Annotated in this window: 57 protein-coding genes and 1 pseudogene (2 of these 58 running past the window's edge); 31 read left to right on the forward strand and 27 right to left on the reverse strand. The window is 74.8% G+C overall.

The window, feature by feature from the left end:
- Both MY526_RS05145 and MY526_RS05150 read right to left on the reverse strand, forming a co-directional pair.
- Positions 1–155 carry the 5' portion of a YihY/virulence factor BrkB family protein gene (locus tag MY526_RS05145; RefSeq protein WP_436703396.1) on the reverse strand. Its footprint begins 889 nt before the window's first position, so the window shows 155 of its 1,044 coding nt (coding positions 1–155); it begins with the start codon at positions 153–155; the stop codon falls past the left edge of the window.
- Between the two features lie 106 nt (positions 156–261).
- Positions 262–1,749: an MFS transporter gene (locus MY526_RS05150; RefSeq protein WP_436703397.1), complete on the reverse strand. Its 1,488-nt coding sequence runs from the start codon at positions 1,747–1,749 to the stop codon at positions 262–264.
- Between the two features lie 203 nt (positions 1,750–1,952).
- On the opposite strand from MY526_RS05150, the gene MY526_RS05155 reads away from it, so the two are divergent.
- Positions 1,953–2,126, forward strand: a complete 174-nt coding sequence (locus MY526_RS05155) for a hypothetical protein (protein WP_436703398.1) — start codon at positions 1,953–1,955, stop codon at positions 2,124–2,126.
- Between the two features lie 119 nt (positions 2,127–2,245).
- On the opposite strand, the gene MY526_RS05160 is transcribed toward MY526_RS05155, so the two are convergent.
- A complete protein-coding gene (locus MY526_RS05160; protein ID WP_436703399.1) occupies positions 2,246–3,331 on the reverse strand; it encodes an acyl-CoA dehydrogenase in 1,086 nt (361 codons plus the stop codon).
- 77 nt (positions 3,332–3,408) lie between these two features.
- On the opposite strand from MY526_RS05160, the gene MY526_RS05165 reads away from it, so the two are divergent.
- Positions 3,409–3,588, forward strand: a complete 180-nt coding sequence (locus tag MY526_RS05165; protein WP_436703400.1) for a hypothetical protein — start codon at positions 3,409–3,411, stop codon at positions 3,586–3,588.
- 35 nt (positions 3,589–3,623) lie between these two features.
- Here the strand turns inward: MY526_RS05165 and MY526_RS05170 are convergent.
- From MY526_RS05170 to MY526_RS05180, 3 genes and pseudogenes are all read right to left on the reverse strand, one after another.
- Positions 3,624–4,067, reverse strand: a pseudogene (locus tag MY526_RS05170) (acyl-CoA dehydrogenase family protein); the annotation flags it as partial.
- A gap of 62 nt (positions 4,068–4,129) precedes the next feature.
- Positions 4,130–5,899, reverse strand: a complete 1,770-nt coding sequence (locus tag MY526_RS05175; RefSeq protein ID WP_436690218.1) for an MDR family MFS transporter — start codon at positions 5,897–5,899, stop codon at positions 4,130–4,132.
- A complete protein-coding gene (locus MY526_RS05180) occupies positions 5,896–6,405 on the reverse strand; it encodes a MarR family winged helix-turn-helix transcriptional regulator (RefSeq protein WP_436703401.1) in 510 nt (169 codons plus the stop codon). Before MY526_RS05180 ends, MY526_RS05175 begins: the two co-directional genes overlap by 4 nt.
- A 211-nt stretch (positions 6,406–6,616) precedes the next feature.
- Here MY526_RS05180 and hrpA point away from each other — a divergent pair, with 211 nt between their 5' ends.
- Positions 6,617–10,633: an ATP-dependent RNA helicase HrpA gene (gene hrpA, locus MY526_RS05185; protein ID WP_436703402.1), complete on the forward strand. Its 4,017-nt coding sequence runs from the start codon at positions 6,617–6,619 to the stop codon at positions 10,631–10,633.
- Positions 10,634–10,702: 69 nt separating this feature from the next.
- Here the strand turns inward: hrpA and MY526_RS05190 are convergent, their stop codons facing one another.
- Positions 10,703–11,089 (reverse strand): hypothetical protein, encoded by a 387-nt coding sequence (locus MY526_RS05190; protein ID WP_436690212.1) that lies wholly within the window; start codon positions 11,087–11,089, stop codon positions 10,703–10,705.
- Between the two features lie 184 nt (positions 11,090–11,273).
- On the opposite strand from MY526_RS05190, the gene MY526_RS05195 reads away from it, so the two are divergent.
- The 5 genes from MY526_RS05195 to MY526_RS05215 all read left to right on the forward strand — a co-directional run bounded on the left by MY526_RS05195 (position 11,274) and on the right by MY526_RS05215 (position 16,529).
- Complete coding sequence (locus tag MY526_RS05195; RefSeq protein WP_436690210.1) at positions 11,274–11,438, forward strand: hypothetical protein; 165 nt, start codon at positions 11,274–11,276, stop codon at positions 11,436–11,438.
- Positions 11,439–11,452: 14 nt separating this feature from the next.
- Entirely contained in the window at positions 11,453–12,805 is a 1,353-nt protein-coding gene (locus MY526_RS05200; RefSeq protein ID WP_436703403.1) for a cytochrome P450, read from the forward strand.
- Positions 12,806–12,916: 111 nt separating this feature from the next.
- Entirely contained in the window at positions 12,917–15,202 is a 2,286-nt protein-coding gene (locus MY526_RS05205) for a xanthine dehydrogenase family protein molybdopterin-binding subunit (protein WP_436703404.1), read from the forward strand.
- Positions 15,199–15,702 (forward strand): (2Fe-2S)-binding protein, encoded by a 504-nt coding sequence (locus MY526_RS05210; RefSeq protein ID WP_436690204.1) that lies wholly within the window; start codon positions 15,199–15,201, stop codon positions 15,700–15,702. The genes MY526_RS05205 and MY526_RS05210 overlap by 4 nt, the downstream gene beginning before the upstream one ends.
- The gene (locus tag MY526_RS05215) at positions 15,699–16,529 is read left to right on the forward strand and encodes an FAD binding domain-containing protein (RefSeq protein WP_436690202.1); all 831 of its coding nucleotides are present in this window, start codon (positions 15,699–15,701) and stop codon (positions 16,527–16,529) included. Before MY526_RS05210 ends, MY526_RS05215 begins: the two co-directional genes overlap by 4 nt.
- Before the next feature lie 64 nt (positions 16,530–16,593).
- On the opposite strand, the gene MY526_RS05220 is transcribed toward MY526_RS05215, so the two are convergent.
- The 7 genes from MY526_RS05220 to MY526_RS05250 all read right to left on the reverse strand — a co-directional run bounded on the left by MY526_RS05220 (position 16,594) and on the right by MY526_RS05250 (position 24,068).
- Entirely contained in the window at positions 16,594–17,937 is a 1,344-nt protein-coding gene (locus tag MY526_RS05220; protein ID WP_436690200.1) for a sulfate adenylyltransferase subunit 1, read from the reverse strand.
- Positions 17,937–18,845 carry a sulfate adenylyltransferase subunit CysD gene (gene cysD / locus MY526_RS05225; protein ID WP_436690198.1) on the reverse strand — a complete coding sequence of 303 codons (909 nt, stop codon included), beginning with the start codon at positions 18,843–18,845 and terminating at the stop codon, positions 17,937–17,939. Before cysD ends, MY526_RS05220 begins: the two co-directional genes overlap by 1 nt.
- Positions 18,846–19,195: 350 nt before the next feature.
- Positions 19,196–19,930: an inositol monophosphatase family protein gene (locus MY526_RS05230; protein WP_436690196.1), complete on the reverse strand. Its 735-nt coding sequence runs from the start codon at positions 19,928–19,930 to the stop codon at positions 19,196–19,198.
- On the reverse strand, positions 19,927–20,640 hold the full coding sequence (locus MY526_RS05235; protein WP_436690194.1) for a PaaI family thioesterase: 714 nt from the start codon (positions 20,638–20,640) through the stop codon (positions 19,927–19,929). Before MY526_RS05235 ends, MY526_RS05230 begins: the two co-directional genes overlap by 4 nt.
- 30 nt (positions 20,641–20,670) lie before the next feature.
- Positions 20,671–22,215: a sensor histidine kinase gene (locus MY526_RS05240; protein ID WP_436690192.1), complete on the reverse strand. Its 1,545-nt coding sequence runs from the start codon at positions 22,213–22,215 to the stop codon at positions 20,671–20,673.
- 245 nt (positions 22,216–22,460) lie between these two features.
- Positions 22,461–23,186, reverse strand: a complete 726-nt coding sequence (locus MY526_RS05245; protein WP_436690190.1) for a response regulator transcription factor — start codon at positions 23,184–23,186, stop codon at positions 22,461–22,463.
- A 105-nt stretch (positions 23,187–23,291) separates the two neighbouring features.
- Positions 23,292–24,068, reverse strand: coding sequence for a siderophore-interacting protein (locus tag MY526_RS05250; RefSeq protein ID WP_436690188.1), 777 nt, complete (start codon positions 24,066–24,068; stop codon positions 23,292–23,294).
- Positions 24,069–24,347: 279 nt separating this feature from the next.
- Between MY526_RS05250 and MY526_RS05255 the strand changes: the two genes are divergently transcribed.
- Together MY526_RS05255 and MY526_RS05260 are read left to right on the forward strand one after the other, a co-directional pair.
- On the forward strand, positions 24,348–24,557 hold the full coding sequence (locus MY526_RS05255) for a DUF2945 domain-containing protein (protein WP_436690186.1): 210 nt from the start codon (positions 24,348–24,350) through the stop codon (positions 24,555–24,557).
- A gap of 25 nt (positions 24,558–24,582) precedes the next feature.
- Positions 24,583–25,014, forward strand: a complete 432-nt coding sequence (locus MY526_RS05260; RefSeq protein WP_436690184.1) for a DUF2795 domain-containing protein — start codon at positions 24,583–24,585, stop codon at positions 25,012–25,014.
- Positions 25,015–25,024: 10 nt separating this feature from the next.
- Here the strand turns inward: MY526_RS05260 and MY526_RS05265 are convergent, their stop codons facing one another.
- A complete protein-coding gene (locus MY526_RS05265) occupies positions 25,025–26,077 on the reverse strand; it encodes a hypothetical protein (RefSeq protein WP_436703405.1) in 1,053 nt (350 codons plus the stop codon).
- A gap of 188 nt (positions 26,078–26,265) precedes the next feature.
- Between MY526_RS05265 and MY526_RS05270 the strand changes: the two genes are divergently transcribed.
- Positions 26,266–28,356, forward strand: a complete 2,091-nt coding sequence (locus tag MY526_RS05270) for an LCP family protein (RefSeq protein ID WP_436690181.1) — start codon at positions 26,266–26,268, stop codon at positions 28,354–28,356.
- Between the two features lie 40 nt (positions 28,357–28,396).
- On the opposite strand, the gene pstB is transcribed toward MY526_RS05270, so the two are convergent.
- The 6 genes from pstB to MY526_RS05300 form a co-directional block, all read right to left on the reverse strand.
- On the reverse strand, positions 28,397–29,176 hold the full coding sequence (gene pstB / locus MY526_RS05275; RefSeq protein WP_436690179.1) for a phosphate ABC transporter ATP-binding protein PstB: 780 nt from the start codon (positions 29,174–29,176) through the stop codon (positions 28,397–28,399).
- A 34-nt stretch (positions 29,177–29,210) separates the two neighbouring features.
- A complete protein-coding gene (gene pstA, locus MY526_RS05280; protein ID WP_436690177.1) occupies positions 29,211–30,293 on the reverse strand; it encodes a phosphate ABC transporter permease PstA in 1,083 nt (360 codons plus the stop codon).
- Positions 30,293–31,243 (reverse strand): phosphate ABC transporter permease subunit PstC, encoded by a 951-nt coding sequence (pstC, locus tag MY526_RS05285; protein ID WP_436690175.1) that lies wholly within the window; start codon positions 31,241–31,243, stop codon positions 30,293–30,295. The genes pstA and pstC overlap by 1 nt, the downstream gene beginning before the upstream one ends.
- Before the next feature lie 126 nt (positions 31,244–31,369).
- Positions 31,370–32,482, reverse strand: a complete 1,113-nt coding sequence (pstS, locus tag MY526_RS05290; protein ID WP_436703406.1) for a phosphate ABC transporter substrate-binding protein PstS — start codon at positions 32,480–32,482, stop codon at positions 31,370–31,372.
- A gap of 207 nt (positions 32,483–32,689) precedes the next feature.
- Entirely contained in the window at positions 32,690–33,628 is a 939-nt protein-coding gene (gene mshD / locus MY526_RS05295) for a mycothiol synthase (protein WP_436703432.1), read from the reverse strand.
- A gap of 7 nt (positions 33,629–33,635) precedes the next feature.
- Positions 33,636–34,367, reverse strand: coding sequence for a winged helix-turn-helix transcriptional regulator (locus MY526_RS05300; RefSeq protein ID WP_436690171.1), 732 nt, complete (start codon positions 34,365–34,367; stop codon positions 33,636–33,638).
- Positions 34,368–34,614: 247 nt separating this feature from the next.
- Between MY526_RS05300 and MY526_RS05305 the strand changes: the two genes are divergently transcribed.
- From MY526_RS05305 to MY526_RS05330, 6 genes are all read left to right on the forward strand, one after another.
- On the forward strand, positions 34,615–35,436 hold the full coding sequence (locus MY526_RS05305; RefSeq protein ID WP_436690169.1) for a hypothetical protein: 822 nt from the start codon (positions 34,615–34,617) through the stop codon (positions 35,434–35,436).
- Between the two features lie 10 nt (positions 35,437–35,446).
- The gene (locus MY526_RS05310; RefSeq protein ID WP_436690167.1) at positions 35,447–36,136 is read left to right on the forward strand and encodes an LmeA family phospholipid-binding protein; all 690 of its coding nucleotides are present in this window, start codon (positions 35,447–35,449) and stop codon (positions 36,134–36,136) included.
- Between the two features lie 41 nt (positions 36,137–36,177).
- Positions 36,178–36,645, forward strand: coding sequence for a thioredoxin family protein (locus MY526_RS05315; protein WP_436690165.1), 468 nt, complete (start codon positions 36,178–36,180; stop codon positions 36,643–36,645).
- A gap of 149 nt (positions 36,646–36,794) precedes the next feature.
- Complete coding sequence (locus tag MY526_RS05320; protein WP_436690163.1) at positions 36,795–37,241, forward strand: DUF4395 domain-containing protein; 447 nt, start codon at positions 36,795–36,797, stop codon at positions 37,239–37,241.
- Positions 37,242–37,279: 38 nt separating this feature from the next.
- The gene (locus MY526_RS05325) at positions 37,280–38,107 is read left to right on the forward strand and encodes a sulfurtransferase (RefSeq protein WP_436690161.1); all 828 of its coding nucleotides are present in this window, start codon (positions 37,280–37,282) and stop codon (positions 38,105–38,107) included.
- Between the two features lie 8 nt (positions 38,108–38,115).
- Positions 38,116–38,409: a DUF1416 domain-containing protein gene (locus MY526_RS05330; protein ID WP_436703407.1), complete on the forward strand. Its 294-nt coding sequence runs from the start codon at positions 38,116–38,118 to the stop codon at positions 38,407–38,409.
- A gap of 69 nt (positions 38,410–38,478) precedes the next feature.
- Here the strand turns inward: MY526_RS05330 and MY526_RS05335 are convergent, their stop codons facing one another.
- Positions 38,479–39,582, reverse strand: a complete 1,104-nt coding sequence (locus tag MY526_RS05335; protein ID WP_436690157.1) for a right-handed parallel beta-helix repeat-containing protein — start codon at positions 39,580–39,582, stop codon at positions 38,479–38,481.
- Positions 39,583–39,780: 198 nt separating this feature from the next.
- On the reverse strand, positions 39,781–40,464 hold the full coding sequence (locus MY526_RS05340; RefSeq protein ID WP_436690155.1) for a TetR/AcrR family transcriptional regulator: 684 nt from the start codon (positions 40,462–40,464) through the stop codon (positions 39,781–39,783).
- A gap of 128 nt (positions 40,465–40,592) precedes the next feature.
- Here MY526_RS05340 and MY526_RS05345 point away from each other — a divergent pair, with 128 nt between their 5' ends.
- The 3 genes from MY526_RS05345 to MY526_RS05355 all read left to right on the forward strand — a co-directional run bounded on the left by MY526_RS05345 (position 40,593) and on the right by MY526_RS05355 (position 43,939).
- Positions 40,593–41,522 (forward strand): NAD-dependent epimerase/dehydratase family protein, encoded by a 930-nt coding sequence (locus MY526_RS05345; RefSeq protein WP_436690153.1) that lies wholly within the window; start codon positions 40,593–40,595, stop codon positions 41,520–41,522.
- 189 nt (positions 41,523–41,711) lie between these two features.
- Entirely contained in the window at positions 41,712–42,245 is a 534-nt protein-coding gene (locus tag MY526_RS05350; RefSeq protein ID WP_436690151.1) for an FABP family protein, read from the forward strand.
- Positions 42,242–43,939 carry a DUF885 domain-containing protein gene (locus tag MY526_RS05355; protein WP_436690149.1) on the forward strand — a complete coding sequence of 566 codons (1,698 nt, stop codon included), beginning with the start codon at positions 42,242–42,244 and terminating at the stop codon, positions 43,937–43,939. The genes MY526_RS05350 and MY526_RS05355 overlap by 4 nt, the downstream gene beginning before the upstream one ends.
- A 31-nt stretch (positions 43,940–43,970) precedes the next feature.
- On the opposite strand, the gene MY526_RS05360 is transcribed toward MY526_RS05355, so the two are convergent.
- Both MY526_RS05360 and nhaA read right to left on the reverse strand, forming a co-directional pair.
- Entirely contained in the window at positions 43,971–44,714 is a 744-nt protein-coding gene (locus tag MY526_RS05360) for a hypothetical protein (RefSeq protein WP_436703408.1), read from the reverse strand.
- Between the two features lie 315 nt (positions 44,715–45,029).
- Positions 45,030–46,364 carry a Na+/H+ antiporter NhaA gene (gene nhaA / locus MY526_RS05365; RefSeq protein ID WP_436690145.1) on the reverse strand — a complete coding sequence of 445 codons (1,335 nt, stop codon included), beginning with the start codon at positions 46,362–46,364 and terminating at the stop codon, positions 45,030–45,032.
- Positions 46,365–46,534: 170 nt separating this feature from the next.
- On the opposite strand from nhaA, the gene murD reads away from it, so the two are divergent.
- The 11 genes from murD (at position 46,535) to MY526_RS05420 (ending at position 55,988) form a co-directional block, all read left to right on the forward strand.
- Complete coding sequence (gene murD, locus MY526_RS05370; protein ID WP_436690143.1) at positions 46,535–47,869, forward strand: UDP-N-acetylmuramoyl-L-alanine--D-glutamate ligase; 1,335 nt, start codon at positions 46,535–46,537, stop codon at positions 47,867–47,869.
- A complete protein-coding gene (locus tag MY526_RS05375) occupies positions 47,862–49,181 on the forward strand; it encodes a hypothetical protein (RefSeq protein WP_436703409.1) in 1,320 nt (439 codons plus the stop codon). Before murD ends, MY526_RS05375 begins: the two co-directional genes overlap by 8 nt.
- Positions 49,178–50,065, forward strand: a complete 888-nt coding sequence (locus MY526_RS05380; protein ID WP_436690139.1) for a glutamate cyclase domain-containing protein — start codon at positions 49,178–49,180, stop codon at positions 50,063–50,065. Before MY526_RS05375 ends, MY526_RS05380 begins: the two co-directional genes overlap by 4 nt.
- A 10-nt stretch (positions 50,066–50,075) precedes the next feature.
- On the forward strand, positions 50,076–50,543 hold the full coding sequence (locus tag MY526_RS05385) for a Fur family transcriptional regulator (protein ID WP_436703410.1): 468 nt from the start codon (positions 50,076–50,078) through the stop codon (positions 50,541–50,543).
- Positions 50,540–51,649, forward strand: coding sequence for a CAF17-like 4Fe-4S cluster assembly/insertion protein YgfZ (gene ygfZ / locus MY526_RS05390; protein ID WP_436703411.1), 1,110 nt, complete (start codon positions 50,540–50,542; stop codon positions 51,647–51,649). The genes MY526_RS05385 and ygfZ overlap by 4 nt, the downstream gene beginning before the upstream one ends.
- 78 nt (positions 51,650–51,727) lie before the next feature.
- Positions 51,728–52,588, forward strand: coding sequence for a 3-keto-5-aminohexanoate cleavage protein (locus MY526_RS05395; protein WP_436690133.1), 861 nt, complete (start codon positions 51,728–51,730; stop codon positions 52,586–52,588).
- Entirely contained in the window at positions 52,585–53,145 is a 561-nt protein-coding gene (locus MY526_RS05400) for an RsiG family protein (RefSeq protein WP_436690131.1), read from the forward strand. The genes MY526_RS05395 and MY526_RS05400 overlap by 4 nt, the downstream gene beginning before the upstream one ends.
- 92 nt (positions 53,146–53,237) lie before the next feature.
- A complete protein-coding gene (locus MY526_RS05405; RefSeq protein ID WP_436690129.1) occupies positions 53,238–54,206 on the forward strand; it encodes an asparaginase in 969 nt (322 codons plus the stop codon).
- 64 nt (positions 54,207–54,270) lie between these two features.
- A complete protein-coding gene (locus tag MY526_RS05410) occupies positions 54,271–54,783 on the forward strand; it encodes a helix-turn-helix domain-containing protein (protein WP_436690127.1) in 513 nt (170 codons plus the stop codon).
- Positions 54,780–55,553, forward strand: coding sequence for a hypothetical protein (locus tag MY526_RS05415; protein WP_436703412.1), 774 nt, complete (start codon positions 54,780–54,782; stop codon positions 55,551–55,553). Before MY526_RS05410 ends, MY526_RS05415 begins: the two co-directional genes overlap by 4 nt.
- A gap of 147 nt (positions 55,554–55,700) precedes the next feature.
- The gene (locus MY526_RS05420) at positions 55,701–55,988 is read left to right on the forward strand and encodes a DUF2516 family protein (RefSeq protein WP_436690123.1); all 288 of its coding nucleotides are present in this window, start codon (positions 55,701–55,703) and stop codon (positions 55,986–55,988) included.
- Positions 55,989–56,010: 22 nt separating this feature from the next.
- On the opposite strand, the gene MY526_RS05425 is transcribed toward MY526_RS05420, so the two are convergent.
- Complete coding sequence (locus MY526_RS05425) at positions 56,011–56,214, reverse strand: PspC domain-containing protein (protein ID WP_436703413.1); 204 nt, start codon at positions 56,212–56,214, stop codon at positions 56,011–56,013.
- A 52-nt stretch (positions 56,215–56,266) separates the two neighbouring features.
- On the reverse strand, positions 56,267–56,658 hold the 3' portion of the coding sequence (locus MY526_RS05430) for a spermidine synthase (RefSeq protein WP_436690119.1). 472 nt of this gene lie beyond the right edge of the window; the window shows 392 of its 864 coding nt (coding positions 473–864); the start codon falls outside the window, past its right edge — the gene reads right to left on this strand; the stop codon is at positions 56,267–56,269.

Genomic DNA, 56,658 nt, shown 5'->3' on the forward strand with positions numbered 1-56,658 from the left:
GTGGTGGGCTTCGTGTCGGTGCCGCGGGGCGCCTTGTCGAAGCGGACGTCGTTGACCTTGGGGTCGTCGGGTGCGGGGTCGCCGGCCTTGTTGCCGGAGAACCGGGTGTCCTTCGCGGCTGTGTCAGCGCCGCGCGATCCGGTGGAGCGGGCCATCGGGTGTCCTCCGGGCGGAGTGGGAGTTCGTCGGAGATCAAGTGCCCCGGACGGTCCTGTTCCATGCCCCCGACGGTGTGTCGTGGCCGGGCCGTGACGTCGCGGGTCAGCGCAGGCCGCTCACCGGGGACCACTCGCCGGCCGCCGCCGTCGCCCGCTCGACGTCGGTCAGCCGGTCCGGCCCGCGGCTGCGCCGTCCGGTCATCCCGGCAGCGGTGAGCAGCACCACCGCGGCGGCTGCGCCCGCACCCACGAGCGCCACCGCGGTGAACGACGCGGCCGACGGCGCGCCGGTGGCGGGGTCCAGCCCGGCGGCCAGGACGGCGACGGTCACCGTGCTGCCCACGGCCTGACCGACCGAGCGGGCGATCGAGTTGACCGCATTGGCCACCCCGGTCTCCTCGGGGCGGACCGCCGACACCACCAGGGCCGGCAGCGCGGCGTAGGCCACGGTCGCCCAGAGCTGGGTCAGCAGGCCGGCCAGCACCACCTGCCACGCGGCGTCCCGGAGCAGCGCCAGCAGCAGGAAGCCGGCCAGCCCGGACGCCGCGCCGGTCAGCAGCGTGGGCAGCGCGCCGACCCGGGCGACGACCTGGCCGGCGACCGGCGCCAGCAGCACGCCGGCGATCCCGCCGGGGAGCAGGTAGACGACCGCTGCCTCCACCACCGACGCGCCGAACCCGTAGCCGGCGACCTCGGGCGGGGTCTGCACGAACTGGAGGATGGCGAGGAAGGAGGCGAACAGGCCGATGCCGGTCATCACCCCGGCGAGGTTGGGCACCAGCGTGCGCGGGTCGGCCAGCATGGCCGGGCGGACGAGCGGGTCCGCCCGGCGCCTCTCCAGCAGCACCCACCCGGTGAGGACGACCGCGGCGCCGAGCGCGCAGCCCAGCGTCGCGGGGGAGTCCCATCCCCACGCGTTCCCCTGCGACACCGGCAGCAGCAGCAGGACCAGGCCGCCGGCCAGCACGACCGCGCCCCACCAGTCGACCCGGCCCGACCCCGTCGGCGGCCGCCGGGGCAGGACGAGGACGACGAGCACCAGGGCGGCGGCCGAGGCGGCCAGGCCGATCCAGAACGGCCGGTGGTAGTCCCCGCCGTCGTGCGTGAGCAGCGCGGCGGCGACCAGGCCCACGACCCCACCGACGGCGAGGGTGCTGCTGACCACGGACATGCCGACGTTCAGCCGGGCCGCCGGCAGCTCGCGGCGCAGCACGCTGATCGACAGCGGGAACAGCCCGTAGGAGGCGCCCTGCAGCACCCGCGCCGCGAGCAGCAGCGGCAGGGACGACGTCACGAGGGCCAGCAGGGTGCCGGCCGTCATCGCGACCAGGATGCCGATCATCACCGGCCGCTCGCCCCAGGTGTCGCCGAGCCGGCCGAGGACCGGCGTCGAGACGGCGGCCGCCAGCAGGTTGGCGGTCAGCACCCAGCCGGCCGCGGCCGGCGAGACGCCGAGCTGGTCGCCGATGGCGTCGAGGACGGGGACGACGAGGCTCTGCAGCAGCGCAAGCGCGGTCGTGCCGACGGCGAGCACGGCGACCAGCAGCGCGGCGCGGGGCCGCCGCCGGTCGGCATCCGCGGCGGTGGGCACGCGGCGATGAGACCACGCCGGGGGATCCGTCCGCGCCGCGGGCCCGACGTCCTCCTTTCGGGTGGTCGCAGCCCCGGAGCCTCAGGTCACGGCTTGGCAACGACGATTGGGACAGCGGTCGACGGGGCACACGAGCTCCCGACGACGTGCCGCGGGGGGCTCGCCTCCTGCGGCCTGGGCGAGACACACAGGGGGATGAACCGATGGTGCTGTGGCCGGCCGTGACCCTGATCGGGTTCCTGGTCCTGACCGCACTGGTGATCGCGATGGGCACCTCGTCGACGGCGCGGTACGAGCGCGAGCAGCGGGCCTCCGCAGCTCGGCCGGCCGGTCGCCCGTCGGCCGCCGAGGCCGTGGGGGCGGTCCGCGCCGCCTGATCCGCGATCCCCACCCACGCGCCCCGCACTCCGCTCCGGAGTGGCGGGGCGCGGGTGTGACGGCCCCCTTGCAGGGGCCCGCCCCGGGGCTGCGAGGGGCGGGGGGCACGGGGGCCCTCTCACAGCCAGGTCTCCGGGGTGTCGAGGACGGTGCGGTCCAGCGACTCCAGCAGGTCCAGCTGGGTGTGCACCTTCGGCAGCTCGTAGCGGTGGAAGTACCGGGCAGCGGCGCGCTTGCCCTGGTGGAAGTCGCTGGTCTGTGCGCCGGTCGCCAGGGCCTGCTCCAGCCACAGCCAGGCGACGACGACGTGCCCGGCCGCCTCGAGGTAGGCGGTGGCGTTGGCCAGGGTCACGGCGGGGTCACCGGCGCTCCACAGCGTGGCGGTGACCGCGCCCAGCCGCGCCACCGTGGCGTCGAGGTCGGCGGCGAGGCCGACCCACTCGGTGCCGGCCGCCCGGGCCGTCGTCGCGGTGATCGTCTCCGCGAGCAGCGCCAGCCCCGCCCCACCCTCCATGACCACCTTGCGGCCGAGCAGGTCCAGCCCCTGGATGCCGGCCGTCCCCTCGTGGATCGGGTTCAGCCGGTTGTCCCGGTAGAACTGCTCGACGGGGTGGTCCCGCGTGTAGCCGGCGCCGCCGAGCACCTGGATGGCCAGGTCGTCGGCGACCGGCCCCCACTGCGAGGGCCAGGACTTCGCGATCGGCGTCAGCACCTCCAGCAGCAGGTGCGCCCGCGCGCGGTCGGTCGACGACCCGGCCGTCAGCTCCTCGTCGACCAGCCGGGCGCAGTACAGCGCCAGGGCCAGGCCGCCCTCGGCGTAGGACTTCGCCGCCAGCAGCATCCGCCGGACGTCGGTGTGCTCGACGATCCGCACCGGCGGGGTGCCCGGGTCGCGGTCGGTGGGCGGCCGGCCCTGGGTGCGGGTGCGGGCGTACTCCAGCGCGTGCAGGTAACCGGTGTAGCCGAGCGCCGCCGCGCCCGCGCCGACGCCGATCCGCGCCTCGTTCATCATGTGGAACATGTAGGTGAGGCCCCGGTGCTCCTCGCCCACGAGGAACCCCACTGCCCCGGCCCGCCCGCCGGGCGTGTGCGCGCCCTCGCCGAAGGTGAGCAGGGTGTTCGTCGTCCCCCGGTAGCCCATCTTGTGGTTGAGCCCGGTCAGGACGACGTCGTTGCGCTCCCCGAGCGAGCCGTCGTCCCGCACCAGGACCTTGGGGAAACAGCGAGATGCCCTTCACCCCGGGCGGGCCGCCGGGGACCTTGGCGAGCACCAGGTGGACGATGTTCTCGCTCAGCTCGTGGTCGCCGGCGGAGATCCACATCTTGGTGCCGGTCAGCCGGTGGGTGCCGTCGTCCTGCGGCTCGGCGCGGGTGGTGATGTCGGCCAGCGAGGAGCCGGCCTGCGGCTCCGAGAGCGCCATCGTCCCGAACCAGCGCCCCTCGAGCATCGGCCGGACGTAGGTGTCGACCTGCTCGCGGCTGCCGTGCGCGACCAGCAGCCGGGCGTTGGCCATGGTGAGGAACGGGTAGGCCGAGGTGCCCACGTTGGCCGCCTGGAACCAGGCCATCGCCGCCTGCGCGACGGCGTGCGGCAGCTGCATGCCGCCCAGCTCCTCGTCGAAGGTGCCGGCGATCAGCCCCGCGTCCGCGAACACCCGCAGCGCCCGGCCGACCTCGGGCACCAGTTCGACGCGGCCGTCGACCATCCGCGGCTCGTGCTCGTCGGCGGCGCGGTTGTGCGGGGCGAAGTGCTCGGTGGCGATCTCCTCGGCCAGCTCGAGCACCGCGTCGAAGGTGTCCCGCGAGTGCTCGGCGTAGCGCGGCCGCTCGACCAGCTCCTCGACACCGAGCCACTCGTGCAGCAGGAAGTCCAGGTCGCGGCGGGACAGGACGAGGGACGAGCGCACGACGGGCCTCCGGGACGTCTCGGCCGCGATCATGGCGCCGTGACCTCGGGCGGCCGGGCCGGGTGGTCACGACGCCATGATCGCTGGCGGGTGGGTCAGCCGCGGGTACCGGCGTCCCCGGGCCGGCCGACCGGGGGCGGGGTGGACGTCGGCGCCGCGGCGCCCACCGCCTGGGTGGCCTCCTCCGCCGGATCGTCCGCCGACGGCTGCCCGGCGGTCTGGGCGGCCGCCTCCTGCCGGGCCTGGATGCCGGACTTGTTCGACAGCGGCAGCTCGGGCAGGAACAGGAACACGAAGAACCCGACCGCCACCACGCACGCGGCGATGAGGAACACCAGGTCGATCGTCGTCGAGAAGCCCACCTTGAACGGCAGGGCCAGCGCGTCGGGCAGCTCCTGGATGAACGAGGTGTCCGACAGGTCGCTCCCCGCGCCGCCCAGCTGCTGGAACTGCGGCCCCAGCTCGGGGTTCGCCGCGACGGCGTCCCCCACTGCCGTCTCGATGTCCGACGGCAGCCGGGTGAACAGCACCGACAGGAAGGCGGCGGTGCCGATCGTGCCGCCCATCTGCCGGAAGAAGGTCACCGAGGAGGTGGCCACGCCCATCTCCCGCGGCGAGACGGCGTTCTGGACGGCGAGGATGACCGGCTGGAAGTTGAAGCCCAGCCCGAGGCCCATGAGGGCCATGAAGGGGACGAGCACCCAGATCGACGTCTCCGCCTCGACCAGGGCGGACATCGCGAGCAGGGCACCGGTCATGAGCACGATGCCGACCAGCGGGAACAGCTTGTACCGGCCGGTCTTCGAGATGGCGGCGCCCGAGCCCATCGCCCCGACCATGATGCCGGCCACGAGGGGCAGCATCTGCAGACCGGCCACGGTGGCGCTCGAGCCGTGCACGATCTGCAGGTACTGGGGGAGCAGCAGGAGGCCGCCGAACATGCCGGCGCCCATCACGATGCTGCCGATGCCGCTGACGGTGAAGCTGCGGTTGCGGAACAGTCGCAGCGGGAGCAGTGCCTCGTCCCCGTACGCCCGCTCGGCGAGCACGAAGAGGACGAACCCTATGACGCCGATGGCGTAGCAGGTGAGGGCGCCGCCCGACGTCCAGCCCCAGATCCGGCCCTGCTCGGCGACGATCAGCAGCGGCACCAGGAAGGTGATCAGCGCGAGGGCGCCGGGCCAGTCGATCCGGTGGTCCCGGCGCTCGTGCGGCAGGTGCAGCACCCGGAAGACGGTGAGGAAGGCCAGGATGCCGAGCGGCACGTTGATGTAGAAGATCCAGCGCCAGCCGGTGATCCCCAGCAGCGAGGACTGCCCGGCGAGGAAGCCGCCGATGACCGGGCCGAGCACGCTGGAGGTGCCCCAGACGGCCATGAAGTAGCCCTGGTACCGCGAGCGCTCACGCGGCGGCACGATGTCGCCGATGATCGCCAGCGCCAGCGCCATGAGGCCGCCGGCGCCGACGCCCTGGATCGCCCGGAAGGCGGCGAGCTGGTACATCGAGTCGGCGAGGCCGCAGAGCACCGAGCCGACGACGAAGACGCCGATCGCGAACAGGTAGAACGGCCGCCGGCCGTAGATGTCGGACAGCTTCCCGTACAGCGGCGTGGCGATCGTCGAGGTGATGAGGAAGGAGGTGGTCGCCCACGCCTGCAGGTCGTATCCCTGCAGGTCGTCGGCGATGGTGCGGATCGCGGTCGACACGACCGTCTGGTCGAGGGCGGCGAGGAACATCGCGACCATCAGCCCGGCCAGGATCGTGACGATCTGCCGGTGGGTGAAGGTGCCGTCCTCGCCGGGCGCGGAGGCCGCGGCGCGGGCGTCCCTGCGCTCGGCCGAGCTGGCTCGGGTGCTCTGGCTCATGGGGTCTCTCTCGGTGAGGGTGCGGCCTGGTCGGCGGGCAGGACGGTGGCGAGGTCGTCGACGAGGCGACCGAACAGGCTGGTGAGGGTGGCGAGGTCGGCGGTGTCCCAGCTGGACGTGACCCGCGCGAGGAGGGCCTCCCGCTCGGCCCGCATCTGGTCCAGCGCCGCCCGGCCGGCGTCGGTGACGACCAGCCGGCTGGCCCGGCCGTCGGTCTCGTCGGCGACCCGCTGGACGAGGCCCTGCTCGATGAGGACGCCGACGTGCCGGCTGACGGTGGAGGGATCGGCGTGCACGCGCTCGGCGAGCGCGCCCTGGCGCAGCGGGCCGAGCTGGACCAGCGGGTAGAGCAGGACGAGCGCGGCCCGGTCGCGGCCCTCGCCCGCCTGGCTGTTCTTCAGGGCGTGCACGAGACGCATGAAGCGGGGGACCTGCTCACCCAGCGTGCGCAGTTCGGCCACCCGGTCGGGCTCGACCGCGGCTCGTGGGCGGGGGGTGGGGGGCACGGGGACTCCGGAGGCGGGACGAAGGAACAGGTGCACGGTACAAGCTGTTGTCCGCTACACGCATCCAGTTGCACTGTGCAAGCAGGTGAGGTCCGCCACGCGCCCGGGCCCCCGGGCGGTGGGATCCTGGACACCGGTACCCGCCGCCGCGGCGCCCACCCCCCACACACCGCCGACGTCCCCGGCGGCCCCCCGACTTAGGAGCCCGACCGTGAGCACCCCGCCCGACGACCTGCGGACGAGGCTGGCCGGGCTCACCCTCGAGGACGAGCACCGCCTGCGCCGCCGCCTGGACGGCACCCGCCGGACGCAGGACGCCGAGGCGCGGGCGCGGCAGCGGGCCCGGATCGCCGCCGACGTGACGGCCGCCGAGGAGCGGATCGCCCGCCGGCGTGCCGCCGTCCCGCCGGTCACCTACCCTGCCGAGCTGCCGGTCAGTGCGCGGCGGGAGGACATCGCCGCGGCCCTGCGCGAGTCCCAGGTGGTCGTCGTCGCCGGCGAGACCGGGTCGGGCAAGACCACCCAGCTGCCCAAGATCGCCCTCGAGCTCGGCCGTGGCGTGCGCGGGCGGATCGGGCACACCCAGCCGCGGCGGATCGCCGCGCGCACCGTCGCCGAGCGGATCGCCGAGGAGCTGGACCGCCCGCTGGGCGACGTCGTCGGCTGGAAGGTGCGCTTCACCGACCAGGTCAGCGACACCACGCTGGTCAAGGTCATGACCGACGGCGTCCTGCTGGCCGAGATCGGCCGCGACCGGCTGCTGCGCCAGTACGACACGCTGATCATCGACGAGGCGCACGAGCGCAGCCTCAACATCGACTTCCTGCTCGGCTACCTGGCCCAGCTCCTGCCCCGTCGGCCGGACCTCAAGCTGATCATCACCTCGGCGACGATCGACGTCGAGCGGATCGCGAAACACTTCGCAGGACTCGGCGAACAGGGGAAGAGCACCGGCCTGGAGGGCCGAAGTGGCCACGATGGCCCCTCCGGAGCCTCGGGCGGCGCCGAGGTGCCGGTCGTCGAGGTCAGCGGGCGCACCTATCCGGTCGAGGTCCGCTACCGGCCGGTCGTCGACCCCGACGCCCCCGACGGCGACCCGGCCGCCGACCCCGACCGCGACCAGGTCAGCGCGATCGCCGACGCCGTCGACGAGCTGGTCGCCGAGGGCCCCGGCGACGTGCTGGTGTTCCTCGCCGGCGAGCGGGAGATCCGCGACACCGCCGACGTCCTCACCGAGCGCTTCCCGTCGGTCGAGGTCGTGCCGCTCTACTCGCGGCTGTCCGCCGCCGACCAGCACCGGGTGTTCGCGCCGCACACCGGACGCCGGGTCGTGCTGGCCACCAACGTCGCCGAGACCTCCCTGACCGTTCCCGGCATCCGCTACGTCGTCGATCCCGGCACGGCGCGGATCTCCCGGTACAGCGCACGGCTGAAGGTGCAGCGGCTGCCCATCGAGCCGATCAGCCAGGCCTCGGCGCGCCAGCGCTCGGGCCGGTGCGGGCGCACCTCCGACGGCATCGCCATCCGCCTCTACACCGAGGAGGACTTCGAGGGCCGGCCGGAGTACACCGACCCGGAGATCCTGCGCACCAGCCTGGCCTCGGTGCTGCTGCAGATGGCCGCGATGGACCTCGGCGACGTCGCCGACTTCCCGTTCATCGACCCGCCGGACCGCCGCGCCGTCGCCGACGGCGTGGCCCTGCTCGAGGAGCTCGGCGCCCTCGAGGGGGACGGCCGGCTGACCCCGACCGGCCGCTCGCTGGCCGCGCTGCCGCTGGACCCGCGGATGGCCCGCATGGTGGTCGAGGCCGACCGGCGGGGCGTCCTCGAGGAGGTCCTGGTCATCGCCGCCGGGCTGACCATCCAGGACCCCCGCGAGCGGCCCACCGAGCACCAGCAGGCCGCCGACCAGTCGCACGCCCGCTTCGCCGACGAGAACTCCGACTTCCTGGCGCTGCTCAACCTCTGGCGGTACCTCGGCGAGCAGCAGGAGGCGCTGTCGGGCAGCCAGTTCCGTCGCACGATCAAGCGGGAGTTCCTCCACTACCTCCGCATCCGCGAGTGGCAGGACCTCTACGGCCAGCTGCGCAGCACCGCCCGGCGCCTGGGCATGCAGGTCGGCGAGCTCGCCGCCGAACCGGACGAGCGCGGCATCCACACCGCGCTGCTGGCCGGGCTGCTGTCGCACGTCGGGCTCCAGGTGGAGGACACCAAGAACACCCGCGGCCGCGGCCGGGAGTACCTCGGCGCCCGCAACGCCCGCTTCGTGATCGCGCCGGGGACGCCGCTGGCCAGGAAGCCGCCGCGCTGGGTGGTGGCCGCCGAGCTGGTCGAGACCAGCCGGCTGTTCGCGCGCACCGTGGCCCGCATCGACCCCGAGGTCGTCGAGCGGCTGGCCGCCCACCTGGTGAAGAAGCAGCACTCCGAACCGCGCTGGGACGCCAAGCGCGGCTCGGTCGTGGCCACCGAGCGGGTCACTCTGTACGGCATCCCGCTGGTCGTCGGCCGGCGCGTGCAGTACGGCTCGATCGACCCGGTCGTCTCCCGCGAGCTGTTCATCCGGCACGCGCTCGTGCAGGGGGAGTGGACGACGCACCACCGGTTCTGGACCGACAACCAGAAGGCGATCAAGAGGGTCGCCGACCTCGAGGAGCGGGCCCGCCGCCGCGACATCCAGGTGGACGACGAGACGCTGTTCGAGCTCTACGACGAGCGCATCCCGGCCGACGTCGTCTCCACCCGGCACTTCGACAAGTGGTGGAAGGCCGCGCGCCGGGCGACGCCCGACCTGCTCACCTTCACCCCCGAGATGCTCACGAACGCCGCGGCGGCCGGGCAGGTGCGGGCGGAGGACTTCCCGGACGAGGTGCCGCTCGCCCACGGGCTCACCCTGCCGCTGTCCTACGCGTTCGCGCCGGGCACCCCCCAGGACGGCGTCACCGTCGACGTCCCCCTGGCCGTGCTCGACGCCGTCGCCGAGCGGACGTCGGGGGAGTCGCTCGCCTTCACCGTCCCCGGACTGCAGGAGGAGCTGGTCACGGCGCTGCTGCGCACCCTGCCCAAGCAGCTGCGCCGGGCGCTCGTGCCGATCCCGGACCGGGTCCGGGAGGTGCTGCCGCGGATCGCGCCGACCGAACCCCTGCTGCCCGCGCTCGAACGCGAGCTGCGCCGGTCGGCCGCGGTGACGATCCCGCACGACGCGTGGGCGCCGGACCAGGTGCCCGACCACCTGCGGGCCACGTTCCGGGTCGTCGACGACCGGCACCGGCTGCTGGCGACCGGCAAGGACCTCCAGGCGCTGCGCCGCGAGGTCGCCCCGCAGAGCCGGGCCAGCCTGGCCGCGGCGGCGTCGGACGTCGAGCGCACCGGGCTGACCGCGTGGACGTTCGGCACCCTGCCGCGCACCGTCGAGGTCCGCCGCGGCGGGCACGTCGTTCCCGCCTTCCCGGCACTGGTCGACGAGGGCGCCACGGTGGGGATCCGGGTGGTGGCCACCGAGGTGGAGGCCACCCGGCTGACCTGGCGCGGCGCGCGCCGGCTGCTGGTGCTGGTCGCCGGCTCCTCGGGCCGGCAGGTGGTGAAGTCGCTGTCGCCCCGCAGCCGGCTGGCCCTCCAGTTCAACCCGGACGGCGAGATCCCGGCCCTGGTCGACGACTGCGTCGACGCGGCCGCCGACGAGCTGCTCGCCGCCGCCGGTGGCCCGCCCCGGGACGAGGCGGCCTTCGCCGCGCTGGTCGAGACCGCCCGGAGCCAGCTGCTGCCGCTCACCGCGGACACCGCGCGCCGGGTGGAGGCCGTGCTCACCCAGGCGCGCGAGGTGGCCGTGGCGATCGGTGCGGCTCCCGGTCGGCGGGTGCCGGAGGCAGCGATCGCCGACCTGCGCCGCCAGATGGGCGGCCTCCTGCACCGCGGCTTCGTGGCCGCCGCGGGACGCCGTCGGCTGCCGGACCTCGTGCGCTATCTGAAGGCGATGGCGTACCGGCTGGAGAAGCTGCCGGCCAACGCGGTGCGCGACGAGCTGTGGATGGCCCAGGTCGCCGCGGTCACCGCCGAGTACGAGCAGCTGCGCGGCCAGGTGCCGTCGACCGGCGCGCCCGACGACCCGGTGGCGCGGGTGCGTTGGATGGTCGAGGAGCTCCGGGTCGGGCTGTTCGCCCAGGCCATCGGCACGCCGCGGGCCATCTCCGAGCAGCGCGTGTACAAGGCGATCGACGCGCTCACTGCCTGAAGCGAGGCAAAGGAAGCTTCACCTACGTCCTGGGCGCCAGAACGTGGGTATTGGTTCCTATGCCTCAGCTCAGGCGCGGGACTGGGCGCGCTCGCGCAGCAGCGCCGAGATGCGCTGCCGGGTGACGCCGAACAGCGCGGCGATCCGGTTGATGCTCACCTGCTCGGACTGGAGGGCGTGCGCCTGCTCGCGGCGCCATGCACCCCCCGCGGTGGCCAGCGCCGCCATCACGGCGCTGATCTGCTCCACGACCAGCGGCCGGGACTCGGCGGTGACGATCTGCAGCCACGGCTGCCCCGTGCGGCGCGCGGTCAGCAGCTTCCGGGCCCGGGTGCGGGCCGCCTCGAGCTCGGCGAGGCAGGTGTCGAGCACGGTCAGCAGGTCGGCGAGGGCCTGCTCGGCCGGGTCCGGGCCGTCGGTGGGGACGGCGTCCTGCACGGCGAGCTCGGTCGTCAACAGGGGCCTCCGCCCGTTCCGCACCCACCTCGATGGTGGGCAACTCTGTTGACCACTATCCACTGTCAGGCGGGTTGCACGCAAGGGGTGTTGCCGTGCCGCCGGTGACGAGACGGCGTTTGCCGGGGCGGGCTCGCGGGGAGGTGGCGGAGGGCCCTGACGACGTCGACCGAGGGAGCAGGACATGAGCGAGCCGACCGGCCACACGGAGAGCGCGGGCGAGGGTCTGTCCGACGAGGAGATGATCGCCACCGTCGCCGAGCAGACCGACAGCGCCTCGGAGAACGCGGACGCCGCGGGCAAGGACTGGGACGGCGACCCGAGCGCGGCGCCCGACCCGAACGCCTGACCCCAGGGGTGCGGGTGTTCTCCCCGGCCGCGGTCCGGGTGCGGCGGACCGCTCCGTCCGCGGCGCTCGGGCCGGCCCGCACCGTCGCGCGCTGGGCGGTCCGGCACGGGGTGCCCGCCGTCCTGCTGCACCGCGCCGCCGGTCGCGGCGACCCGCTCGCCCGGCTGCTGCGCGACCCCGCGCTGCGCGAGGAGCCGTACGCGGTGCACGAGCAGCTGCGCGCCCGGGGCCCGCTGGTGTCCAGCGCCCTGGGTCCGGTCACCACGTCGCACCCGGTGGCCCAGGAGGTGCTGCGATCGGACCGCTTCGGCGTCGGCTTCGACTGGTCGTCGGCGCCCCGGGCGCTGCGCTGGGCGCTCGACTTCGGGAACGACCCGGCCGCCACCGGCGTCGCCGAACCGCCGTCCATGCTCGTGGTGGACCCGCCCGACCACACCCGGTACCGACGACTGGTCAGCCGCGCGTTCACCCCGCGGGCGACGGCGGCCGCGGAACCGGTGGTCCGGCGGACCGCCGAGGCCCTCCTCGACGACCTGGCGGCCCGCGCCGGCCGCGGCGAGGCGGTCGACCTCGTCGCGGCCTACGCCGAGCCGCTGCCGGTGCGGGTCATCGCCGGCCTGCTCGGCGTCCCGGCCGACCGCGAGGAGGACTTCCTGCGCTGGGGCGGTGCGGCGGCGGCCACGCTGGACCTCGGGCTGCCGTTCCGCCGCTCCCTGGCCGCCGACCGGGCGCTGCGCGCGCTGCACGGCTACCTCCGCGAGCACTTCGCCCGGTTGCGCCGCGACCCGGGCGAGGACCTGGTCAGCCGGCTGGTGACCGCCACGGGGGACGACGCCCTCAGCGACCGCGAGCTGCACGCCACGGTGATGCTGCTGCTGGGCGCGGGCTTCGAGACGACGGTGAACCTGCTCGGCAACGCCGTCGTCCTGCTCGACCGCCACCCCGACCAGTGGCGGGCCCTGGCCGCCGACCCGGCCGGCTGGCCCGGCGCCGTCGAGGAGGTGCTCCGGTACGACAGCCCGGTCCAGGTCACCGGGCGGACGGTGCGGGTCGACACCGAGCTCGCCGGGCGGGCGCTCCCGGCCGGATCCAGGGTGACCCTCCTGCTCGGAGCGGCCAACCGGGACCCCGACGTCTTCCCCGACCCTGCCCGGTTCGACGTCACCCGCGCCAACGCCCGCGACCACCTCGCCTTCTCCGCCGGCATCCACTACTGCCTCGGCGCCGGCCTGGCCCGGCTGGAGGGCGTGGTCGGCCTGCAGGCCCTCACCGAGCGCTTCCCGCACCTGCGCGTGGCCGGCCGCCCGGTGCGCCGGGACCTGCAGACGCTGCGCGGCTTCGACCACCTACCGGTGACCCTGCGGTGACGCTGACGTGCGCCCGGCCTGGGCGATTTCCGCAGGACGGTAGGGGCTTGGCGGACACCTGTCCGGCCGTGGATAGTGACCGCGGTCTCTCGCCCGACGGAAAGTGAGCGCATGAGCATCCTCGGTACCCGCGTGGTCCGCACGGAGGACCCGCTGTTCCTGACGCGTGGTGCGACCTACACCGACGACCTGGTCGATGACCGGCTCACCGGTGCGCTGCACGCCACCTTCGTCCGCTCGCAGGTCGCCCACGGCCGGCTGCTGTCGGTCGACGCCTCCGCCGCCCACGAGGCGCCCGGGGTCGTCGCCGTCTACACGGCCCAGGACTGCACGGACCTGACCCCGATCCCCGCCGGCCTGCCGATGGTCCCGCCCGCCATGCAGCGGCCCTGGCTGGCCACGGACAAGGTGCGGTTCGTCGGCGACATCATCGCCGTCGTCCTCACCGAGGACCGCTACCAGGGCGAGGACGCCGCCGAGCTGGTCTCGGTCGACATCGACCCCCTGCCGGCCGTGGTCACCACGGCCGACTCGGCCAGGGACGAGGTGCTCCTCTTCGAGGAGGCCGGCACCAACGTGATGGCCACCTTCGGCGAGCCGGCCCCGGCGAACTTCTTCGACGGCTGCGAGGTCGTCGTCACGCAGGCGGTGGTCAACCAGCGCGTGGCCCCGGTGCCGCTGGAGACCCGGGCCGCCGCCGCGGCCTGGGGCGAGGACGGCCGGGTCACGATCTGGTGCACCAACCAGGGCGCGCAGCAGGCCAAGGGCGAGATCGCCGGCTGGCTGGGCGTCGACCCCGCGCTGGTGCACCTGGTGACGCCGGACGTCGGCGGCGGGTTCGGCGCGAAGATCGGTGCCGACCCGGAGTACGCGTTCGTCGCCTGGCTGGCGCAGAAGTCCGGGCGCCCGGTGCGCTGGACGGAGAACCGCTCGGAGAACCTGCTCGGCATGCTGCACGGCCGCGGCCAGGACCAGGTGGTCACCGTCGGCGGCCGCCGTGACGGCACCATCGAGGCCTACGGCCTGGTCGTCGACCAGGACTGCGGCGCCTACCCGCGGGTCGGGATCGTCCTGCCGACCCTGACGATGATGATGGCCTCGGCCGTCTACGCCTTCCCGAAGGTGCACGCGCAGGCCCGGGCGCTGGCCACCAACACCACCTCGATCGGGGCCTACCGAGGAGCCGGCCGCCCCGAGGCGACGGCCGCGGTGGAGCGGGGGATCGACCTGTTCGCCGCCGAGATCGGGATGGACCCGGCCGAGGTTCGCCGGAAGAACCTGATCCCGTCCTTCCACGAGCCGCACACGACCGCGTCGGGCGCCACCTACGACTCCGGCGAGTACGTCGCGGCGCTGGACAAGGCGCTGGAGGCGGCCGGGTACCAGGAGCTGCGGGCCGAGCAGGCTCGGCGCCGGGAGAGCGGCGACGTCAAGCAGCTGGGCATCGGGCTGTCGGTGTACGTGGAGATCACCGGGGCCGACACCGGCCTGGGCGCCGCGGAGTCCGCGGAGCTCGAGGTGCACGCCGACGGGACGGCGACCGTGCTCACCGGCACCTCGCCGCACGGCCAGGGCCACGCGACGGCGTGGGCGATGCTCGCCAGTGACCAGCTCGGCATCCCGGTCGAGAAGATCACCGTGCTGCACGGCGACACCGACCGCATCCCGCGCGGCGGCGGCACGATGGGATCGCGCAGCCTCCAGCAGGGCGGTGCCGCGGTGCACCAGGCGGCGACCGAGCTCGTCGAGCTGGCCCGCCAGCGCGCCGCCGAGCAGCTGGAGGCCGACGCGGCCGACCTCGAGGTCGACCTCACCTCCGCCGGCCTGGCGGTGCGGGGCACCCCGGGCTCCGGCATCACCTTCGCCCAGCTCGCCGAGCGGGAGCCCCTGGTCGTCCAGACCCGCTTCGAGGCGGCCGCCCCGACCTTCCCCTTCGGCGCGCACGTGGCCGTGGTGGAGGTCGACACCGAGTCCGGCAAGGCCGAGCTGCAGCGGCTGGTGGCCGTCGACGACGCGGGCATCATCGTCAACCCGCTGCTGGCCGAGGGGCAGCGGCACGGCGGCTTCGCCCAGGGCGTGGCGCAGGCGCTGCTGGAGGAGGTCCTCTACGACTCCGACGGCAACCCGCAGACCTCGACGCTGGCCGACTACCCGTTCGTCTCGGCGACCGAGCTGCCCAGCTTCGAGCTGGTCGACATGGCCACGCCCACGCCGATCAACCCCCTCGGTGCCAAGGGGATCGGCGAGGCGGGGACGATCGGTTCCACCCCGGCCGTCCACAACGCCGTCATCGACGCCGTCTCGCACCTCGGCGTCCGGCACATCGACATGCCCACCACGCCCATGAAGGTGTGGCGGGCCATCCAGCAGGCCCAGCAGGGAGGCAGCAACGCATGAAGGTCTCGATGACCGTCAACGGCCAGCAGCGCACGGACGAGGTGGAACCCCGGCTGCTGCTGGCGCACTACCTCCGCGACGTCTGCGGGCTGAAGGCCACCAACATCGGCTGCGACACCACCTCGTGCGGGGCGTGCACCGTCGTCGTCGACGGCCTGACCGTCAAGTCGTGCACGGTGCTGGCGGTGCAGTCCGAGGGCGCCTCGGTGACGACCATGGAGGGCCTGGCCGGGCCGGACGGCGAGCTGCACCCCATGCAGAAGGCGTTCCGCGAGGAGCACGGCCTGCAGTGCGGGTTCTGCACGCCGGGCATGGTCATGGCCGCGATCGGCGTGCTGGCCGACAACCCCGACCCCAGCGACCGCGAGGTCCGTGAGGGGCTGGAGGGCAACCTCTGCCGGTGCACCGGCTACCACAACATCGTCCGCGCCGTCCGGTCCGCTGCCCAGGCCGGCCCCGCCGCCGGTCAGGTGCCGCAGTCGCAGGAGGTCGCGCGATGATCCCGGGGCCGTTCGAGTACGTGCGGGCGACGTCGGTCGAGGAGGCGATCGCGGCCCTCGTCGAGCACGGGGACGAGGCCAAGGTCATGGCCGGCGGGCACTCGCTGCTGCCGATCATGAAGCTGCGGCTGGCCATGCCCGCAGTGGTCATCGACATCAGCCGGATCCCGGGGCTGTCCTACGTCCGGGTCGACGGCGACGAGGTGGCCATCGGCGCGGGCACCCGGCACCACGAGCTGGAGAAGGACGAGGTCGCGAAGGCCGAGGTGCCGATCCTGCCGTACACCGCCAGCCAGGTCGGCGACCCGCAGGTGCGCCACCGCGGCACGATCGGCGGCACGGTCGCGCACAGCGACCCGGCGTCCGACCTGCCCACGGCGCTGCTCGCGCTGGGCGGCACCGTGGTCGCGCAGGGCCCGAACGGGCGCCGGAGCATCCCGCTGACCGAGTTCTGGCAGGGCTTCTTCGAGACGGCGCTGGCCGAGGACGAGCTGATCGTCGAGGTCCGCGTGCCGCGCACCGGGTCGGCCGGCTGGGCCTACGAGAAGTTCACCCGCCGGGCCAACGACTGGCCGATCGTCGCCGCCGCCGCGGTGGACGGCCGGGTGGCGCTGGCCAACATGGCCGGGACGGTCGTGCGGGCCACCGCGACGGAGGAGGCCCTCGCGCGGGGCGCCTCCGTCGAGGAGGCCGCGGCGCTGGCCGACGAGGGCACCTCGCCGGGCGCGGACATGCACGCCGACCAGGAGTACCGCCGGCACCTCGCCCGGCTGCTCACCCGGCGGGCGCTGGAGAAGGCGGCCGGCGGAGCCGCAGCCGCCGCCTGAACCGCTGAACGACCGACGCCGGGAGCCCCACGGGATCCCGGCGTCGGTCGTCGTGGGGTGGGACCTAGCCGGCGGGGGTGAGCATCCCGGCGCCGACGGTGGCGTTGGTGGCCTCGTCGACCAGGATGAACCGCCCGGTGACCCGGTTGCGCACGTAGTCGTCCACGAACAGCGGCTGGGTGGTGCGCAGCCGCACCCGGCCGATGTCGTTGAGCCCGAGCTCGGTCGCCTCGCGGTCGCGGTGCAGGGAGTTCACGTCGAGCCGGTAGGCCAGCTCCTTGACCATCGCCCGGACGCTGCGGGTCGTGTGCTTGACCGCGATCCGCTGACGCGGGCGCAGCGGCTCCTCGGCCATCCAACAGACCAGCGCGTCGAGGTCCTGGGTGACGTGCGGGGAGTTCTCCGGGCGGCAGATCAGGTCGCCTCGCGAGATGTCGAGGTCGTCGGTCAGCCGCACGGTCACCGCCATGGGCGCGAACGCCTCGTCGAGCGGACCGCGGGGGCCGTCGATCGCGGCGATCGTCGTCGTCAGGCCGCTGGGCAGCACCTGGACCTCGTCGCCCGGCTTCAGAACGCCGCTGGCGACGGTGCCCGCGTAGCCGCGGTAGTCGTGGTACGCGTCGGACTGCGGCCGGATCACGTACTGCACCGGGAAGCGGACGTCGGTGAGGTTGCGGTCGCTGGCCACGTGCACGTGCTCGAGGTGGTGCAGCAGCGTCGGGCCCTCGTACCAGGGCGTGTTCGGGGAGTGCTTGACGACGTTGTCGCCGTGCAGGGCGGAGATCGGGACGACGGTCAGGTCGGGGACGCTCAGCTTCGCGGCGAAGGCGCTGAACTCGTCGGCGATGGCGTCGAAGACCGACTCCGACCAGTCGACGAGGTCCATCTTGTTGACCGCGACCACCAGGTGCGGCACCCGAAGCAGCGAGGCGAGGAAGGCGTGCCGGCGGCTCTGCTCGAGCATCCCCTTGCGGGCGTCGACGAGCACGATGGCCAGATCCGCGGTCGAGGCGCCGGTGACCATGTTCCGCGTGTACTGCACGTGGCCGGGGGTGTCGGCCAGGATGAACGTGCGCCGCGGCGTGGAGAAGTACCGGTAGGCGACGTCGATGGTGATGCCCTGCTCGCGCTCGGCGCGCAGGCCGTCGGTGAGCAGCGCGAGGTCGACGAAGTCGCCCTTGCTGGCGCGGGCCACCGCCTCGTACTGGTCCTCGAAGATCGCCTTGCTGTCGTAGAGCAGCCGGCCGATCAGCGTGCTCTTGCCGTCGTCCACCGACCCGGCGGTCGCGATGCGCAGGATGTCCTTGCGCGCGGTGGCGAGCTCCGCGGCGTGCTCGGCGACGGGCGAGTGGAGGTCGACGGCGCCGTCCTCGTCCAGGGGCAGGGTGGTGTCCGACTGCGCGGCCATCAGAAGTAGCCCTCCTTCTTCCGGTCCTCCATGGCGGCGTCGCTGACCTTGTCGTCGCCGCGGGTCGCGCCGCGCTCGGTCATCCGGGTCACCGCGATCTCGGCGATGACCTCCTCGACCGTGGTCGCCTCCGACCGCACGGCCGCGGTCAGGTTCGCGTCGCCCACGGTGCGGTAGCGGACGACCGCGGAGAACGGCTGCTCGCCGTCGCGGGGCCGGATGAACTCGTTGACCGCGTAGAGCATCCCCTGCCGCTCCACGACCTCCCGCTCCTGCGCGAGGTACAGCGCGGGGATGGCGATCTGCTCACGGGCGATGTACTGCCAGATGTCCAGCTCGGTCCAGTTCGACAGCGGGAACACCCGGATCGACTCGCCGAGGTGGATCCGGCCGTTGTAGATGTCCCAGAGCTCGGGCCGCTGGTTCTTCGGATCCCACTGGCCGAACTCGTCGCGGAAGGAGAACACCCGCTCCTTGGCCCGCGCCTTGTCCTCGTCGCGGCGGGCGCCCCCGAACAGCGCGGTGAAGCCGTGCTCCTCGACCGCGTCGAGCAGCACCGGGGTCTGGATGCGGTTGCGGGAGCCGTTGGGCTCCTCCTTGACCGTGCCGGCCGCGATCGCGTCGGGCACCGAGGCGACGATCAGCTCCACGCCCAACTCGGCGACCCGCTTGTCGCGGAACTCCAGCACGTCGGGGAAGTTCAGCCCGGTGTCGACGTGCATCACCGGGAACGGGATGCGGGCCGGCGCGAAGGCCTTGCGGGCCAGCTCCAGCATCACGATCGAGTCCTTGCCGCCGGAGAAGAGCAGGACCGGTCGCTCCAGCTCGGCGGCCACCTCACGGATCACGTGGATGGACTCGGCCTCCAGTGTCTCCAACTGGGAGAGCCGGTAGTCGGGAGTGGTCACGCGTCCTCCTCGCTGACGCTCGTCGGGCGCGTGCCCAGGGGTGCTGCGCTCATCGGTGAGCTCGCGAGCTCGCTCACGCGTCCTCCTCGCTGACGCTCGTCGGGCGCGTGCCCAGGGGTGCTGCGCTCATCGGTGAGCTCGCGAGCTCGCTCACGCGTCCTCCTCGCTGACGCTCGTCGGGCGCGTGCCCAGGGGTGCTGCGCTCATCGGTGAGCTCGCGAGCTCGCTCACGTGGCATGACTCCAGAGCGTCGGGGGGCGGGGCTCGAACCAGCACCAACCGCACCGGTCCGGGGGGAATTCCCCTCCAGTGTCCGCCATCGCCCCGCGCGCTCGCGTGTGACCCCCGACTCACCCACCCGGGCGGACGGCGTCCAGCAGCTGCTCGGCGAGCTCCGGGCGGCAGACCAGCAGGTCGGGCAGGTACGGGTCGGGGTCGTTGTAGCGCAGCGGGGAGCCGTCCAGCCGGACGGCGGTCAGCCCGGCGGCCCGGGCGACGGCGACCGGTGCGGCCGAGTCCCACTGGTACATGCCGCCGGCGTGCACGTAGGCGTCCACCTCGCCCCGGGTCACGGCGGTCACCTTGTAGCCGGCCGATCCCATCGGCACCAGGTCTGCGTCCAGCGCGGCCGCGGCGGTGTCGGCGACCGCGGGCGGGCGGGTGCGGCTCACCGCGATCCGCAGCCGTCCGCCCCCCGGGGCTGGCACGTCCGGCGCCGGGTCGGTGACCAGGACCTCGCCCAGCGCCGGCAGCGCCACGGCGGCCGCGGTGAGCTCACCGCCGGACCACAGCGCCACGTGCACCGCCCAGTCCGGCCGGTCCTCGCCGTACTCCCGGGTGCCGTCGAGCGGGTCGACGATCCACACCCGCTCGGCGGTCAGGCGGGCCGGGTCGTCGACCGCCTCCTCGCTGAACACGGCGTCGTCGGGGCATCGTTCCGCGAGCAGCCCGCTGATCGCGGCCTGCGCGGCGGCGTCCCCCGCGTCGCCGAGCGGGCGCCCGGTGAGCTGCCCCTCGGCGCGCAGCCGCAGGAGCGCCGCCGCGGCGGCGCGGGCGGTCTCCGCGGCGACCTCGACGTCCCTCACGGCTGGTCCGACAGGGCCGTGGCGTCGGTCGGCCGTCCCGGCGGGGCCGGCCGGCCGGAGGCGTCGGTGATCGACCCGAAGTAGTCGGCGTGCAGCTCCTCGCGGGGCATGACGAACACCCCCCGGGCGGTCACCAGCGTCCGGTCGGGGGCCTGGGCGGTCGCGATCTCACCGGTGACGACGCACCGGCGGCCGGCCGCCTCGGTGACGCGGGAGCGCAGCAGCAGGGGGGTGGACAGGGGCACCGGGCGACGGTAGTCCAGCTCCAGGTGGACGGTCATGCCCCACAGGCCGGCGGCGATGGCGGCCGAGCCGAGCAGCTGGTCCATGAGCAGGCTGCTGATGCCCCCGTGCACGTACCCGGGCGGGCCCTCGTAGGCCATCCCCAAGGTGGCCTCGGCGGCCACGCCGTCCGCCGTCCGCCGGATGACCAGCGGCGGCGCCAGGGCGCTCCCGACGCCGCTCACCGGGTTGTAGACCCGGCGGAAGACCAGCGGGTCGTCGAGGACCGGCAGTTGGGTCGGCGGACGCCGGCCCGCGGCCAGCCTGGTGGTCGCGGCCCGCGCCTCGGCGGCGGCCGCGCGCAGCTCCCCGGCCGGGACGGTGGTGCGCACGGAGGCGTCGACGAGGTCCCGGAGGGCGCCGCCGAGCTCAGCGACCGCGGCCATCAGGTCGGCGTCGTAGGGCTGCCCGCCCTCGTCGGTGTGCACGCCGGGACGGTAACCAGCGCGGTGGTCCGCTCAGGCCTCGGCCCCGTCGACCGCCGGGGTCGCCGCCGGGGCCGGGCCCGAACGGGGCAGCCGCACGGTGAAGGTCGCCCCCTGGCCGGCCGCGGTGTCGAGGTGGATGGTGCCGCCGTGCGCCGCGACCAGCGCGGAGACGATCGCCAGGCCCAGGCCGGTGCCGCCTTCGGCGCGGGACCGCGAGGCGTCGACGCGGTAGAAGCGCTCGAACACCCGGGCGGCGTCCTCCGGTGCCATCCCCGGCCCCTCGTCGGCCACCTGCAGCACGACCACCCCGCCGTCGTCGGCCCCGCCGTCCCCGGCCGGTGGCTCGTCGGAGAGGCGGACGGTGACCGCGGCGGTGGGCGGGGTGTGCACGAGCGCGTTGGTGACCAGGTTGCCGACCACCTGACGCAGCCGGGCCTCGTCGCCCAGCACGACCGGCACCTCGCTGAGCGCCTCGTCGAGGTGCAGGCTGAGCGGCCGGTCCGGCTGCAGCGCCCGCGCGTCGTGGACGGCGTCGCCGGCCACCTCGGCGAGGTCGACGGGGGTGATGGTCAGGGGGCGCTGCTGGTCCAGCCGGGCCAGCTGCAGCAGGTCCTCGACGAGCAGCCCCATGCGGGCGCCCTCGGACTCGATCCGCTCCATGAGCCGGCGGGTGTCCTCGGGGTTGCTCACCGCGCCCTGCCGGTAGAGCTCGGCGAAGCCGCGGATGGAGGTCAGCGGGGTGCGCAGCTCGTGGCTGGCGTCGGCGACGAACCGGCGCATCCGGCCCTCCGAGGCTCGGGCCTGCTCCTCCGAGGCCTGCTGCGCGCGGAACGACTGCTCGATGCGGGAGAGCATCCCGTTGAGCGCCGTGGTCAGGCGGCCGACCTCGGTCCGCTCGTCGCCCTCCGGCACGCGCTGGGACAGGTCGCCGGCCGCGATGGCCATCGCGGTGCGCTCCACCTCGGTGAGGGGGCGCAGGCTGTTGCGGACGACGACGTAGCCGGCCGCGCCGAGCAGGGTCAGCACGATCAACCCGACGACCACCTCGATGCTCACGAGCCGGCCGATGAGCCGCTCGTCGCCCCCGAGGTCGGTGCCGATGAGGGCGGTCCAGCCCTCGGGCAGCTCGACGGCGGCCATCCGCCACGAGGTGTGGCCGTCCGCCGCGGGCACGGTGAACATCCGCACGCCACCGGGGCCCGCGTCGTCGACCCGTTCGGCGAGGTGGTCGAGGTGGTCGAGGTCGGGCCGCCGTCCCGGGTCGTCCACCGGGCCCGCCACCAGGACCAGGTGGTCGGCGCTGGGTGGGAGGCAGCCCAGGTACTCCCTCGAGGGGTACCCCGCATCCGCGGACGTGCAGTCGTCAAGCACCCGCCAGGCGTCCTCCCGCACGTTCAGCGCGCCCTGGCGCAGCTGCCCGTCCTGCTGCGAGGTCAGGTAGCCCCGCAGCAGCGACGTCGCCGCGAGCCCGGTGGCGAGCAGGGCCAGCGCGACGAGGACGACGAGGAGGGCGACGAGGGTGACGCGCAGCGGGACCCGCGGGCCCGGGCGCACCGACGGCGGGGCGGACGTCACGTCGTCACCGTGTCACTGCGGCGGGGCGCTCCGCTCCTCGCTCGCTGGCGCTCGCTGCGATGCTCACGCCCCTGTCCGCTCACGTTGTCACCGGTTCGCTCCCGTGGGGCGCTCCGCTCCTCGCTCGCTGGCGCTCGCTGCGATGCTCACGCCCCTGTCCGCTCACGTTGTCACCGGTTCGCTCCCGTGGGGCGCTCCGCTCCTCGCTCGCTGGCGCTCGCTGCGATGCTCACGCCCCTGTCCGCTCACGTTCCGCGCGGCAGCCGCAGGGTGTAGCCCACGCCACGGATGGTGTGCAGCAGCCGCGGCTCGGTGGTGTCGACCTTGCGGCGCAGGTAGGAGATGTAGGACTCGACGACGTTCGCCTCGCCGTTGAAGTCGTAGTTCCACACGTGGTCCAGGATCTGCGCCTTCGACAGCACGCGCCCGGCGTTGGCCATGAGGTAGCGCAGCAGCTTGAACTCGGTCGGGGAGAGGCTGACCACCTGGCCCGCCTTCACGACCTCGTGCGACTCCTCGTCGAGCTCGATGTCGGCGAAGGACAGCCGCGGCGCGTCGGCCGCGCGCTGGGGGCCACTGCTGCGACGCAGCACCGCCCGGATGCGGGCCAGCACCTCGTCCAGGCTGAACGGCTTGGTCACGTAGTCGTCGCCGCCCAGTGTCAGGCCGGAGACCTTGTCCTCGGCGGCGTCCCGGGCGGTGAGGAACAGCACGGGCGTGTGCCGGCCGCTCTCGCGCATCCGGCGGACGACGCCGAAGCCGTCGAGGCCGGGCATCATCACGTCGAGGACCAGCAGGTCGGGCCGGAAGCTCGCGGCCATGGCCAGCGCCTGCTGCCCATCGGCGGCGGTGGCCACCTCGAAGCCGGCGTAGCGGAGACTGGCCGAGAGCAGCTCCCGGATGTTGGGTTCGTCGTCCACCACCAGGAGGCGGGCCTCGGGCGCGGTGGCCCCGTTACGCGTGCCGGCCACAGCACCTCCTGTCGCACGTGCAGCCATGGTCATGGGATCAGAGTGCGCCGCGTGGCTGGACCGGCGCTGCGGGTTCCCTGTGAGGAGTCTGGACGCCCACCGGCCTCAACCGGCGGGGGACATGGCGCGGCCGCGCCGCCAGTAGCCGATCGCGTGGTGCTGCGCCCGCCCGAGGCCCCACCGCCCGCGCAGGTCCCCCCGCACCGTGCGGACGGTGGCGGACTCGGCCGCGACCCAGGCGAACAGGTCCTCGCCGTCGGGCCGCTCGAGCGCGGCGACCGCGTCGGCCAGCAGCGTGCTCTCCCCGGGCGGGGTGCCGAGACGGTGCAGCCAGCGGACCTCGACGCCCTCCGGCGCCGGCAGGGGCTGCTCCTCGGCGACCTCCGCCACCTCCACCAGCGCGACTCCGCGGGTCGCGGGCGCCGCCTCGGCCAGGATCCGAGTGATCGCCGGTAGGGCGGTCTCGTCGCCGGCGAGCAGCAGCCACCCGGCCGGCCGCTCACCCAGCGGACCGCCGCCCGCGACGGCGACCACCGAGCCGGGCGCCGCGGCCGCGGCCCAGGCCGCGGCCGGGCCGTCCCCGTGCAGTACGAAGTCGATCTCCACCTCGCCTCGGTCGGGATCCTGCCGGCGGGCGGTGTAGCTGCGCAGGCTCACCCCGTGCGAGCCGGCCGGCCAGACGATCCGGCCGTCCCGGGCCACCGCCGGCCAGTGCGGCGCCGGGTCACCCACGCGCGGCACGAGCAGCGACACGGTGGGCCCGGCGGCCGCGACGGCCGCGGGCGTGCCGGAGAGCAGGACCCGGCGCACGGAGGGGGTGACGTGGGCGACCGACGCGACCGTGAGGACGTCGACCGGTCGGGTGGCGTCGGGGGCGATCACGGTGCCCCAGCCTAGAACGGGCCGACCCGGCCGACCCCGGGGGAATGGAGTCGACCGGGCCGGCGATCGAGGACGGGTCCACGTCACTGTGGGTGACCGGTCTCCCCACCCTCAGCAGGGCGGACGTCGCGGCCTCTTCCGTCGACGACAACGCTACGTGACACCCGCACGGATGCCAGCGCCCGCACGGGTGATCCGTCGGTCCGAACGGGTGATGTGTGTCGCGGGCGCCGGAGGGGCAGGGGCAGGGGGACAGCGTCGAGCGCCCGGAGGCGACGGATGGCAGACGAGTTCAGCAAGGGCGACCACGTCACCTGGAACAGCCACGGCAAGCGGGTGGAGGGGACCGTCGTCCGCACGATCACCGAGGAGACCGAGGCCTCGGGCCGGAAGGTGAAGGCGAGCCGGGACGACCCGCAGTACGAGGTCGAGAGCGACAAGAGCGGCAAGACGGCGGTGCACAAGCCCGGCGCCCTGCACGAGAAGTGACGAACGGACCAGGAGGAACGCGAACGTGAGCGAGACCGGAGACCAGTTCGCCGGCACGGCGGCACGCAGCACCAAGCACAGCCCCCGGGTGGACGAGGAGCTCGAGCACGAGATCCAGGGCATGCTCAAGGGACAGCACGCGACCCGTGCCGAGGAGTGGCGTGAGGTCGAGCCGGTCGCCGAGGGCGACCCCGACCTGACGGCCGACCCGTCAGGGACCCTCGTCGGGGGCACCCCGGTCGGCATGGACGCCGACGCGGTCGTCGCCCGGGCGGAGCTGGCCCGCTGGCTGGACCGGGCCGACTTCCCGAACACCGGCCCCGGCCTGGTCGAGGCGGCCCTCGACCACCGCGCCCCGGACGCGGTGGTCGACGAGCTGCGCCGGCTGCCGGAGGGGGACACCTACGAGCGGGTCGGAGACGTCGTCCGGGCCCTCGGCTACCCGACCGAGACCTGAGCCGCCGCGGTCAGGAGCCGGCGTGTTCCGGCTCCTGACCGTCTCCGGCCACGAGCTCCGCGACCGCGTCGCGCTCCTCGTCCTCCGCGATCTCCTCCGCGCCGCGACGGCGGAACAACCGCGACCCCGGGAAGCCCTTCACCACGTGCCGCAGGTCCTGCATCGTGTCGAGCAGGTCGTGCACGTCGTCGCCCACGTTCCCCATGGACCCCAGGACGGGGATGATGTCCTCGTCCAGGTGGGTCATCAGCTGCGGCAGCCGGTCGATGAAGGTCACGACGGCCTCCACCTCGTTGGCGTCGATGCTCGCCGCCAGGCGGCGGACCGCCGGGGCCAGCGCGAGCAGCGGGTCCTGGAAGACGTCGACCAGCGGGTCCATGCGACCCAGCAGCCCCTCGGCGGCGGTCACCGCGCTGTCGGCGCGACCGATCGTGCTGCCCGTGGCGGCAATCGCCTCGTCCGCCTTCTGCTGGGTTTCTCCGACGGCGGTGATGGCGGCGTCGGCTTTGTGCTGGGTCTGTTCGACGGCGGTGATGGCGGCGTCGGCTCGTTGCCGGGTTTCTCCGACGGCGGCGATGGCGGCGTCGGCTCGCTGCTGGGTCTGTTCGACGGCGGTGATCGCTTCGTCGGCTCGCTGCCGGGTTTCTCCGACGGCGGCGATGGCGGCGTCGGCTCGCTGCTGGGTCTGCCCGACGGCGGCGATGGCGGCGTCGGCTCGCTGCCGGGTCTGCCCGACGGCGGTGATCGCTTCGTCGGCTCGCTGCCGGGTCTGCCCGACGGCGGCGATGGCGGCGTCGGCTCGCTGCCGGGTCTGCCCCACCGCGGCGATCGCCTCGTCGGCTCGCTGCCGGGTCTGCCCCACCGCGGTGATGGCCTCGTCGGCCCGGTCGACGATGCTGTCGACCCGGTCCACCACCCCGCCGACCCGGTCCAGCAGCGTCTCCACGCGGCCCACGACGGCGACGACCCGCGGGACCAGCGCGAGCGCCTCGGAGACGCCGTCGCGGAGGCCCTCCACCGCGGCGATCACGTCGGACGGGCCGGGCACGAACGGCAACCTCACCCGGGGGACGCTACGGCCGCGTACGGCGTACCGCCCCTCGATCTCCGCGCGTCGGCGGGGCTGGCGCCGATCCGCCCGTATCGTGGAGAGCTGCCGCGACCGCGCGCGGGCATCGTCGCCTGCGCCCGTGCGGAGCCGACGGCACGGGGCCATGGCGACATGGGTACGACGATGGGAAGTCGACACCGGTGGGGGACAAGCGGACGCGCGACGACGCGGGCGACGGCCGCGCGCCCGGGCGGTTCCGGGGCCGGCGCCGGCCGGCTCCGCAGCCACCGGCAACCGGGACGCCGGGCCGCGAGCCGATCACCGTCGAGCAGCTGATCGCCCGCCAGGGCGGTGAGGTCGGCCGCCGTCGTGCCGCGCGCACCGGCGAGATCCCCCTGCCGCTGGCCCCGGGTGAGCAGCCCCCCGCGCACCGGCGCGGCCTGCCGCCGGTCCCCGGCGACGAGGCCCGCGCGCCCCGCGACGAGGCCCGCGCGCCCCGCGACGAGGCGCGGGACGAGGTCCGCGGTCTCCCCGAGGAGGCGCCGCCGGTCGACCCGTCCCCGGGGACCCAGCGCGGGCTGCCGCCCGTGCCCGGCGCCGACCGCGACATCCCGTCGTCCCCGGCCCAGCAGTCGCGTGGCGGGCTGCCCCCCGTCCCGCCGGCCGCGCGCCCCTCGGTGCCGCTGTTCCCGCCGCTGGAGGACCGCCCCGGCTACCGGCCGTCCCGGCCGATCAGCCCGCTGCCGCCCATCCCGGGCCGCGACGTCCCCAACGCCGGCGCCACCCGGCTGACCCCGCCCGGACCCCGCGAGCGCCGTGCGGCCCGGCGTGCTGCCCGCAGCCCCGGCCGGCGCCGGCTGATCCGGGCCGGGCTCGCCGTGCTCACGCTGGTGGGCATCGTCGTCGCCTACCACCTGGGCCTGTACTTCTACGCCGACCAGGGCATCCGCCGGGTCGAGGCCCTCGCCCCGCAGGGCGCCGAGGTGCTGGCGCCCCGGCTGCAGGAGGGCGCGGTCACCTACCTGGTGGTCGGCACCGGTCTACCCGGTCAGGAGGGCCCCGCGGGAGTGGCCACCCTGCTGGCGCACGTCAGCCCCGACGAGGAGCACGCGGTCCTGGTGAGCATCCCGCCGACCGCGCTCGTCGACACCCCGGCCTGTGCCGACGCCGACGGCGAGGTGCGGGAGCCGGTCACCGAGGCGTTCGCCGCGTCGCTGCTCGAGGGCGGCCCGTCGTGCATGGTCCGCGCCGTCCAGCAGGTCTCGGGCCTCCGGATCGACCACTACCTCGGCGTCGACCTCGGCCGGCTGCCGGGCATGGTCGACGCCCTCGGCGGGATCGGCGTCTGCCTGCCCACGGTCTCCGACGCGGTGGCCGCCTCGTCCAGCCCGCTCCCGGCGGGGGAGAGCCGGCTGACCGGGGAGCAGGCGACGGCCTACCTCTCCCCGGGCGACGCCGGCTCCGACGTCACCGGGGCCGCGGCGTCCGAGCGCGCGCAGGTGCTGCTGACCTCCACCCTGCGGACGGCGATGTCGTGGGGGACGGTCGGCAACCCGGTGACCCTGACGACGTTCCTCGGCCGCGCCTCCGACGCGCTCACCGTCGACGAGGGCACCAGCCTCGGCGACCTGCGCACCCTGGCCGGCACCCTCGGCGACCTCGGCGGCGACCAGGTGCAGCGCACCGGCCTGCCGGTCGCGCAGGTCGGTTACGTGCCGGCGGGCAGCGACCGGGCCTTCGTGGTGCTCGACTCGGCCGGCACCCGCGCGCTGTTCGACCAGGTCATCGACGAGGGCCGGTTGCCCGAGGCAGCGCCCGCGGAGCAGCCGGCGGCCGAGGCCGCGGCGCCGGCCGCACCGACCGCCGAGCAGCCCCCCACCGAGCCGGCCGCCCAGCCGCTGAGCGTCGCCCCCGGCGCGGTCACGGTCGACGTCCTCAACGGCACCGCCACCAGCGGGCTGGCCGCCACGGTCGCCGAGCTCCTGCGCGGCCAGGGCTTCGGCGTGGGCCAGGTGGGCAACGAGCTGGGCACGGTCAACCAGACCGTCGTCCGCTACGGGCCGGGTGCGGAGGAGGCGGCGCGCACCGTCGCCGCCGCCGTCCCCGGGGCCGTGCTGCAGCCGAGTGACTCCACCGGTGGCGCGGTGCAGCTGGTGATCGGGCCCGGCTACACCACCGTGGTCCCGGTCGAGGTCGCCCCTGCCGCGGCGGCGCCCAGCCCGGAGCCCGCCCCCGACACCCCCGCGGCGCCCGCCGAGCCGGCGGCCGCGCCGCCGGCCAGCTGCGCGTAGGGCCGCCGCGCTCCCGCGCGACGACCCCCTGCGCCGCCGATCAGCCGAAGCGGCCGGAGATGTAGTCCTCGGTCGCCTTCTGGTCGGGGTTGCTGAAGATCTTCCCCGTCGGGTTGAACTCGATGAGCCGGCCCGGCTGGCCGACGCCGTTGAGGTTGAAGAAGCCGGTCTGCTCGCTCACCCGCGCGGCCTGCTGCATGTTGTGGGTGACGATCACGATGGTGAACCGCTCCTTCAGCTCGATCATCAGGTCCTCGATCGCCAGCGTGGAGATCGGGTCCAGGGCCGAGCACGGCTCGTCCATCAGCAGCACGTCGGGCTCGACGGCGATGGCCCGGGCGATGCACAGCCGCTGCTGCTGACCGCCGGACAGGCTCGACCCCGGACGGTCGAGGCGGTCCTTCACCTCGTTCCAGAGGTTGGCGCCCTTGAGGGAGCGCTCGACGAGGTCGTCGAGGTCGGCCTTCTTCATCTTGCGGCTGTTGAGCCGCACGCCCGCGGCGACGTTGTCGTAGATCGACATCGTCGGGAACGGGTTGGGCCGCTGGAACACCATGCCGATCTGCCGGCGGACGTCGACGGGGTCGGCGTCCGCGCCGTACAGGTCCTGGCCGTCCATGACGACCTTCCCCTCCACGCGGGCGCCCGGGATGACCTCGTGCATCCGGTTCAGCGAGCGCAGGAACGTCGACTTCCCGCAGCCCGACGGTCCGATCAGCGCGGTGATGCTCCGCGGCTCGATGGAGACGTTGACGCCCTCGACGGCGAGGAAGGTGCCGTAGTAGATGTCGAGGTCGGAGACGTCGATGCGCTTGGCCACGCTGTGGTCCCTTCGTTGGTCGGTGCTGACCCGGTCAGCGGCCGGTCTTGGGAGCGAAGAAGCGACTGATCAGTCGGGCGACCACGTTGAGGCCCATGACCAGCATGATGAGGAGCAGCGCCGCCGTCCAGGCGCGGTCGATGGCGAACTCCGGCGGGACACCCGGCTGCGTGAGCTGGTAGTAGGCGTAGACCGGGAGGCTGGCCATCCGGGAGTCGAACGGGTCGAGGTTCGTGCCGTTCGTGATGCCGACGGTGATGAGCAGCGGCGCGGTCTCGCCGACGACGCGGGCGATGGCCAGCGTCACGCCGGTGCCCAGGCCGGCGATGGCGGTCGGGATGACGACCTTGACGATCGTCCGCCACTTGGGCACGCCGAGGGCGTAGGCGGCCTCGCGGAGCTCGTTGGGGACGAGCTTGAGGACCTCCTCGGCCGAGCGGACGACGACCGGGATCATCAGCACCGACAGGGCGACCGCGCCCATGATGCCCAGCCGGATTCCGGGGCCGAAGAACAGCGCGAACAGCGCGTAGGCGAACAGGCCGGCCACGATCGACGGGATGCCGGTCATGACGTCGACCAGGAAGGTGATCGACCGCTTGAGCCGGCCGCGGCCGTACTCGACGAGGTAGATGGCGGTCATCAGCCCGATCGGGACCGAGATCAGCGTCGTGAGGACGGTGATGATCAGCGTGCCCATGATCGCGTGGTAGGCGCCGCCGCCCTCGCCGACGATGCCGACGAGAGAGGAGCCGAAGAACTCGCCGTCCAGCCGCTCGATGCCGCGGCCGACGACCGTCCACACCAGGGCGACCAGGGGCACCACCGCGATGCCGAAGGCGCTCACGACCAGGCAGGTCACCAGTCGGTCGGTCGCCTTGCGCCGGCCCTCCACGACCCGGGAGAGGACGTAGGCGGCCACCGTGCCGAGGACGACCGTGTAGATGACGACCAGGGCGATGTTGAAGTCACCGAGCAGTTCGAGCAGGACCGCCACGACGGCCGCGGCGAGGAAGGCCGCCACCGGGGCCCACTGCGGGAGCCGGCGCCGGGAGCGCGCCCCCGCGACGTCGTCCGCCGACGCGCCGGTCGGGGTCGCGGTCGTCTGGAGGCTCATCAGTTGGCTCCGGAGAAGTCGGCCCGGCGGTTGACGATCCAGCGGGCGAGCATGTTGACGGCCAGGGTGATCACGAACAGCGCCAGCCCGCTGGCGATGAGGGTGTTCACGTCGATCCCGCTGGACTCCGGGAACTCGAGCGCGATGTTGGCGGCGACCGTCGAGGGGTTCCCGCTGCTGATCAGGTTGAACGTGATGCCACCGGAGACCGAGAGGACCAGCGCCACGGCCATCGTCTCGCCGAGGGCCCGGCCGAGCCCGAGCATCGCGCCGCCGATGATCCCCGACTTGCCGTAGGGGAGGACGGCCATCTTCACCATCTCCCAGCGGGTGGCCCCCAGCGCGAGCGCGGCCTCCTTGTGCAGCGTGGGCACCTGGAGGAAGACCTCGCGGGAGATGGCGCTGATGATCGGCAGGATCATGATGGCCAGGACCATGCCGGCGGTGAGCATCGTCCGGCCGGTGGAGGACGTCGGACCGGCGAACAGCGGGATGAACCCGAGGTTGGCCTCCAGCCACTGGTAGAAGGGCACCAGCTTCGGCGCGAGCCAGGCGATGCCCCAGAAGCCGTAGACGATGCTCGGGATCGCGGCCAGCAGGTCGACGACGTACCCCAGCCCCTGGGCCAGCCGGCGCGGGGCGTAGTGGGTGATGAAGAGGGCGATGGCCACCGCCAGCGGGGTGGCCACGACGAGGGCGATCACCGCGGACAGCAGGGTGCCGAAGACGAGGGGGAGGACGTAGCCGGCCAGGCCCTCGCCGCCGGGGATGTCGTCGCTGGGGGCGCTGAGCGCGGGCAGCGCCTCGACGATCAGGAACGCCGCGACACCGGCGAGGATGACGAGGATCAGGATGCCGGCGCCCTTGGCGCCACCGGCGAAGATGCGGTCGCCCGGCCGGCGGACCGGCTTGGCGGCGCCGGGTTCGGTCGGGGTCCTGGTGGCGGTCACCGATGCTCCGTGGGGTGTGGGCCGGGTGGGCGGGGCTGGGGCCTGCGGTGCGGTCGCCCGTCGCCGGGCGGAGCGACGGCCCGGGCGCCGTCTCGGCGTCCCGGGCCGTCACCCGTGCGGCTGGGATCAGCCGGCGGTGATGGCGTCGATCGCACCCTGGGCCTGCTCGCGCAGCGCGTCGGAGATGGGGGCGGATCCGGCGGCCTCGGCCGCCGCCTGCTGACCCTCCTCGCTGATCACGTAGCCCATGAAGTCCTTGACCAGGTCGGCCTTCTCCTGGTCGTCGTACTGGATGCAGCCGATGTGGTAGCTGACCAGCACGATCGGGTAGCTGCCCGACGCGGTGGTGTCGCGGGCGAGCTCGATGGCGAAGTCGTACTGCCCGCGGCCCGAGAGGGTCTCGGAGTTCTCGACGACGGCGGCCGCGGCCTCCGCGGTCGGCGTCACGAACTCCTCGCCGACGCCGATGCTGGCGACGCCGAGGTCGCCGGCCTGGGACAGGTCGGCGTAGCCGATGGTGCCGTTGCCCCCGCCGACCGCGCTGACCACGCCCGAGGTGCCCTGGGCGGCCTCGCCCCCGGCGACCGGCCAGTCACCGCTCGCCTCGTGCGGCCACGCCGCGGCGGCCGCGGCGGCCAGGTACTCGGTGAAGTTCTCGGTGGTGCCCGACTCGTCGGAGCGGTTCACCGGGGTGATGGCCAGGTCCGGCAGCGTGGCGCCGGGGTTGTCCGCGGCGATCGCCGGGTCGTTCCAGGTCGTGATCTGCTGGTTGAAGATGCCGGCGACCGTCTCGGGCGAGAGGCTCAGCTGGTCGACGCCCTCGATGTTGTAGACCACCGCGATCGGGGCGATGTAGTTGGGCAGCTCGAAGACCTCCCCGCCGGCGCAGCGCTCCTGTGCCTCGGCGAGCTCCTCGTCGTCCAGCGCCGCGTCGGACCCGGCGAAGTCGGTGCCGCCGGCGATGAACTGCTCGCGGCCGCCGCCGGAGCCCACCGGGTCGTAGTTCACCGTGACGCCGGACTGCACGCCGGAGTAGCCCGCGGTCCAGCCCTGCATGGCGGCCTGCTGGCTGCTGGCGCCGGCGCCCACGAGGGTCCCGCTCAGCTCGGTGGAGCCGCCGGTGCTGCCGCTGTCGCCGGCGTTCCCCTCGTTGGAGGCGCCACACGCGGCGAGCGCGAGGGTGCCGGCGAGCGCCGCCGAGAGAGCGACGGCGCGCGACCTGGTGCTGAGCTTCAACACGGTGCCTTTCGACGTGTGCCCGCGTTTCGACGCCGGGCAGCAGGGGACCAACGGGAACCGACGCTAGGCAGCCGAGGTGGACGCATCCGGGTTGCTCGGTGAACGCGAGGTGAACGCCGATCGAGGCTTGGTCGACGGGGTGAGAACCACGTCACGTCGAGCAGGTGAACGGGGGCGAGGCGGCTCGCGGCCGGCGCCGTACCGGTCCTAGCGGGCGCGGCGCCAGGAGACGTCGACGGCGTACCGGGTGAAGCCGCTGCGCTCGTAGAGCGTCACCGCGGCGGTGTTGTCCTCGTCGACGTACAGGAGGACCGGACCCAGGCCGCGGGCGCGCAGGTGCGCCAGCCCGAGGTCGGTGAGCGCCCGGCCCAGGCCCAGCCCCTGGGCGTCGGGGTCGATGCCCAGGACGTACACCTCGCCGACCGCGTCCGGGCCCTCGTCGCCGGGTGGGTGCACCTTGGTCCAGTGCGAGCCCAGCAGGGTGCCACCCGCGGCGGGGTCGCCGCGCCAGGCGAGGAAGAAGCCGGCGGGGTCGAACCAGGGCTCGGCCTCGCGTAGCCGGAGGTCCTCGACGGTCCAGGCGCCCTGCTCCGGGTGGGTGGCGAAGGCGCGGGCGTTGACCCGCAGCCAGGCGGCCTCGTCCCGCCCCGGCCGGAACGCCTCCACGTGCACGCCGTCGGGCAGGGCCGGACGCGGAGCCGGGTCGACCCCGTCGAGGTCCCGGCGCATCTGCAGCAGCACGCGGGCCCGCTGGTAGCCGTCGGCCGCCAGCTCGGCCGAGCCGGGCAGGTCGCCGTGCGCCCAGACCCGCAGGGGGCGGTCGCCGGCGAGCTCCTCGAGCCGGGTCAGCAGCGTGCGGCCGACGCCCTGCCGCCGGTGCGCGGGGGCCACGACCAGCTCGGCCTCGGCGTCCCCGGTGCCGTCGCCGCCCTCGAACCGGGCGTACCCCGCCGGCCCGCCGTCCGCCGCCGGGACCAGCACGTCCCGCCCACCGGCCGGGCCGCCGTGCTGCAGCCGCAGCTCGGCCTCCTCCGACAGCGGGCGCACGCCGTCCGCCGCGGCCGCGTCGCGCAGCAGCGCGAGCACGGCGCGGACGTCGGCGGCGTCGAGGCGCTCGACGTCCCGGACCGCGGAAGGAGTGGACAGGGCGGCCTCAGACCAGCTCGGTGTCGGCCTCGGCGCGCGCGGCCGCCGCGGTCGCGTCGGCGACCTGCTGGTCGAGCTTGTAGCCGACGTTGCGCACGGTGCCGATCAGCGCCTCGTGCTCGGTGCCGAGCTTGGCCCGCAGCCGGCGGACGTGGACGTCGACGGTGCGGGTGCCACCGAAGTAGTCGTAGCCCCAGATCTCCTGCAGCAGCTGCGCGCGGGAGAAGACCCGGCCCGGGTGCTGGGCCAGGTACTTGAGCAGCTCGAACTCCTTGTACGTGAGGTCGAGCGGGCGGCCGCGCAGCTTCGCCGAGTAGCTGTGCTCGTCGATGACCAGCTCACCGGCCTGGGTGACACCGCCGTCGAGGCCGTCGGCCGGGGTGGTGGCGGCCAGCCGGCGGGCGGTGGCCCACTTCAGCCGGGCGTCCACCTCGGCCGGGCCGGCGGTGTCGAGCAGGACGTCGTCGACACCCCAGTCGGCCGACAGCGCCACCAGGCCGCCCTCGGCGAGCACGGCCACCAGGGCCGACGCCACGCCGGTCGAGGAGAGCAGGCTGCACAGCGTGCGGGCCTGGATGAGGTCGTGGCGGGCGTCGACGAGGACCACGTCGCCGGAGTCGCCGTCCAGGAGGCTCGACAGCTCGGGGGGCACCACGCGGACCTGGTGCCCGAGCAGCCCGAGGGCCGGGAGCACCTCCGTCGTGGCCTGCCGCGCCGAGGTCATGAGCACGAGTCGCATGTGGTCTCCTCAAGGGAGCCGGGGACGAGATGTCGTCCGGGGGCCCACGACGGCGCTGTCGAGACGGAGACAGCAGGATAACCGACGTGTTGCCGAATCCTCCCGGGGTGACCGGTCCACGGCGAGTGACGGTGCACACCGGGGACGCCACCGCGTGGGAGGTGCCGGGCTCCGGACACGCCGAGAGCGGGGCATCCGGTCCGCTCGTCGGGCGGATCGGACGCCGGGCGTCTGAGACGATCACCGGGTGACCGCCGCCACGACCCGGGTCGAGCTGCCGGCGCGCAGCGGGCACCTGTTCGCGGCCGGGGCGGTCGCCGTCGCCGTGGTCCTCCTGGTGCTGCTGCCCGCCGAGTTCGGCGAGCGGGGGCGGCTGGCCGCGGTCGCCGTCCTGCAGGTGGCGCTGGTCGCCGCGTGGGTCCCGGCCACCGGGGTCCTCGCGCGGGCCGGCGCGCCGGTGCTGGGACTGGCCGGGGCCGCCGGTGCCGACGTGCTGCTGGTGGTGCCCGAGCGACCCGAGGTGGGCTCCCTGCTGGCCGTGCCGGGGCTGGGCTTCCTGGCCGCCGTGCTCCACCAGATGGTCCGCCGGGCGCCGCGGCGGGACGTCGTCGGTTCGCTGGCCGGCGTCCTGCTCCTGCTCTGCGCGGTGTGCGCGCTGGCGGTGCTGCTGCGGCTGGAGACCTCCGGTGAGGGCTCCCGGGTCGTGACGACGGCGCTGCTGGTCGTCGGGACGACGCTGCTGGTGGGACACCTCGTCGACCTCGTGCTGCCCCGGCCGCCGATCGCCGCCGAGCTGGCCCGCGGGGTCCCCGGCCTGGTGCTGTCGGTGCTGGCGGGCGCGGCCGTCGCGATGGTCCGCCACGGCTCCGGCGAGCTGTTCGAGGTGCTGACGGTGCTGCTGTTCGGCCTCGTGCTCGGCGGGGTCGCCGCGCTGGTCGCCCTGGTCGCCGACCACGTCGTCGCCGAGGGGCCGGGCAGCGCCTGGGCCGTGCCCCTGGTGCAGGCGGTGCTGCCGATCGCCGCGTTCGCGCCGGTCGCCTTCTCCCTCGTCCTGCAGAACGCGCTCTGAGGGCCGCGGGGTGCGCGCGCTGCTCGTCGTCCTGCTGCTCCTGCTCGGGCTGGCCGTGCTCGCCGACCGGGTCGGCGTCGGGATGGCCGAGGACCGCGTCGCCGCCGTCATCGCCGAGCGCGGCGCGCTGGCCGGGGAGCCCGACGTGGACATCCGGGGGTTCCCCTTCCTCACCCAGGCGGTCGGCGGCCGGTACGAGGACGTGCGGATCGCGCTGACCGCCGCCGACCTCGGGCAGCCCGAGGGCACCCGCGCCGACGTCGCGCTGCGCGGCGTGGCGGTGCCGCTGTCCGACGTCCTCTCCGGCTCGGTGGAGCAGGTGCCGGTCGAGCGCATCGACGGGACGGCGACGCTCTCCTACGAGCTGCTGGCCGCGCAGCTGGGCCCCGGCACCACGCTGGCCCGCGAGGGCGACGGGCTGCGGGTCGAGCGCACCGTGGAGCTCGCCGGCCTCACCCTGCCGCTCACCGCCGTCGGCACGGTGAGCCTGGACGGCGGCGACCTGGTGGTCGACGTCGACGAGGCCGCCGGAGCCGGGGTCGAGATCCCCGGGTTCCTGGTCGAGCGGGCCGGTGACCTGCTCGACCTGCGGTACCCGATCCCGGAGCTGCCGTTCGGGCTCCAGGTCACCGCCGTCACCCCGGCCGACGACGGTGTGGACGTCGCCGTCGAGGCCACCGACACCGTGCTGGGCGGCTGATCCGTGGGAACACCGCACCGCGGTGGCGGGTTGGCGCGGGAGTGAGTGCCACCGGAGCCGGAGTGCTGGCCGTCGCGCTGGTGCTGGTGGCGGCCGCCGCCTGGTGGCTGCGGAGGAGGGACGGCGCGGTGCGCGAGCCGGAGAGCGGAGCCGCGGAGGCGTCGACGACCGCCGTCCTGGCGCGACTGGGGGTGCGCCCCGGCGACGCCGACCTCACCGTCGTCCAGTTCTCCACCGCGTTCTGCGGACCGTGCCGGGCCACACGGGCCCGGCTCCAGCAGCTGCGGGCCACCCGGCCGGGCCTCGCCTACGTCGACGTCGATGCGGAGAGCCACCTGGACGCCGTCCGCGAGCTCGACGTCCGCCGGACCCCGACGCTGTTCTACCTCGACCGCGCCGGTGGGGTCGTCGGCCGCAGCAGCGGGGCACCCCGCGCCGAGCAGCTCACCGCGCTGGTCGACGCCCACGTGGCCACCGCCGCCGGTGCGCGGGACAGGTGGGACGGGTGATCCGTTACCCTCGCGCCGTGGGCATCCTGCTGACCTCCCGCCGCACAGTCGACCTGTGCCGCGTCGGCAGCTGCCTGTGTCCGGGCGCCTGAGGGCGAGCCCGCCTCGTCCAGACGTGCCCTGACCGCCGTCCGGAAGCCCAGTACCCCATGTCTGCTGCCCCCCATCCGACCGAGCGACTGGTCGACGTCCGGGGTCCGCGTTTCGCCGCGTGGGTCACCAGCGTCGTCCTCGCCGTCGCCCTGCTCACCGCCGCCGGCTGGCTGGTCGCCGTCCAGGCGGCCGTCTTCGCGGTCGGTGCGGTCGCGGGCCTGCGGTACGCGCCCTACGGGGTGCTGTTCCGCGTCCTCGTCGCCCCGCGGCTCGGCCCGGTCCGCGAGCGGGAACCCGAGGCGCCGCCGCGCTTCGCCCAGCTCGTCGGCCTCGGGTTCGCCGTCGTGGGGGCCGCGGGGTACCTGTTCGGGGCGCCGCTCGTCGGCGCCGTCGCGACCGGCCTCGCGCTGGTGGCGGCCCTGCTCAACGCGGCCACCGGCTTCTGCCTCGGCTGCGAGCTGTACCTGACCGTCCGCCGGCTCGTGCCGGCGCGCGCCACCTGACCGATCCGCACACCCGACCACAGGGAGGAACACCCCCCATGAGCCGCAACGACGTGCTCGTCACCGCCGACTGGGCCCAGGAGCACCTCGGCACCTCCGGCCTCGTCTTCGTCGAGGTCGACGAGGACACCAGCGCCTACGACGGCGGCCACCTCGAGGGCGCGGTCAAGCTGGACTGGAAGAAGGACCTCCAGGACCCGCTGCGCCGCGACTTCGTCGACAAGGCCGGCTTCGAGGCCCTGCTCTCGTCCCGCGGGATCAGCAACGACGACACCGTGATCCTGTACGGCGGCAACAACAACTGGTTCGCCGCGTACGCCTACTGGTACTTCAAGCTCTACGGCCACGAGAACGTCAAGCTCATCGACGGCGGCCGCAAGAAGTGGGAGCTCGACGGCCGCCCGCTGTCGAAGGACCCGGTGGAGCGCCCTGCCACCCGGTACCAGGCCAAGGAGCCCGACCTCTCCATCCGTGCCTTCCGCGACGAGGTCGTCGCCTCGATCGGCTCGAAGAACCTCATCGACGTCCGTTCGCCCGACGAGTTCTCCGGCAAGATCCTCGCCCCCGCCCACCTCCCCCAGGAGATGGCGCAGAAGGGCGGGCACGTCCCCACGGCGAAGAACATCCCGTGGAGCAAGGCGGCCAACGAGGACGGCACGTTCAAGAGCGACGAGGAGCTGGCCAAGCTCTACGACGAGCAGGGCTACGACGACAGCAAGGCGACCATCGCCTACTGCCGGATCGGCGAGCGCTCGAGCCACACCTGGTTCGTGCTGCGCGAGCTGCTCGGCAAGCCCGACGTCAAGAACTACGACGGCAGCTGGGTCGAGTACGGCTCGCTCGTCGGCGTCCCGATCGAGAAGTGAGTTCGACCATGTGCGGAGCCCCGAAGCAGGGCAACGGTCTCGAGGGGATCGACCTGACCACGCAGACGGTGATCCAGGGCCAGGTGTGGCACGACGGCGCTCCCGTCGCCGGTGCCTACGTCCGGCTGCTGGACACGACCGACGAGTTCACCGCCGAGGTGGTCACCAGCCCCGAGGGTGAGTTCCGGTTCTTCGCCGCGCCGGGTCAGTGGAAGCTGCGCTCGCTCGCGCCGTTCGGCAAGGGCGAGCGGGTGCTGACCGCCGACGTCGGTCTCAACGAGACCACCGTCGCGATCGACTGACGACAGCCCCGGGAGGGGCCGAGCGCCCGCCCGGCTGGTGTGCCGGGCGGGCGCTGTCGTGTGCGGGGGTCAGTCGCAGAGCTCGGCCGGGGTGTCGCACCGGTTGTCGTCGAAGTCGACGTCACCGGTCCCGTCCGTGACCAGGTCGGCGGGCTCGTTGCCGAACACCCAGTTCTCCGCGACCGTGCCCATCGGGTCGAAGGGCATGAGCCCCGGCACCGAGGCGCTCGAGACCACCACGATGCCGCCCTCGACCGCGCTCTCGGCATCCGAGGCGTTGTCGGTGACCGTGTTGTGGTGCACCAGGAAGTCCTGGGCGCCGACGAGCGCGACGCCGGCCCCGCTGAGTGGCGGGATGCCCTCCTCGGGGACGCCGGCGCACACCTTGTTGTTGGCCGTCACCTCGTTCTCGGCGTACTCCCAGCCGCTGGCGAGACCGGGCGCGCCGGAGAGGACCAGCGTACCGACGCAGTTGCCCTCGGCCACGTTGTGCTTGACCCACCCGTGGCTGGCGTTCCGGAAGAAGTAGCCCAGCTCGTTGCCGGTGGAGTGGTTGCCGTGGACGTCGGCCTGCGCGTCGGGGCTGTCGCCGACGTAGAAGCCGGCCTCGGTGTTCCCGACCGCGGCGTTGTGGTGGAACGTCGTCCCGTGGGTGACGAAGCTGGCCGCGCCGTACCCGCCGTTGTCCTCGAACCGGCTGTCCTCCACCTCGAGGTCCACGGTGCCGAGGCCGATCAGCCCGTTGCCGGTGAAGTCCTCGACCGTGATCCCGAGGACCGTCACGCCCTCCACGGCGTCGACGACCTCGATCTCCCCGGTCGGGTCGTCCTCCGCCGGGAACACGACCTCACCGAAGACGCAGATGCCCGAGATCCGCGCCTCGGCGCCCTCCTCCGCGGGTCCGTCGCACTGGGTGGGCTCGGCGTCGTCGGCCGGCCGGAGGACCACGTCGTAGCCGGACAGGGTGATGTGGTCGGTCGTGATCTCGACGTTCTGGTGGTAGGTGCCCGGTGGGATGTGGACGGTGTCGCCGGACTCGGCCCGGTCGACCGCCTCCTGGATGTCGAAGTCCTCCGGGTGGGCGTCGTCGGCCGAAGCCGGGCCGGCAAGGCCGAGCGTGGTGACGGCCGCGACCGACGCGACCACGAGGACTCGTGACCTGCGGATGCGCATGGGGCGTCTCCTCACCTCGTGGGGTGTCGTCCCCGATGGCCGGACGTCCGTGTCCGGCCGCGCTCCACCCCGTCGAACGCGGCGGAGCCTCCTCGCGGACGTCGGCGGGTGACCAGTCCTCGGGCCGCCGCACCCGGCGCGCCGTCCCCGACCGCGACCCCTCGGAGGACGGTGCGTGCCCGACGACCGGCGGGGACGTCAGAGACCGACCAGCCCGGCGAGCTCCGCCATCGCGCGGTCGAAGTAGCGGTCGGCGTCGACCACCGAGCCGACGAAGTGGCCGAACAGCTCGAAGCTGATCGTCCCGTAGACCGCGCTCCAGGCCAGCAGCGCGCGCAGCCGGACGGCGTCGTCGAGCGCGGGGTGTTCGCCGCCGAGGACGGTCACCGTGTCGTCGCTGATCAGCGAGGCGTCCCGCGGCACCCCTGCCCCCTCGGGCAGTGCGCCTCCGCGGGCGGCGTCGCCGAGCACCCGGCCCAGGACGATGCCGACGCGGGCGGCGGCGGGCACCGTGTCCCGGGGGGCCGCGTAGCCGGGGACGGGGGACCCGTAGAGCAGTGCGTACTCGTGCGGGTGGGCGCGGGCCCACGCCCGGACGGCCCGGCAGACGGCCAGCCACCGGTCCCGCGGCGCGGCAGTCGGGTCGTCGGCCGTCTCGGCGGCTGCCCCGAGCGCGTCGTAGCCGTCGATGATCAGTCCGGTGAGCAGGTCGTCGCGGCTCGGGAAGTAGCGGTAGAGCGCCGAGGAGGCCATCCCCAGCTCCCGCGCGACGGCGCGCAGCGACAGGGCGGCGGCGCCCACCTCGGCCAGTTGCCGGCGCGCGGCGTCGGTGATCTCGGCCGTGAGCTCGGCCCGGACGCGTTCGCGCGCGGTGGTCGGCATGCACCCATCGTCGCTCGTGCGAGCACCGCACGCAAGTGAGAGCGCCGCTCTTGACGCCATGTCCCGCAGTGTGCGAGCGTCGTCCGCAAGCGAGAGCACTGCTCTCGAAACGCGACGAGGAGGACGACGTGGCACTGCACGTGATCGTGGGCAAGGGCGCGGTCGGGACGACGACGGCGGAGCTGCTGGCCGCGCAGGGGCACCGCGTCCGCGTGCTCTCGCGCAGCGGCGGGCGATCGACCGAGGCCGTCGAGCACCGGGCGGTCGACGCGACCGACGCCGGCGCGCTGACCGACGCGACCCGCGGGGCCGCCGCCCTCTACAACGCGGTCAACCCCGCCTATCACCGCTGGCCGACCGACTGGCCGCCGGTCGCCGCGGCCCTGCTGGAGGCGGCCGAGCGCACCGGCGCGGTGCTGGTGACGATGTCCAACCTCTACGTCTACGGCCGCCCGAGCGGCCCGATGACGCCGGACAGCCCGCTGGCCGCCACCGACCGCAAGGGGCGGGTGCGGCTCGCGATGTGGCGGGCGGCGCTCGCCGCGCACGAGGCCGGCCGGATCCGGATGACCGAGGCGCGGGCCGCGGACTTCGTCGGCCCCCAGGTGCCGGCCGAGCACTCCCACCTGGGCCGCCAGCTGTCCGCCGTGCGTCGCGGCCGGCGGGCCTGGGTGGTCGGCGACCCGGATGCGCCGCGCAGCTGGGCGTACCTGCCCGACGTCGCCGCCACGCTGGCGACCCTGGGGACCGACGAGCGGGCGCTCGGGCGGGCCTGGCACGTGCCGAGCACGCCACCACGGTCGCAACGCCAGGCGATCGGCGACCTGGCCGCCGCGCTCGGCGTGCCGCCGGTGCCGGTCAGCGGCATCCCCTGGCCGGTGCTGCGCGCGATCGGGACGGTCTCCCCGCTCATGCGGGAGGTGGTCGACGTCCGGCACCAGTTCGACCAGGAGTACGTCATCGACGCGACGGCGACCACCGCGGTCCTCGGTCTGACCGCGACCCCGTGGGCGCAGGTCCTGGCGGCGACGGCGGGGGCGGTGCCGGCTCCCGCGTGACGAAGGCCCCCGGCCTCCGCACGCTCAGGACGGTGCCCTGGACGGGGCCGTTCCAGCGCCCTCACCAGGCGGCCCTACGGTGGAGCGCATGGTCTCTGCCTGGGTCCTCGTCGCCCTGGCGTCGTTCGCCGCCGTGGGCAGCGGCTACGGCGCCGTCCGGCTCGCCCGACGCCCGAGGGGGACGGGCCGGTGAGCGACGCCACCGAGCTGCCCGTCCCCGACACCGTCGACGTCCGCTCCGGTCCCGAGGTCTCCGAGGAACTGCTGGCGATCCTGCCGCTGCTCGGCGAGTGGCACGGGGAGGGGCAGGCGGCCGGTGCCGGCGGCGACCACCGGTTCGGCCAGTGGGTCCGCTTCAGCCACGACGGCCGCGGCTTCCTCGCCTACGACTCCCGGACCTGGCGGCTCTCCGACGGCGGGGAGGTCATCGGGCCCGAGACCCGGGAGTCCGGCTTCTGGCGGCCCCGGGGCCGGGACGACGTCGAGCTGCTGGTCACCAGCCCGGACGGGCTGGTCGAGATCTACGTGGGCCGGGCCCGGACGACGACCAGCTGGGAGCTCACCAGCGACGTCGTCGCCCGCACGCCCGACGCGCCCGACGTGAGCCGCGCCGTCCGGCTCTACGGCATCGTCGAGGGCGCGCTCATGTACGCCGTCGACCGCGCCGCGGGGGACCAGCCGCTGCGCCCGACCATGTCCGCCCGCCTGGAGCGGATCCGGTGACCGGGCCGACCACCCCGAGACAGGTCGCCGACCGCTACGTCGACGCGGTCTGCGACCTGGACCCGATCGTGGCGACCTCGCTCGGCACCCGGCCGGGCGACGACCGGTTGCCCGACCCGAGCCCGGAGGGGCTCGAGGCCGAGGCCGGGCTGGCCCGCGACACCCTCGCCGAGCTGGACCGGGTGCTGGCCGCGGACCCGGGCCTGGCGGAGGACCCGGTCGAGCGGCGGTGCGCCCGGCTGCTGCGCGAGCGGCTCGACGCCGAACTGGCGCTGCACGAGGCGGGGGAGGGGCTGCGCGCGCTGTCCAACCTGTTCAGCCCGGTGCACTCCATCCGGCAGGTCTTCCTGCTCATGCCGGCGGCCACCGAGGAGGAGTGGGCGGTCATCGCCCGCCGGATGGCCCGGGTGCCGGAGGCCTACCGCGGGTACCGGGCGTCGCTGGAGGAGGGCGCCCGGCGCGGCACGTTCGTGGCGCCGCGGCAGGTGGCCACCGTGGTCGACCAGCTCGGCGAGTGGCTGGCCGGGCCCTTCTTCGCCGGCTTCGCCGCCGGCGGGCCGGAGTCGTTGCGCGGCGACCTCGAGCGGTCGGCCCGCGCCGCCGACGACGCGGTCGCCGGGATCCGGGACTTCCTCCGCGACAGCTACGGCCCGCAGGCGGAGGGCACGCCGGACGCCGTCGGCCGGGAGCGGTACGCGCTGCACGCCCGCCGCTGGACCGGCTCGGACCTCGGCGCCGGCGACGGGCTGGAGGAGGCCTGCGCCTGGGGGTGGGCCGAGCACCGGCGGCTCCAGGCCGAGCAGCGGGCCGAGGCCGACCGCGTCGTCCGCGGCGCGACGCCGATGGAGGCGATGCGCTGGCTGGACGTGCACGGCCCGGCCGTGGACGGCGTCGACGCCGTCCGGGAGCGGCTGCAGGCGATGATGGACGAGGCGATCGCGGCCCTCGACGGCACGCACTTCGACCTCGCGGAGCCGGTCCGCCGCGTCGAGGCGATGATCGCGCCGCCCGGCAGCGCCGCGGCGCCCTACTACACCCGCCCCGCGCAGGACTTCTCCCGCCCCGGCCGCACGTGGCTGCCCACCCTGGGCCGCGAGCGATTCCCGCTCTGGGACCTCACCTCGATCTGGTACCACGAGGGCGTTCCGGGCCACCACCTGCAGCTGGCCCAGTGGGCGCACGTCTCCACGCAGCTGTCGACCTACCAGGCGTCGCTGGGCTCGGTCGGCGCGAACGTCGAGGGGTGGGCGCTGTACGCCGAGCGGCTGATGGACGAGCTCGGGTACTTCGCCGACCCCGGCACCCGGCTCGGCTACCTCGACGCCCAGCAGCTGCGGGCGATGCGCGTGGTCGTCGACATCGGCATGCACCTGCGGCTGCCGGTCCCGGACGACGCCGAGGGCGCGCTGGCCGAGCACCGCGGCCGGCCCTGGACACCGGAGCTGGCCCGCGCCTTCTTCGGCGAGCACAGCGGCAGCACCACCGACTTCCTCGACAGCGAGCTGATCCGCTACCTGGGCCTCCCCGGGCAGGCGATCAGCTACAAGCTGGGCGAGCGGGCCTGGCTGGAGGGCCGGGCGGCGGCGCGGCGGGCCCGCGGTGAGGACTTCGACCTCAAGGCGTGGCACATGGCGGCGCTGTCGCAGGGTTCGCTCGGCCTCGACGACCTCGCCGCGGAGCTCGCCGTCCTCTGAGCTGAGGGGCAGAAATGGCCATTTCTGCCCCTCACTCGGGGGCGTCGACGGGTGGCGGGTTGAGCGTGTCGGCGTCCCACGTGGTGCGCTGGCCGGCGTCGACCTCGGCCACCTCGAGCCCGGGGGTGGCGAGCAGGTCGGCCACGCACGCGGGGCTGCCGGCCACGTAGGTGGTGACCAGGTCGATGTCGGTCGCCACCACCCAGGCCCGGTCGGCCGGCCACCACAGGTTCGCGCTCTGCTCGGCCGGCTCGGGCGCCAGGTTGGCGGCGGCCAGCCCGACCGGACCCCGGACCAGCCACATCGCGCGCCCGGGCAGCGCCAGCGCCGGCCGGTCGGCCGCGGGGAACCCGAAGCCGGACCAGACGCCGAACCAGCAGTCCCCCGGCGTCGTGGTGTGCCGGGCCAGCACCTCGGCCAGCCGCGCCGCCACGGTCACGGGGAGGTGTCCCATCGCGGGGGCGCCGTCCCACAGCGGGGACTGATCGGCCTCGTCGAAGAACTCCATCGCGCCGGTGATCGAGCCCCACTCCATGGCCGGGTGGACGACGCTGCCGTTGCCGGCGGCGACCTCGGTCCAGCTCACGTCGACGTCGTCGAGGCCGGCGTAGCGCGCCGCCGGGTGGAAGACGCGGGCGTAGGCCGGGAAGTGGGGTGGGACGAGGGAGCCGACGACGTGCTCGTCGAGCGGCCGCAGCGCGGCGGCGATCCAGGCGCCGGCGGAGGTGCCGTCCACGGTGCCGGCCTCCCCGCCCACACCGCCGGCGAACGCCACCTGACCTCCCCCGAGGACGGACAACCCCCGGGCTGCTCCGCGGCGCGGCCCCGCCGGAGCGGGGAGCAGCACGCGGGCCGACTGGACAAGTGTCGGCGGCCCGGGGGTCGGGTGACTGTCCGGTTCTCGCTCGCCGCCGTACGACGGACGGGCGATCTGCCGTCGCTCAGACTGTCGTCTGAACGGGCGGCCCATCTGGACGGCGGCTAGCGGACAGCCACCTCACGAGTCCGATAAGCATGCAAGTGTCGGACCACCTCCTCTCTCGTGTACTTCGACGGTACGTCGGCTCCGAGGGGTCGGCAACGCAGATTCTCAGCCCTCGGCGGAACCCCGTTGGTAGACGTCGGGGACGCCGTCGCCGTCCGCGTCGACCGTCTCCTCCGCGTGGATCCGCCGGTAGCGGCGGTTGCGCAGCCGCAGGACGACGGTGGCCAGCAGCGCCGCCGCCATCGTGCCGGTGAGGATGCCGACCTTCGCGTGGTCGTAGGTCGCCGAGCCCAGGCCGAACGCCAGTTCGGTGATGAGCAGCGAGACGGTGAACCCGATGCCGCCCAGCAGGGCGAGCCCCACGACGTCGGGCCAGCCCAGCGACTCGTCGAGCTCGGCCCGCGTGAACCGGGACACCACCCAGGTGGCGGCGGTGATGCCGATCGCCTTGCCCGCGACCAGGCCCACGGCGATGCCGAGCGCGACGCTGTCGGTCACCGAGGCGCCGAGCCCGGAGAGGCCGCCGACGGCGACGCCGGCGGAGAAGAACGCGAACACCGGGACGGCGAAGCCGGCCGACAGCGGCCGCAGCCGGTGCTCGAGCTGCTCGGCCAGCCCGGGCCCGGCGTCCGGGCCCGGGCTGGCCGCGCTGTGCAGCACCGGGACGGTGGAGGCCAGCAGCACCCCGGCGACGGTGGCGTGCACGCCCGACTCGTGCACCAGCACCCAGGTGACCGCGGCGAGCGGGAGCAGCAGCCACCCTGCCGTCCGCCCACCCCACCACCCCGCCGAACGGATCCGCTTCTGGACGAGCAGCCCGAACAGGGCCAGCGGCACGAGCGCGAGCAGCAGCGGGACGATCGAGAGGTCGTCGGTGTAGAAGATCGCGATGACCGCGATGGCGAGCAGGTCGTCGACGACGGCCAGCGTGAGCAGGAAGGTGCGCAGTGCGCTGGGCAGGTGCGTGCTGATCACCGCCAGCACGGCCAGGGCGAAGGCGATGTCCGTGGCCGAGGGGATCGCCCAGCCGCGCAGCGCGCCGTCCTCCCGCCCGAGGTTGAGCAGGACGAAGAACGCCGCGGGCACCACCATGCCGCCGACCGCCGCGGCCACCGGCAGCGCGGCCCGGCGCGGTTCGCGCAGGTCGCCGGCGACGAACTCCCGCTTGAGCTCCAGCCCCGCGACGAAGAAGAAGACCGCCAGGAGTCCGTCGGCCGCCCAGGTGCCGAGCGTGAGATCCAGGTGCAGCGACGCCGGCCCGACCCGGGTGTCCCGCAGCGTCTCGTACCCCTCGGACCAGGGGGAGTTCGCCCACACGAGCGCGACGGCCGCCGCGAGGAGCAGCAGCGCGCCGCCCATGGTCTCCTGACGGAGCACGGCGGCGATCCGGCTGGTCTCGGTCCAGGAGCCGCGGCCGAAGAGGCGGGAGGGCGTCGTCACGGCGGCTGCTCCAGGGGAGGGGGTCGGGTCGGACGTTGCCGACCAGACTTCCCGGCGCACCTGCCGCAGACCCTACCGGGGCACCTCTCGAGCTCGCCCGGCGTCCGCGCCGTGCTCCGTACAGTGGGCGCCGTGAGTCCCCGCCCGGTCGTGCCCGTCCCGAGCCGCCGGTGAGGCTCGCCGACCTCGCCGGCCGCCGGGTCGGCGTCTGGGGGCACGGCCGCGAGGGGCGCGCCGCCGTCCGGGCCGCGCTGGCCGCCGGCGCCGCGGGCATCGTCGTCGTCGACGCCGTGCCTCCTGCGCCGGAGGACCTGCCGCCGGGTGCCCGGGCGGGTACCGACGTCGCCGCGCTCGCCGGCTGCGACGTCGTCCTCCGCTCGCCGGGGATCAGCCCGTACCGCGAGGACGCGCGGGCCCTGGCGGCCCGGACCACCCTGGCCTCCGGCACCGGTGTCGCGCTGGCCGAGTTCGGCGCCCGTGCGGTGCCCACCCTCTGCGTCACCGGCACGAAGGGGAAGAGCACCACCAGCGCGCTGGCCGCGGCGGTGCTGACCGCGGCCGGCCGGCCCGCCGTGCACGCCGGGAACATCGGGACGCCGCTGCTCGACGTCCTGCTCGACGGCTCGGTGACCGACGGGACCGCGCTGGTCGTCGAGGTCTCCAGCTACCAGGCCGCGGCCGTGGACGAGTTCTCCGGGTGGGGCGCGCTCACCTCGCTCGCGCCCGAACACCTCGACTGGCACCGCACCGTCGAGGCGTACTACCGCGACAAGCTGCACGTCTTCGCCCACTGCGCGCCGGGCTCGGTGGTGGCCGCCGCGCCGGTGCGCGAGGTGGCCGGGCGGTACCTCGACCCGGCCGTGCTGGTCGACCCGGCCGAGCTGGTCGCCCCCGAGCAGCTCGCCGGGTTCCGGCCCGCTCACCTGCCGGGCCTGCACAACGTGGCCAACGTGCACGTGGCGCTGGCCGCCTGCGTCCGGATGGGCGTGGACCTGGGCGCCCACGGCGACGCCGTCCGTGCCGCCGTGGCCGGCTTCCGGGCGCTGCCGCACCGGCTGGCGCCGGTCGCCACGCTGGACGGCGTCACCTTCGTCGACGACACCCTGAGCACCACGCCGGTCTCGGTGCTGGCCGCCCTCGACGCCTTCGCCGCGCAGCCGGTCACGCTGATCGCCGGCGGGCAGGACCGCGGCCTGGACTACGCCGACCTCGCCCGCGCCGTCGTCGCCCGGGAGGGCGCCGTCCGGGTGGTCGCCGTGCCCGACACCGGCGCCCGGCTGACCGCCGACGTGCGGGCCGCGGCGGCCGACCGCGGGCTGCCGCCGCCGGTGACCGAGGCCGGAGACCTCGCCGAGGCCGTCGCCGAGGCGGTGCGGACGACGCCGCGCGGAGGCGTCGTGCTGCTCTCGCCCGGCGCGCCCAGCTACAACCGCTACCGCAACTACGAGGAGTTGGCACGGACCTATGAGCAGATCCTCGGGGCCGTCGGAGCGGACCGTGTCTGACGCGTTCGTCATCGCGGAGCGGTCCATCGACCTGACCACCGGCGAGGCCGCCTTCACCTTCCGGCTGGCCGGCGACGAGTTCACCGAACGGCTGACGCTGGACACCGAGCGGCTGGCCGGCGCGGACCCCGCCCGGCTGGACGCCGCGCTGGACCTCGTCCACCTGGTCATGGGCACCAGCTACTACAAGCTGCGCGCACCCGGCCGGGTGACCGTGGCCCGGCCGCTGACCAAGGCGCAGCTCGCCGTCGCCGAGGCCGCCTACACGTCCGGCCTCGGCGAGTTCGCCGCGGTGAACCGGCTGCCCGTGCCGCACGCGGTGGAGTTCGACGTCGAGGTGCGGCCGGCCGACCCGGTGCCGGCCGACGCCGGGGGCGGCGGGGCGCTGCTGCCCGTCGGCGGGGGCAAGGACTCCGCGCTGGCGTTGGTCGTCGTCTCGCCGGCGACCGCGCTGGCGGTCAACCCGACCGGCGCGCAGCGCGACGTCGCGACCGCCGCGGGGGTGCCGCTGATCGGCGTCCGCCGCCGGCTGGACCCCCTGCTCGCCGAGCGGACGGCGGCCGGCGGGCTCAACGGGCACGTGCCGGTCACCGCGATCAACTCGGCGATCTCCACGCTGGTCGCCGTCCTGGGCGGCTTCGACCCGGTGGTGTTCGCCAACGAGCGCTCCGCCGACGAGGAGACGCTGGAGATCGACGGCGCCCGGGTCAACCACCAGTACTCGAAGTCCTACGAGTTCGAGCGGCTGTTCGCCGCGGCCGCCGCCGAGCTGGGGGTGGGCTACTTCAGTCTCACCCGGCAGCTGTCGGAGCTGGCCACGGTCGCGGCGGTGGCCGCGCTGCCCGACCTGCGCGGCGAGATCCTCAGCTGCAACCGGTCGTACACGCAGAAGCACATGGGCGGGGAGGCGACCCAGCGCTGGTGCCTGCACTGCGACAAGTGCCTGTTCACCTTCCTGTGCTTCGCGGTCTTCCTCGGCCCCGAGGAGGCGGTCGCGATGTTCGGCGGCGACCCGCTGGAGGACCTCGCCCTCGCCGACGGCTTCCGCAAGCTGTGGGCCACCGAGAAGCCCTTCGACTGCGTGGGCGAGCGGGCCGAGAGCGCCGCCGCGATGGCGCACCTGGCGGGCAGCTCGGCGTGGGGCGGCCACCCGGTCGTGCGGGCGCTGGGCGACGAGGCGGCGTCCTTCGCCGCGGTCACCGGCGCGACGGTGGCCGGGTTCCTCGAGCCGCGCGGTGAGCACGCCGTCCCGCCGGCGTACCTCACCTCCCTGCAGCGGGTGCTGGCGGAGGCCCGCCCGCCGGTCGGGTGAACGAGCAGCTCGCCGCCATCGAGCGGGCGGTGCTGCGGCCGGGCGCCCGTGACGTCACCGGCATCGGGGCGGCCGTGACCGGTCAGCTCGCGCGGCTGGCCGGGGACCTGGCCGCCGCCGGTGCCGCCGGCACGCGGGTCGGACTGGCCACCGGCGTGCACATCGCCTGGGCGCCCACCCCGGCCGCCGAGACCGACGGCCCCGTCGGCGCCGCCGTCCTCGCCGCGGCGCTGGCCGCGCTCGGCGCCGAGCCGGTCGTGCTCACCGACGACCCGTGCGCCGACGTCACCGGCGCCTGCCTCGACGTCCTGGGTGCCGGGCGGCTCACGGTCGTGCCGGCCGGCGCGGACGACGGCGCGGTGGCCGGCCGGGTGGCCGGGCTCGGGCTGTCCCACCTGGTCGCCGTCGAGCGGCTCGGGCCGAACGCCGACGGCCGGGTGATGACCATGCGGGCGGTGGACATCACGGCGTCGACCGCGCCCCTGCACGCCGCCTTCGCCCTGCCCGGTCTGGTCACCGGGGCGGTCGGCGACGGCGGCAACGAGATCGGCATGGGCAACGTCCCCGCCGACGTGGTCGCCGCCTGCATCGCGCACGGGGAGCGGATCGCCTGCCGCGTCCCGGTGGACGCCCTGGTGACCGCGGGCACCTCCAACTGGGGCTGCTACGCCCTGGTCGCCGCGCTCGCGGTGCTGGTCCCGGACCGCGCCGGCGCCCTGCGGGCGCTGCTGGACCCGGCGGTCGACGCCGCGGTGCTCGCCGCGGCCACCGCCGCCGGGGGGATCGACGGGGTCACCGGCCGGCCGGGCGCCTCGGTCGACGGCGTGCCGACGGCGGAGTACGCCGACCTGATCCGGGCACTCCGGGTGCTGGCCCGGGCATAGGCTCGGCGGCGTGGCCGACACGCACCCCCCGGAGCTCGCCGCGCCGCTGGCCGAGCGCCTGCGGGCCCGCGGCCTGCGGCTGACCAGCCAGCGCCAGCGGGTGCTGGCCGCCGTCGCGTCGCTCGAGCACGCCACCCCCGAGGCGATCGGCGCGAAGCTGCGCGAGGAGGCCGGGCCCGGCGGAGCCGCCCCGGACACGTCGACGGTGTACCGCAACCTCGAGCTGCTCGAGCGGCTCGGTCTGGTCTGGCACACCCACCTGGGCAAGGGTGCGCCGGTCTACCACGCCGCCCAGCACCCGCACCTGCACGTGGTCTGCCAGGGCTGCGGAGAGGTCTCCTCGGTCGACCCGGCGCTGCTCGACGGCGCGGCGGAACGTCTGGCCGCCGACCTGGGTTTCCAGCTGGACGTGGGGCACGTCGCGCTGTCCGGGACGTGCAGCGCGTGCCGCGAACGAGCTGGACAGGAGAAGTCATGACCACCCCGAGCCCCCTGCTGTCCCGACCCGGCGCCGTGCCGGCGGAGGACGGTTCCGTCCCGGTCCACTACGGCAGCCCCCTGCGCGAGCAGCGGGAGCTGGCCGAGGGTGCCGGTCTGGTCGACCGCTCCGACCGCGACGTGCTCGTGATCCCCGGCGCCGACCGGCTGACCTGGCTGCACAGCCTCACCAGCCAGCACCTCGACCGGCTGGCCGACGGCACCGGCGCCGAGGCGCTGGTGCTCTCCCCGCAGGGGCACGTCGAGCACCACCTCGTCCTCACCGACCTGGGCGGCACCACCTGGGCCGACGTCGAGCCCGGCACCGGCCAGGAGCTGCAGACCTTCCTCGACCGGATGCGGTTCATGCTCCGCGTCGAGCCCGCCCTGGTGACCGCCGACTGGGCGCTGCTGTCGCTGGCCGGGCCGCGGAGCGACGACGTGCTGGCCGCGGCCGGGCTGCCGGTCCCCGCGGCGCCGTACGCGGTGCTCGCCCTGGACGGCGGCGGCTGGGTGCGCCGGATGCCGCCGATCGGGGACGGTTCCGCCGTCGTCGACCTGCTGGTGCCGCGGACCGACGTCGCCGCCCGCGCCGACGCGCTGCTGGCCGCGGGCGCCGCCCTCGCCGGGCTCGACGCCTTCGAGGCGCTGCGCGTGGAGGCCCGCCGGCCGCGGTTCGGCGTGGACAGCGACCACCGCACCATCCCCAACGAGACCGGCTGGCTGACCAGTGCCGTCCACCTCGACAAGGGCTGCTACCGCGGGCAGGAGACCGTCGCGCGGGTGCACAACCTCGGCCGGCCGCCGCGCCGGCTGGTGCTCCTGCACCTGGACGGGCTGAGCGAGCAGCTGCCCGCGCCGGGCACGCCGGTGCTCGCCGGCGCCCGCGAGGTGGGCCGGGTCGGCACCGTCGTCCGGCACCACGACCTCGGTGTCGTCGCGCTGGCGCTGGTCAAGCAGTCGGTGAAGCAGGACGCCGAGCTGATGGTGGGTGGCGCGCAGGCCGCGATCGACCCCGACGACGCGCCCGTCGCGGTGGACGACACCCTGGCCGCGGCCCGGGAGCGGGTGAAGGCCGTCCGGTCTGCGACCATTCCGCGAGCGTGACGCGCGAGTGAGCATCGCAGCGAGCGCCGGCGAGCGAGGAGCGGAGCGAGTGCGGAACCGAGCCCAGGTGCACGACCGGTGAGCTCCGGCACGCTGATCACGGTCGCCCCGACGGGGGCGGAGTCGGCGAAGGCCGACGTCCCGGCGCTGCCGGTGACCGTCGAGGAGGTCGTCGCCACCGCGCGCGATTGCCAGGCGCTGGGCGCCGCCGTCGTCCACCTGCACATCCGCGACGCCGGCACCCGGCCGACGCTGGAGCTCGACCGGGTGCGCGAGGTCGTCGCCGCCGTGCGCGAGGCGACGGACCTGGTGGTGCAGCTGTCCACCGGCGGCGCGGTGACCGACCCGTTCGACGCGCGACTGGCCGTGCTGGACGCCGAGCCGGATGCCGCCTCCCTCTCGCTGGGCACGGTGAACTTCGGCCGCGACGTCTTCAGCAACCCGTGGGACCTCATCGTCGAGCTGCACACCCGGATGCAGCAGCGCGGCATCGTGCCCGAGTACGAGGTCTTCGACCTCGGCCACCTGGCCACCCTCGCCCGGCTGCTGGACGGGTACGGCCCGCCGCACGGCGGGCACGTCCACGTCGACCTGGTCATGGGCGTGCCCGGCGGGATGCCCGGGACGACGCAGGCCCTCGCCGCCTGCCTGCCGCACCTGCCGCCGGGCGCGTCGTTCGCCGCGACCGGCGTCGGGCGGACCTCGCTGCCGGTCATGCTCGCGGCGCTGTCGGCCGGCGGGCACCTGCGGGTCGGCATGGAGGACACGCTCACGTATGCGCCCGGGGAGCCGGTGCGCGACAACGCCCAGCTGGTCGCTCGCGCGGCCGGGCTCGCCCGGATCGCCCAGCGACCGCCGATGAGTACCGGGGACGCCCGCGCGTTCCTCGGCATCGCGCCGCCCGCCCGCACCCGCACGACCGTGGAGGCTCTCCCGTGACCCCCGAACCGACCCCCGCGGGCGGCGCCGCCGTCGACGCGCTGCTCGACCCCGGCTTCCTGGAGGCCGCCGTGCAGCGGCCGATGGCCGACGTCCGCCGGCTGCGCCGCCAGGCCGAGCAGCAGGAGGTCAACCTCTCCTACACCCGCCGGCTGCTGCAGGGCCGGCTGGACATCGTCCGCCGCGAGCTGCAGCGACGGGCCGAGCACGACGGCCGCTCCCTGGTCGACCTGCTGCCGGAGATCCTCGCCGAGAAGGGCCGCGGCCCGGCGCACGGCCTCGGCCGCCACCAGACGGTGCAGCCGGCCGCGCCCGGGGAGTACGAGCACTGGGTCAACGCGCTGACCCCCGGCGTCGACCTCTCCGACGTGACCGGGCTGGCCGAGGCCGACCTCGAGCAGGCCGCCCGGTCCCTGGCCGCCGCCGAGAGCACCCTCTCGGAGCGCCGCCGGGGCGTGCAGCGGGTCATGGACGGCCTCGCCGCCGAGCTCGGCCGCCGGTACCAGAACGGCGAGGCCGACGTCGCCGCGCTGCTGGCCGACGAGGGCCGGCACTGATGAAGGGCCCCCTTGCCCCCCACCACTCGCACGCTCGCGGTGGGGCCCTGCAAGGGGGCCGTTCCAGTACGTCACCTTGGCCGGAGAACCCGGTGCTGGTGGAGGTGTGGCGCTCCGGGTTCCTCGAGTCGGTGCACCGCGGCGCGCTGGTCGTCGTCGGCACCGAGGGGGAGGTGCTCTACTCGGCCGGGGACGTCGACCGCCCGGTGCTGCCGCGCTCGGCGAACAAGCCGGTGCAGGCCACCGCGCTGCTCGCGGCCGGCTGGTCGCCGGGCTCGGGCGAGGAGCTGGCCATCGGCGCGGGCTCGCACTCCGGGGAGGACGGGCACCGCGATCTCGCCGCCGCGGTGCTGGCCGCGGCCGGGCTGGCGCCCGACGACCTGGGCTGCCCGCCCGCCCTGCCGGCGCACGAGCCGACGCGCGCCGCCTGGCTGGCGGCCGGTCGCGAGCCCGAGCGGCTGGCGATGAACTGCTCGGGCAAGCACGCGGCGATGCTGGCCGCCTGCGTGGCGGCGGGCTGGCCCACCGAGGGGTACCTGGACCGCGAGCACCCGCTGCAGCAGGCGATCGAGGCGCGGCTGGGCGAGGCCGCCGGGACGACGGTCGGCGCGGTCGTCGTCGACGGCTGCGGCGCCCCTCAGCACGCGCTGCCGCTGACCGGGCTGGCCCGCGGCGTGGCCGGACTGGTCGAGGCGCCGTCCGGCAGCCGGGACCGGGCGGTGGCCGACGCGATGCGCGCGCACCCGTGGTTCGTGGCCGGCACCGGACGCGAGGACACCGATCTCATGCGGGCCGTCGACGGGCTGCTGGTCAAGGGCGGCGCCGACGGCGTGCACGTGGCGGCCGTCCCCGGGCGCGGGGCGGTCGCCCTCAAGCTGGACGACGGCGGCGAGCGCGGCCGCACCCCGGTGCTGTGCGCCGGCCTGGCCCGGCTGGGCGTGCCGGCGGAGCAGCTGGCGCCCTGGGCGCTGACGCCGGTGGCGGGTGGGGACGGCGTGGTGGGTGAGGTCCGCTCGGCCGCGGCGCTCGGGACTCGAGCCGAACCGGACAGGTGTGAGTGAGCTCACGGATGGGTGCCGGCTCAGCCGCTTGCAGTAGCTAGCACCCCAGGTTAACGTCGTGATCGTGCAGACACCCGGCGAGTTCGTCCGTGAGCAGGTGACCACCGTCCGCGAGAAGGTGGACCAGCTCGCGGGCACCGTCGTGGAGACCGTCGTCGCCGAGCGCTCCAAGGTCTCGGCGACGAGCTCCCAGGTCGGTGAGTTCATCCGGGAGCAGCGCAGCGCCGCCCGGGTGTCCCTGCGTGAGCTCGCCCGCAGTGCCGGGGTGAGCAACCCGTACCTCTCCCAGGTGGAGCGGGGGCTGCGCAAGCCCTCGGCGGAGATCCTCGCCGCCATCGCCAAGGGCCTGAAGATCTCGGCCGAGACGCTCTACGAGCAGGCCGGGATCCTCGACCGCCGCGCCGGTAACCCCGACACCGTGGCGGCCATCCGGTCCGACCAGTCGCTCTCCGAGCGGCACAAGGCGGTCCTGCTCGAGCTCTACGAGACCTACGTCCGGGAGCACGCGTCGAGCGCGCCGGCGGCCCCCATCACCGCATCCCCGTCCACGTCCAGCCCCTCGAAGGAGTCGGCATGAGCACCACCCAGACCCTGAAGAAGGTCGGCGAGACCGTCGCCGTCCAGAACAAGACCGTCCTGCTGGCCGCCGTCGGCGCCGGTGACCTGGCCGTCGAGCGCGCCCGCGCCGTGGTCGGGACGCTGCGCTCGCGCGCCGAGGCCCTGCCGGGCGAGGCCCAGGTCCAGGTCGACCTGGCCACCAAGGAGGCCCGCGCCAAGGCCGAGGAGGCCGCCGCCCGCGCCCGCAGCGCCGTGCAGTCCGCCCGCACCTCCGCCCAGAACGTCGCGTCCGCCGTCCGCCCGGAGGCCGTCGCGAGCACCCTGACCGGCCTGGTCAGCACCGCCCGCACCCAGACGGTCGCCACCATCGAGACCCTCGCGGTCCGCGGTGGCGAGGTCGTCGAGGAGCTGCGCCGCCAGCCGACCTTCCGCAAGGTCGTCTTCCGGGCCGAGCGGGCCGTGGACGCCGTCGAGGACCGCCTCGAGGACGTCCTCGAGGAGACCGCCGAGGCCGTTGCGGAGGCCTCGAACGAGGTCACCTCCGTCGCGCAGAAGACCGCGGCCAAGACCGCCAAGGTCATCGACGCGGCCGAGGAGAAGACCGCGCAGGCCGCCGAAGCAGCCAAGTCCACCGTCGGCGAGGTCGCCGAGACCGCCCCGGCCAAGCCGGTCAAGAAGAGCTCGCCGGCCCGCAAGGCCACCCCGGCGAAGGCCTCGGCCCGCGTGACCCGGGCCCGCACCGCCAAGCCCGCCGACCCGACGGCCGTGCCCGCCAAGAGCACCGACTGACGAAGGACCCCCTGCAGGGGGTCGACAGGGCCCCGGAGCCGCGCGCAGCGCTCCGGGGCCCTGTGCCGTCCTGGGCACCTCCCCGGACCCACCCGAACGGGTGCGCGTGCCCGGGCTGAGCGCAGTCCCGGGGGTACCCTGCCGGGCATGCTGTCCTTCGACGGGGTCATCTACCTGGGCCTGTACTACGGGGCCCTGGCGCTGACCGCCTACGCCCTCGTCGACGCCCTCGTCCGGCCGGCCACCGGCTACGTGGCGGCCGGCAAGCTGACCAAGCCCGCCTGGGCTGCGATCACCGGGCTGGCGACGCTCGTCGTCTTCTGGCAGGGCCCGATGAGCTTCCTGGGGCTGCCGGCGATCATCGCCGCGATCGTCTACCTGGTCGACGTCCGGCCCGCGGTGCGCGGGCTGCGCCGGGGTGGCAGCGGCTGGTGACCCGCCGCTGCGGCGGCCGGTGTCAGTGCCCGCGGTCGGCGGGCATGACGACCCACAGCACCAGGTAGGCGATGAACTGCGGGCCGGGCAGGATGCAGGAGAGCACGAACGCCAGGCGCAGGCCGCCGACCGACAGGCCGTAGCGCCGGGCGATCCCCGAGCAGACGCCGGCGATCACCTTGTTGCTCGTGTCGCGACGGAGCGGGAGTCGGGCAGGCGAGGTCATGGCCCGACCCTACGGCCGGCGGGCGCGGGGGCGGGCGGTCCGGGCGACGGCCTCATCGGCTGAACACGCCCTCCGGGGGTTCCGGGGAGGCGACGGCATCGACGTCGTGCACCGGCCGGGACCGGCCGGCGAACCGGTCGAGGTCCGCGCCCTCCACCACGCGGCTGGGCATGGGGTCGGCGGCGCAGCGGCGGGTCAGGGCGGCGATCGGCAGCTCGGCGTCCGAGGCCACCGCCACCAGGTTCCCGAAGCGGCGGCCGCGCAGCGTGCCCGGCTCGGCGAGCAGGCAGACGTGCCCGAAGACGGCGCGCAAGGTGGCGACCTGGACGCGGGCGAAGCGCAGCGGAGGCCCGTCGGCCACGTTGGCCGCGAAGTACCCGCCGGGGCGCAGCACCCGCCGCGCCTGCTGCGCGTACTCGACGCTGGTCAGGTGGGCCGGGGTGC

The sequence above is a fragment of the Geodermatophilus sp. CPCC 205761 genome (genome assembly GCF_051383655.1).
In the GTDB taxonomy this organism is placed as follows: Bacteria; Actinomycetota; Actinomycetes; order Mycobacteriales; family Geodermatophilaceae; genus Geodermatophilus.

What these genes read in the sequence shown, in the direction of transcription:
- MY526_RS05155 (WP_436703398.1), top strand. Translation starts at nt 1,953, where the DNA reads ATGGTGCTGTGGCCGGCCGTGACCCTGATCGGGTTCCTGGTCCTGACC.
- MY526_RS05165 (WP_436703400.1), top strand. Translation starts at nt 3,409, where the DNA reads ATGTTCTCGCTCAGCTCGTGGTCGCCGGCGGAGATCCACATCTTGGTG.
- MY526_RS05175 (WP_436690218.1), bottom strand. Translation starts at nt 5,899, where the DNA reads ATGAGCCAGAGCACCCGAGCCAGCTCGGCCGAGCGCAGGGACGCCCGC.
- MY526_RS05195 (WP_436690210.1), top strand. Translation starts at nt 11,274, where the DNA reads ATGAGCGAGCCGACCGGCCACACGGAGAGCGCGGGCGAGGGTCTGTCC.
- MY526_RS05205 (WP_436703404.1), top strand. Translation starts at nt 12,917, where the DNA reads ATGAGCATCCTCGGTACCCGCGTGGTCCGCACGGAGGACCCGCTGTTC.
- MY526_RS05210 (WP_436690204.1), top strand. Translation starts at nt 15,199, where the DNA reads ATGAAGGTCTCGATGACCGTCAACGGCCAGCAGCGCACGGACGAGGTG.
- MY526_RS05215 (WP_436690202.1), top strand. Translation starts at nt 15,699, where the DNA reads ATGATCCCGGGGCCGTTCGAGTACGTGCGGGCGACGTCGGTCGAGGAG.
- MY526_RS05220 (WP_436690200.1), bottom strand. Translation starts at nt 17,937, where the DNA reads ATGGCCGCGCAGTCGGACACCACCCTGCCCCTGGACGAGGACGGCGCC.
- MY526_RS05255 (WP_436690186.1), top strand. Translation starts at nt 24,348, where the DNA reads ATGGCAGACGAGTTCAGCAAGGGCGACCACGTCACCTGGAACAGCCAC.
- pstA (WP_436690177.1), bottom strand. Translation starts at nt 30,293, where the DNA reads ATGAGCCTCCAGACGACCGCGACCCCGACCGGCGCGTCGGCGGACGAC.
- MY526_RS05300 (WP_436690171.1), bottom strand. Translation starts at nt 34,367, where the DNA reads ATGCGACTCGTGCTCATGACCTCGGCGCGGCAGGCCACGACGGAGGTG.
- MY526_RS05320 (WP_436690163.1), top strand. Translation starts at nt 36,795, where the DNA reads ATGTCTGCTGCCCCCCATCCGACCGAGCGACTGGTCGACGTCCGGGGT.
- MY526_RS05325 (WP_436690161.1), top strand. Translation starts at nt 37,280, where the DNA reads ATGAGCCGCAACGACGTGCTCGTCACCGCCGACTGGGCCCAGGAGCAC.
- MY526_RS05330 (WP_436703407.1), top strand. Translation starts at nt 38,116, where the DNA reads ATGTGCGGAGCCCCGAAGCAGGGCAACGGTCTCGAGGGGATCGACCTG.
- MY526_RS05335 (WP_436690157.1), bottom strand. Translation starts at nt 39,582, where the DNA reads ATGCGCATCCGCAGGTCACGAGTCCTCGTGGTCGCGTCGGTCGCGGCC.
- MY526_RS05340 (WP_436690155.1), bottom strand. Translation starts at nt 40,464, where the DNA reads ATGCCGACCACCGCGCGCGAACGCGTCCGGGCCGAGCTCACGGCCGAG.
- ygfZ (WP_436703411.1), top strand. Translation starts at nt 50,540, where the DNA reads ATGACCACCCCGAGCCCCCTGCTGTCCCGACCCGGCGCCGTGCCGGCG.
- MY526_RS05415 (WP_436703412.1), top strand. Translation starts at nt 54,780, where the DNA reads ATGAGCACCACCCAGACCCTGAAGAAGGTCGGCGAGACCGTCGCCGTC.
- MY526_RS05420 (WP_436690123.1), top strand. Translation starts at nt 55,701, where the DNA reads ATGCTGTCCTTCGACGGGGTCATCTACCTGGGCCTGTACTACGGGGCC.
- MY526_RS05425 (WP_436703413.1), bottom strand. Translation starts at nt 56,214, where the DNA reads ATGACCTCGCCTGCCCGACTCCCGCTCCGTCGCGACACGAGCAACAAG.